Source organism: Robertkochia solimangrovi (genome assembly GCF_007279655.1).
Classification (GTDB): domain Bacteria; phylum Bacteroidota; class Bacteroidia; order Flavobacteriales; family Flavobacteriaceae; genus Robertkochia; species Robertkochia solimangrovi.
On record NZ_QKWN01000001.1, the window covers coordinates 749,730 to 807,400 of the forward strand.

The following is a 57,671-nucleotide window of genomic DNA, read 5'->3' on the forward strand; positions in this document are numbered from 1 at the left end:
TCCCGGATTTGACTCTTTTTGCATGGTTACCGGAGCTTCCTCCTTGGTCTCATTACAGGAGATGATAAGGAAGCTGGAAACAAATAACAGATTTAAAGTTCTCAAGATTAAAGGCGTTTGATTTTAATATTTTTGAAGGCAACTTCATTACCGTGGTCCTGCAGACAGATCTTTCCGGATTCACTTTTTCCGAAAGCTTCCCAAGCTTTGAATTTGGAATTTGCAACCATGTTGTCCCACTCCTCTCCATGAACCGGAAATTCAACAACACGCTTTCCGTTGAGATCTACACTTCCTTTATTCTCATTATGATCGATGCGGATCACAAAGTGATTCCATTCCCCGGCTGGATTTACCGCATCGTCGAAAGCTGGAGCTACAAGGTCATAAAGTGCGCCGGCCTGATGAGTTTTCCCTGCTTTGGCATCGGGATGTCTTTCATTATCGAGAACCTGAATTTCAGGGCCACTCATATACGGTTCTTCGTATTCCGGTAATTCCTGAACCGCCCACATAATTCCGCTGTTGCCTCCTTCAGAAATATTCCAGTCCAGAGTAAGTTCAAAATTGGTAAAAGTCTCGTCGGTAACGATATTGTGACCGGAACTTCCATCAGGCTTGAAGATCAGCACGCCGCCTTCGATCTTCCATTGCTCCGGCATAACATCATCAGCCTCACCGTAAGTGTGCCAGGCATCCGTATTGGTGCCATCAAAAAGTACTTCCCAGTTATCCTTGGTTTCAGTCATAGCGGGTGTTTCCTTTTCAGTCATTGTAGCGGGTTCTTCTTTCGGTTTGTTTTCCTTGCAGGCAAATAAAAGAAGTAGCGCAACCGCGGTTATACTTTGTTTGATCATGGATTTATAGATTTAAGATTCTTTTCAGTTTATTTTCATCGATCTCAGCACCGGCAAAATCATCAAATGCTTTTTCCGTTGCTTCTATGATATGTCTTTGAATAAAAGGAGCACCTTCCCGTGCACCCTGTTCCGGACTTTTGATACAACATTCCCATTCCATCACGGCCCATACATCACAACCATACTGGGTCAATTTGGAGAAGATGCGCTTAAAGTCGATCTGGCCATCACCCAGAGAACGATACCTTCCAGCCCGGTCACCCCAGTTATTGTAGCCTCCGAATGCACCTTTTTTTCCGGTAGGGTTAAATTCTGAATCCTTTACATGAAATGATTTTATGAATTCGTGGTAGTGATCGATGTATTCGATATAATCTAATTGTTGTAAAACAAAATGCGAAGGATCGTATAAGATGTTAACGCGCTTATGATTTCCGGTGGCCTCCAGAAATCTTTCGAAAGTGTCTCCGTCATGAATATCTTCTCCCGGATGTACTTCGTAGCATACATCAACGCCATAATTGTCATATTCGTTAAGGATAGGCATCCAGCGTTTTGCCAGTTCTTCAAATCCCATTTCCACCAATCCAGGTGGTCGTTGTGGCCATGGGTGGAAGGTATGCCATAACAAAGCTCCGGAAAAGGTCGCATGAACCTTGAGTCCTAGGTGATGACTTGCTTTGGCAGCCTTCTTTACGGTATCGACGGCCCAGGCAGTCCTTGCCTTTGGATTATTCTTAACAGCATCGGGAGCGAAATTATCGAACATGATATCATAAGCAGGATTTACCGCAACAAGTTGTCCCTGAAGGTGGGTAGAGAGTTCCGTGATCTCCAGTCCATAACTGTTGATCTTTCCTTTTAGTTCATCACAATAGGTCTTGCTTTCTGCTGCCTTGTCGAGGTCGATAAGAAAATCAACCCAGGTAGGAATCTGAATTCCCTTGTACCCAAGATCGGCGGCCCATTTACAAATGCCGTCAAGCGAATTGAAAGGAGCTTTGTCATCTACGAACTGGGCGAGGAAAACGGCTGGTCCTTTGATTGTTTTCATAAGTCTTTTTCTCTTTTTTTATTTCATTCAGGACAAAGGAGTCCATGCAGTATTATTCTTGTCACTTTGTACAGCTGCGTACATGAATTTAACTCCACGCAGGCCGTCTTTTACAGTAGGATATTCTTTCTGCGGAGAGGGTTCTCCGTTCAGTTCTGCCATGAGGTTGATGGCGAAGTTTCTGTAAATCGTCGCGAAGGCTTCCAGATACCCTTCCGGATGTCCTGATGGCACCCTGTTGGTCTGAGCTTCCTCATACAGGTCGTTACCCCCCGGCGTAAATACCTTAAGAGGTTTGTCCAGCCAGCGCGTTAGTAATTTGTTTGGTTCTTCCTGACCCCATTCCAGGCTTCCTTTTTCTCCATAGACTCTGATCGCGAGATTGTTCTCTTCTCCGGTAGCGATCTGCGAGAACGACATGGTTCCTTTGGCGCCGTTGTCGAGTCGTACCAGGATATTTCCGTCATCATCGAGGATACGTCCTTTTCCGAAACGACCCAGGTCTGCAGCAAGTTCAGCGATCTTGAGGCCGGTAATATATTCCAGTAGATTTTCCGCATGGGTTCCAATGTCGCCCAAAGCTCCTCCAATACCCGATTTCGATGGGTCTACACGCCAGGAAGCTTGTTTGTTATCGGTATTTTCCACATCGGTGGCCATCCAGCCTTGAAGATATTGAACCTGGACTTTACGTATCTTTCCCAGGTCTCCTTTTTGGATCATAGTCTTTGCCTGCTTCACCATCGGATAACCGGTGTAATTGTGAGTGAGGGCAAAATGAAGTCCGGTGTTTTCTACCAGGGAAACCAGTGTTTCAGATTCTTCTATTGTGAGGGTCATGGGTTTGTCACAAACCACATGAAAGCCATTTTCCAATGCCAACTTTGCAGGCCCGAAATGCATGTGATTGGGCGTGACGATCGCTATAAAATCCATGCGTTCTCCTTTCGGAAGTTCCTTTTCCTTGAGGATCATTTCTTCAAAACTGGCATAGCAACGGTCTTCCGGAAGAAAAAGTGCTTTTCCTGACTTTTTCGATTTCTCCGGAGTACTGCTAAAAGCGCCGCATACCAGTTCGATCAGGCCATCCATCATGGAAGCCTTTCTGTGAACATCACCGATGAAAGAACCGATTCCTCCACCAACCATTCCCATTCTTATTTTTCTCATTTATTGTGCTTTGTATTCAACTTTTTCATTTCGGAATAAAATAGCAAATAATATCAGGACTACAAAAGCAAATCCGGCAGGATATATCCAGATTTTTTCCCAGATGTGGGTGCCGTTTTCCAGCAGGAATGTATCCGTGATCTTACCGGCTACCCAAAAACCGATCAGCATCCCTACTCCATAAGTTGCAAGTGTAATCAATCCCTGTGCGGCACTCTTTACCTTAGGTCCTGCTTTGCTGTCAGTATAGATCTGTCCTGAAACAAAGAAGAAGTCGTAACAAATACCGTGTAAAGCGATCCCGATGATAAGCATGAATGCCAGTTCTCCTGAATTTCCATAGGCGAATAGCAGGTAACGAAGCGTCCAGGCCAGCATACCTGCGAGTATAGTCTTTTTAAATCCGAATCTTTTAAAGAAAAAGGGAAGTAGTAACATGAAGAGTACTTCCGAGATTTGCCCGATGGTCATTTTTCCGGTTGGGTTTTCCACTCCGATCTCCGCAAGAAAAGGGTTTGCATTCTGATAGTAGAAAGCCAACGGTATGCATATAAGTATGGAGGCGACAAAGAAGAAAAGAAAGTTCTTGTTCTTCAGTAACCCAAGCGCTTCAAGTCCTAGTATATCAGACAGGCTCACTTTTTTACTTTTATCGACCTTCGGCGGTGTCTTAGGGAGCGTAAAGCTGAATATTCCTAGGAAAGCGGAAGCGATAGCTACCATAAGGAAGGTGTTCTTTAGCATTCCTTCAGCACGGCCTTCGGCAGAATCCCAAAAGAAGACATAACTGATCAGGAGTCCTGCCACGATCCAACCGATGGTGCCGAATACCCGCACGAAGGAAAATTGTTTCGCCGGGTCGGTCATTTGGTTGAAGGAGATGGAATTCACCAGTGCGAGGGTAGGCATATACAAGATCATATAGCTCAATACCAGCGGGTAAAAACTTCCGAAGTCGGTACTCTGATACATCATATACATCAATATGGCACCGACAAGGTGGAGAATACCAAGTATTCTTTCAGCATTGAAATACCGGTCTGCGATGAGTCCGATAATAAAAGGAGCGATGATCGCTCCCCAGGATTGTGTAGAGAATGCCATTGCGGTCTGTGCGCCTGTAGCATTCAGGTTATTACCGAGAAAGGTTCCCAGCGTTACGAACCAACCGCCCCAGATGAAGAATTCGAGAAACATCATCAGGGAAAGTTGAAATTGTATTTTACTTTTCATATGGTTTTAGATAAGGTATTTAACGGGTCATAGGTAACCCCTGTGTTTTAAAGGTAATCAACAGGGGTTTATGAATTTTCAGATATTTGACAGTCGAATAAATACGCGCTAGGCAAGTTCGCCAGCAACTTTCAGAAGCAGTGCCTTGGTTGCGAGAATACCTTCCTCTTCAGAGAGTCGGTCTCCTTCATACTCCACTCCTACATAGCCTGTATAACCTGCGTCCTTAACGATCTTCATCATTTTCAGATAATCGATTTTGGTTTCATTTCCTTTAGCATTAAAATCATAGGATTTTGCACTTACGCCCTTTGCAAAGGGCATCAGTTCACCTACACCCTGGTACATGTCATATTCTTCCACGCAATCACCACCCCAGTTTCCTTCTCCATCACGTTTTACACAGAAGTTTCCGAAATCGGGTAAAGTTCCGCAATTGTCCATTCCAACGGCGGTAAGTACTTCCGCAAGTAAGGCAGCATCTGAAGAAAGCCAGCCATGATTCTCTACGATTACGTTTACGTTTTGTTTAGCGGCATATTCTGAGAGTTCTGTAAGCGAAGCGATAGAATTCTCTTTCCAAACTTCAGGATCCTTTGAGCCGAAAAGGTTTACCCGCATCGAATGGCATCCTAGTCCAGCAGTTGCATCAACCCATTTAAAATGATTCTCAACACCAGCTTTTCTAAGCGTCTGATCAGGGGTGGCCATCACACCTTCTTCTTCCGGTAGGTCGACCATCATGATCTGATTCTTCATCCCGTGGTCATCGCTGCGTTTTTTCAATTCCTTCACAAGTTGTTCCATTGGATTGGCAGCACCGGAATATTTTTCCAGTTCTTTTGCATATAACTGAGAAACATACTCGAGGCCTTCAAATCCCCATCCACTTGCTTTCGCTGCAAAATCCATAGGGCTCACGCTTCCGTCCCATATCATTCTGTGAATAGACCACTGAGCCAGAGAGAGTTTAAAGAAAGGGTCTGCTGAAGCCATTGCTTCAGGCAGATCTGAGGGTTTTTCGGTTTTCTGTTTGCATGCGTATAAACCTAATAATGAGACAGCTACACCTGCGCTACCGCTATTCATCAAAAATTTTCGTCTATTCATAAAAGTAGTTTGTTGGCAATTATTTTAACATATTATCAATTAAACAGTAAGTTAATTTAATTCTTAACAATTAAAAGATTCATCTAATGTAAAAAATTAATTTCTATATTTGAAAGGCTACATTAAAACTAACAGTATTTTAAATGAAGACTTTCTACTATAACCCCCCGCAGGAAGAGTACGATGCCATCGTAGTCGGAACCGGAATTTCCGGTGGTTGGGCAGCAAAAGAATTATGTGAAAACGGATTGAAAACTCTGGTTCTTGAAAGAGGTCGGATGGTTGAGCATGTTAAAGATTATACCACTGCTCATCTCGATCCCTGGGATCTCCCCAATGCCGGTAATCCTACTAAGGAAACACGGGAACGCAAGTTCAAACAACACCGTACCGGTTATACCACCAATGAGGCAAATCAGCATTTTTTTGTCGATGATATAAAACACCCTTATAATGAAGACCGTCGTTTCGACTGGATGCGTGGTTACCACGTGGGTGGTCGTTCTATAATGTGGGGACGTCAAAGCTATCGGATGGGTGATGTCGATTATGAAGCAAATCTCAAGGATGGAATAGCCGTGGACTGGCCGGTTCGTTATGCAGAACTTAAGCCATGGTATGATAAAGTAGAGGAATATATAGGAGTAAGTGGTGTTAATGCCGGACTTCCACAATTGCCGGATGGAATTTTCCTTCCGCCTATGGAGTTGAATTGTGTGGAACAGCATTTACAAAAATCCATTTCTGAGAAATACAGTGACCGAATGCTGATGATCGGAAGAGCGGCACATATAACTCAGGGAACAAAGCCCGGACTGGGAAGAACGAATTGCCAATACCGGAATCGTTGTATGAGAGGTTGTCCTTACGGAGCCTATTTCAGCAGTAATTCCTCCACGCTTCCGGCAGCCGATGCGACCGGAAATATGACGCTCAGACCTAATTCAATTGTGCATGAAGTGATCTATGATGATGTTACGCAAAAAGCGACCGGAGTCAGAGTGATCGATGCACTTACCAAAGAAACCATCGAATTCAAGGCCAAGGTGATCTTCCTTTGCGCTTCTGCCATCGCTTCTGCATCGATTTTGATGCAATCTAGATCAGAGCGATTTCCTGATGGAATGGGGAATGATTCCGGAGAATTGGGACACAATCTGATGGATCATCATTTCAGAGCCGGAGCAAGCGGAGATCATGATGGTTATAAAGACAGCTATTTTAAAGGACGTCGGGCCAATGGTATCTATATTCCGAGGTTTAGAAATCTCGGTGGCGATACCGACCATAAAGATTTTATACGAGGATATGGTTACCAGGGTGGTGCCAGCCGAAGTAATTGGGCTGAGTCCGTTAGTGAGTTAGGATTTGGAAAGGAACTCAAAGAGGCGATTCTCGCTCCAGGTGACTGGAATATGGGAATGACCGCTTTTGGAGAAACACTTCCTGACCATAATAATAGAATGTATCTGGATTATGACAAGAAGGATGAGTGGGGTCTGCCTACGGTGACCTTCGATGCAGATTTCGGAGCCAATGAAATAGCCATGCGTGAAGATATGAAGGTGCAGGCAGCGGAAATGCTCGAGGCAGCCGGATTTAAAAATGTACGTACCTATGATGATATCGGAGGAATGGGACTGGGAATCCATGAAATGGGGACAGCCCGCATGGGTCGTGATCCGAAAACTTCCGTACTCAATAAGTACAATCAGCTTCATGCGGTTAAGAACGTTTATGTTACAGACGGTGCTTTTATGACCTCGTCTGCCTGTCAGAATCCATCGCTTTCTTACATGGCATTCACGGCCAGAGCAGCGAATCACGCCGTAGAAGAACTCAAAAAAATGAACCTGTAAATCTCCTAAGAAATGGATAGAAGAAAAGCTTTAAGACATATCGGATATAGTGCCGGATTCATGGTGGCAACTCCAACAGTTTTGAGTATCCTGCAAAGTTGTACCACAGAACAGGCATCATGGATTCCAGCCAATCTTAGTGAAGATGAAGGGAAAATGCTTAAAAGGGTGGTGGATATCATCATTCCTAAAACCGATTCACCTTCAGCTTCGGAAGTGAATGTTCCTGAATTTATGGATAAGTATATCGGGGATGCGATCAATGAGAATGATCAGATCATCGTTCGATGGAAAATAAAAGGTTTGACCGATCAATTAAAGGCTGCCTATAATGAAGATCCGTCAAAGATCACTGATGAAGAGTATACCGAATTCCTGACCAAAAACCTGAAAGAAGCTTCGAAAGGGGCGTATGAGCTTTTTGGTAAATTTGATAGTTATACCGATGCGATCATGAAAGGGGAAGATATCGAATCTGAACCGCTGGTAGTGTCTTTTACTGCCCTTCATGATATCAGGGATATGGTGATCTTTGCCTATAAAAATAGTGAGATGGTGGGGGAACAGGTATTGGCCTATGATCCTGTGCCTGGAGCCTATATTGGATGTGATGACCTGCAAAAGCTTACCGGAGGTAAAGCCTGGTCCTTATAATATTTTAAAATGTGATATGCTCGATCAATCCTGCTTTTTAGCAGGATTGATGCTTTTTGGAAATATCATGATCATAACTCCTGAAACATTGAGCATTAATCATTAAAACACGTATTTTTGCGCTTCACAGCTAAAGAGATCATTATTGGAAGCGAAGGGAAGGAACATCCTCCCGGTCGCTTTCGGTTTTAAAGCAGAAAACGATGAAGTACAATTTCAATGAAATTGAAGCCAAATGGCAAAAATACTGGTCTGAAAATCAGACTTTCAAAGCAGAGAATAATTCAGATAAACCAAAGTTCTACGCACTGGATATGTTTCCTTATCCATCGGGAGCTGGATTACACGTAGGGCACCCCCTCGGATATATCGCATCCGATATCTATGCACGTTATAAGCGTCATAAAGGATTTAATGTCTTGCATCCAATGGGGTATGACAGTTTTGGACTCCCGGCGGAACAATACGCGATACAAACCGGTCAGCATCCGGCGGTTACTACTGAAACCAATATCAACCGATATCGGGAGCAGCTGGATAAGATCGGATTTTCATTTGACTGGAGCAGAGAGGTGAGAACCTCAAACCCTGATTTCTACAAATGGACACAATGGATCTTTATTCAGTTATTTAACTCCTGGTATGATAAGTCTGAAGAAAAAGCAAAAGATGTTACGGTACTGATCGAAGCCTTCCAAAAGAATGGAAATAATGGTATTGTGGCGGTATGCGATGAAGATACCCCTGCATTTACCGCAGCGGAATGGAATGGATTTACCACAGCGGAAAAAGAATCTATTCTCTTAAAATATCGATTGACATACCTGGCTGACACCGAAGTAAACTGGTGTCCGGCACTCGGAACCGTACTTGCCAACGATGAGATTGTCAATGGAGTTTCTGAGCGTGGAGGATATCCTGTGGTGCGTAAAAAGATGACCCAATGGAGTATGCGAATCGCTGCTTATGCGGAGCGTTTGCTGCAAGGGCTTACACAAGTAGACTGGCCGGAGCCATTGAAGGATATTCAACGTAACTGGATCGGGAAGAGCGTAGGTGCTCAGGTGCGATTCAAGCTTATGGATCATGATGCGGAGATTCCGGTATTTACGACGCGTCCTGATACTATTTTCGGAGTATCTTTTATGACCCTTGCTCCGGAACATGAACTGGTGGGTAAGATCACAACGGAAGCGCAAAAGGAAGCAGTTGCGGCTTATGTTGAAGCAACTGCCAAGCGAAGTGAACGCGAAAGAATGGCGGATGTGAAAACCATCAGTGGGGTGTTTACCGGTGCCTTTGCAGAACACCCTTTTACAAAGGAACCGATTCCAGTATGGATCGGAGATTACGTGCTGGCCGGTTACGGTACAGGTGCGGTGATGGCAGTACCATGTGGTGATCAACGTGATTTTGATTTTGCCAAACATTTTGAATTGCCGATTCCTAATATTTTCAAGGATACCGATATTACCGAACAGGCATTCGCTGATAAGGAAAATACCGTGATCGATAATTCGGATTTTCTCAATGGCCTCGATTATAAAAAAGCTACAGCTAAAGCGATCGCTGAACTCGAAAGTATCGGGCAGGGAGCAGGTAAGATCAATTACCGTCTTCGTGATGCAGTTTTTTCAAGGCAACGATATTGGGGTGAACCGTTTCCAGTATATTATGTGAACGGTATGCCAAAGATGATCGAAAAAGAGCATCTTCCGATCATTCTTCCTGAAGTGGAAAAATATTTGCCGACCGAGACCGGAGAACCACCGCTGGGTAATGCCAGGGTTTGGGCCTGGGATACGAATGAGAATAAGGTAGTGTCGAATGAAATGATCGATAACGAAACCGTATTTCCTTTAGAGCTCAATACAATGCCTGGTTGGGCTGGAAGCTCCTGGTACTTTAATCGTTATATGGATGCCGGAAATGATTCGGAATTCGTAGCGCAGCGTGCATTGGAATACTGGAAGGATGTAGATCTTTATATAGGAGGTAGTGAGCATGCTACCGGACATTTGCTTTACAGCCGATTCTGGCAAAAGTTCCTCTTCGATAAAGGATTGGTGCCTGTTGAGGAATTTGCTAAAAAGCTGATCAACCAGGGAATGATTCTGGGTACGAGCGCTTTCGTGTATCGATTGGAGAATACCAACACCTTTGTCTCTAAAGGATTGATCGAAGGTAGGTCTGTTCAGCCAATCCATGCGGATGTCTCAATGGTCAATGCTTCCGATGAACTGGATGTGGAAGCTTTCAGAAACTGGCGTCCCGAATATTCCGATGCAGAATTTCAGCTGGAAGGCGGGAAATATATCGTGGGCCGGGAAGTAGAGAAGATGTCGAAGTCGAAATATAATGTGGTAAGTCCTGACGACATCTGTAAAGAATATGGTGCGGATACCCTGAGAATGTATGAGATGTTTCTGGGTCCGCTCGAACAGGCTAAACCATGGAACACTGCCGGGATCACCGGCGTGTATTCTTTCCTGAAGAAATTATGGAAATTATATCATAATGGAGATGATTTTGAGGTGTCTGATGCAAAACCATCTTCGGAGAGTCTGAAGTCATTACATAAGACCATTAGAAAGGTTGAAGAGGATATCGATAATTTCTCTTTTAATACCTCAGTATCTACGTTTATGATTTGTGTTAATGAACTCACTGCTCAGAAATGTAATTCCAGAGCGATTCTCGAGCCATTGGCCGTACTGATATCTCCTTATGCTCCGCATATCGCTGAAGAGTTATGGCAGTTGTTAGGGCATAATGAGTCGATAGCCACAGCGCCTTTCCCGGTATTTGAAGCCAAATATCTTGTGGAAAGTACAAAGACCTATCCGATCTCCTTTAACGGTAAAATGAGGTTTACACTCGATCTTCCTGCAGATATGGGTAAGGAAGAAATTGAAAAGATCGTATTGGAGCACGAAAAAACACAGGCTCAGCTCGAAGGCAGAGCGCCTAAGAAGGTGATCGTGGTTCCAGGAAAGATCGTGAATGTTGTTGGATAATATATGTTAGAATCTGCGGAAATATTAGGACTGATCGCTGCTGCATGTACGACATCCTCTTTCGTTCCCCAGGTTTATAAAACATGGAAAACCCGGAATGTAGCCGGAATTTCCCTGATTATGTATTTCGTTCTTTTTATAGGAGTTGTTCTTTGGTTGCTGTATGGGATCGTCATAAATAGTTTATCGGTAATCCTGGCAAATTCCATAACCGGACTACTGGTACTGATCATTCTTATCTTAAGGATCAGATATGGTCTCCAACACAGAAAATGAATATTGAAGTTAGAAGGTATCTTTTTATAAATCGTAAAACCCTGCACTTGTGCAGGGTTTTGTTTTTATGGTGATTAATCGATAAGTTTTAATTTTTATGCGGATTAATTTTTTTACATGGAACAAAAAGCTAATTTTTGGAAAAACAAAATCTTCTGATCATGATAATCGGTATTCCAAAGGAAATTAAGAACAATGAGAACCGCGTCGGGATGATTCCCGCCGGAGTTTATGAACTTGCTAAACGAGGGCATCGGGTACTTGTCCAGAGTGGCGCTGGAATAGGAAGCGGGTTTTCTGATCAGGATTATGAGGATGTAGGTGCTGAGATCATAGGTTCTCTCGCCGGAGTCTATGAAAAAAGTGAGATGATCGTAAAAGTTAAGGAGCCGATTCAGGCTGAGTACCCCTTGGTCAGAAAAGATCAGGTTCTGTTTACGTATTTTCATTTTGCTTCCAGTGAAAAGCTGACACGTGCTATGATGGGTAGCAAATCGGTTTGTATCGCTTATGAGACTGTGGAAGATACAGACGGGAGCCTTCCCTTGCTGACTCCTATGTCTGAGGTAGCTGGAAGAATGGCGGTACAGCAGGGAGCTAAGTATCTGGAAAAGCCGATTAAAGGAAGAGGGGTATTACTGGGTGGAGTTCCCGGAGTACCACCTGGAAAGGTTTTGGTACTTGGGGCCGGAACCGTTGGTATTCAGGCTGCTAAAATGGCAGCGGGTCTTGGGGCTCATGTAACAATTCTTGATATCAATATGAAAAGGCTGCGATATGTGAATGATATTATGCCAAGCCATGTCGTTACCGAGTTTTCAAGTGAATATAATATACGAAAGCATATACAGAACCACGATCTTATCGTAGGAGGTGTATTGATTCCAGGTGCAAAAGCGCCGAGCCTGATCACCCGCGATATGCTGAAGCTTATGCGTCCGGGTACGGTTATCGTAGATGTTGCCGTCGATCAGGGAGGTTGTGTGGAAACTACCAGAGCAACCACGCATGAAGACCCTACCTATATTATTGATGATGTCGTACATTATTGTGTAGCGAATATGCCGGGAGCTGTACCGTATACCTCTACTGTCGCTCTTACCAACGTAACGCTGCCCTATGTGTTGAAGCTTGCTGATTTGGGATGGGAAAAGGCATGTGCAGCGGATAAAAGTCTGGCAAAAGGATTGAATATCATAAAAGGAGAGATCGTATATCAGGGGATTACCGAAGCCTTCGGCTGGGAGACCCAATTATCCTGATATCTTAAAAAATAGGACTAAAAGTCATGTTGTTAAAACCTCGCTAAAATTGGCGGGGTTTTTGTCTTTTATATCGTAATTTTAAGTTTTAAAGGACAGAAAGATGGGATATTATATTTTAATAGGTTTAATCGGGCTCGTGAGTATGCTAGTGAGCTCAAAGTTAAAAAGTAAGTTTAAACATTATTCAAAGGTTCATTTACAAAACGGAATGAGCGGCGCGGAGATCGCAAGGAAAATGCTCCAGGATAATGGAATCTTTGATGTGGAGGTAATTTCAACTCCCGGTATGCTTACCGATCACTATAATCCACAAAAAAAGACGGTCAATCTGAGTGAAGGAGTCTATAATCAGCGTAATGCAGCAGCAGCTGCGGTTGCGGCTCATGAATGCGGCCATGCAGTACAACATGCAAAAGGTTATGAATGGTTGCAACTCCGTTCTAAATTAGTACCCGTTGTCAGTGTCGCTTCTGGGATGTCGGTTTGGGTAATTTTTGGAGGAATCGTATTGGCAGCTTCCACCCAATTCGGATTTACGATCGCCGTGATCGGACTCGCGATGTATGCATTGGGGACCTTGTTCAGCTTTATTACGTTGCCTGTTGAATACGATGCCAGTAAAAGAGCTTTAGCATGGCTTCAGAGTAAACATATGGTCACACAGCAGGAATTCAGTGGCGCTGAGGATGCCCTTAAATGGGCCGCCAGAACGTATGTGGTAGCTGCGGTAGGATCTTTGGCGACCTTGCTGTATTTTGCCTTGCAAATCTTCGGAGGAAGAGACTGATCATAATAAGTGGCTTAAGTGGCATTAATGAGACAAGTGGCACTAATGTCCTTGAATATCACCATTGTCACCATTGTCACCGATATCGCCAGTTTCCAGTGGCACCTAAATAGAGATCTGTCGGTCCAGTTGTTGGTTAAGGGATATGAAGGTTTCTGTTCTTGAAACTCCTTCGATAGTTTGAATCTTATGATTCAGCAATGTCATAAGATGTTCGTTGTCCCGACAAAGAAGTTTGATCAGGATCGACCAGTTTCCAGTGGTGTAATGACATTCCAGTACTTCCGGTATTTCTTTCAGTTGTTTTACGGCTTCCGGGTTTCGCATGGCTTTATCAAGGTAAATTCCTATGAAGGCCATCGTGGTGTATCCGAGAATTCTAGGGTTTATAATGAACTTCGAACCGGTAATAAGTCCGGATGCTTCGAGCTTTCTTAGTCGCTGATGTATGGCAGCTCCCGAAATACCAAGTTTTCGCGCGATCTCCAGGATCGGTTTTCGTGCATCTTCCATAAGACTTCGGAGAATCTCCTTATCTATTCCGTCAATTTCAACAGTTTTATCCGTAATTTTCATTATAATTTGCAGCTAAAAATTATTATGTGCTTTCAAATTTAAACATTTATTCCGTGAATGAGTAGTAATCGGTAACATTAGCCGATAACATTTTCGGGATTGTAACCCATATAAGGGATCTCGCGTTCTGTGAATTCTACACCATAGGGTATGAGTTCCTTTAGTATCGGGGCATAGATATCTTTTTCGATGGGTATACGTACCCCTTTGCTTTGAATCTCTCCTTTCAGAATATTGGAGGCTGCTATAGCGACCGGTAAACCAACAGTTTTCGCCATTGCTGTAAATTTTCGGTCTTCTCCTGTGACTACCATATGGGCATCGATCTGCTTTCGTTTGCCTTCTGATTCATAACCGAATTTATGATACATAACGATCATATCTTTGTCGTCTTCACTTAGCGTCCAGTGCTCTTCCAGAATTTTTTGAAGGGCCATTGCCGGTGTTGCATTGGTGATTTCAATGAATTTTTTCGGATTGAAGAGGTCGAGTTCCACGAGTTTATCCCATAGTATATCATCCTGATCGATCTTCATGTAATGGCGAAGTTTTAATTCCACGCTATCGCTCGGGGAATAGGGTAGGAAAGTGTTAATGAAGTCCCGGTAGCTCATCTGTTCCGAATTTTCCAAAATAAAGCTGTCATCGGTCAATCCTAGTTGTACGAAGATGTTCCATGCTTTAGAGAAACCTACTCTTCTCATAGTTCCTCTGTAAAGTGTGAGTACATCGCTGAGTCCGTATGCATTTCGGTATTTCAAAGAATCGCGATTGGCATACACTTCGAATCTTCCGTAACCGGGGACATCGATAAATTCGGTGCGACGGAATAATTTATGATAGGGTATGTATTTATATTTACCTTCCTGAATAAATTTAGCGGCTCCTCCCTGACCGGCTATAACGACATTTCTGGGGTTCCAGGTGAATTTATAATTCCATAGATTGTTATCGCTCTCCGGGGCCACCAGCCCACCTGTAAATGATTCAAAAAGGATCATATTCCCTCCTTCTTTTCGAATTCTGTCGATGACATCCATGGCACTCATATGATCGATTCCCGGGTCAAGTCCGACCTCATTGAGAAACAGAAGTCCTTTCTCCTGTACTTCTCTATCGAGTTTTTCCATTTCCTTACTCACATAAGAAGCAGTGACCAGATTCTTTCCGAATGAAAGGCAGTCAGTCGCAATATTCATATGCAGATGTGCGGGTAGCATGGAGATGATGAGATCGTGTTTTTTTATGATGTTCTTCCGTTCTTCTTCCCTGAAAATATCTAATTTTACAAAGGTGATTTCCTGAGGATCCCTGAGTTCATTTTGAATACGATCGGGATTAAGATCGGCAATAGTAAGTGCTATATTTAACGATCTTCTGTGATCCAGAAGATATTTGATGAGGTATGCGGTCGATTTGCCGGCGCCAAAAAGCAGAATTCTGTTCATAAAGGTTAGGAATATCTCACTAATGTATAAAAATGTTATAAAATTACATACAAACACCTCATAAAGTTATGAATAAAACAATTTTGACCGTTGCAGCTATACTCGGACTTACCGCGGTGATACTTGGAGCTTTTGGTGCTCATGCGTTAAAAAGACTGGTGGATGCGGAAGCGGTAAAAACCTTTGAAACAGGAGTAAAATACCAGATGTATCATGCTTTGTTATTATTGTTTGTGGGTAGTACACAGATTATTTCCAATTCATCCAGAAATCTGATTTTCTACCTGGTTCTGGCAGGAGTATTGTTATTTTCGGGAAGTATCTATTTATTAGCTACCAATGCTCAGACTTCCTTCGACTTCCGCAAGATTGGTTTCATCACTCCAATCGGGGGAACTTTACTGATCGCAGGATGGGGAGTTCTGGTCTATAATTTCCTGCGGCTGAAGTAGGTCGTTATTTTACTGAAATTCAGAAGGATGCCGGGATAATTACATTTGTGCCCGGCTGGCAAGGTATGGAATAAAAACTTCTCCTCAAACGTTGTAGTAGACTAAATTTTAGATACATTTGTCCATGCTAACTTCTGTAAATAAGAAAATTATGGTGGAAAAAACCTTGTTTACGAAAACGATTTCGTTAAAATCGTACGGAATTCTCAGTGATAAGGTAAATTATCAGTTGGATCCTGAAGAACTTCAGGAAATTTGTGTAAAAAAGGGAATGGGAAAAACAGCATCTTCGGGTGCGTTAGCGATCAATACCGGAGAATTTACCGGTCGATCTCCTAAAGACCGATTCATTGTTAAAGATGATATCACAAGAGATAAGGTTTGGTGGGGTGACATCAATATACCTTTTGCTCCATCCGATTTTGACAGATTATATAATGATGTAACGGCCTATCTTTCGGATAAGGAGGTCTATGCACGTGATGCTTTTGCTTGTGCCGATCCTGAATATCGTATGAATATCCGGGTGATCAATGAATTTCCCTGGAGCAATCTCTTTGCTTACAATATGTTCTTAAGGCCTGACACCGACGATCTTCTTGATTTCGACCCGGAATGGATCGTGGTGAATGCTCCCGGTTTCTATGCCGATCCTGCTGTTCATAATACAAGGCAACATAATTTTGCCATTCTGAATTTCAGTAGAAAGATCGCTTTGATCGGAGGTACAGGATATACCGGTGAGATTAAGAAGGGAATATTCTCTGCTTTGAACTTTATTCTTCCGGTCTTTAAGAATACACTTCCGATGCATTGTAGTGCGAATGTTGGTGAAGCTGGCGATACTGCGATCTTTTTCGGCCTGTCCGGTACCGGTAAGACGACATTATCTGCGGATCCTGACCGCAGGTTGATCGGAGATGATGAGCACGGGTGGACCTCGAGAAATACGGTTTTTAATTTCGAAGGAGGTTGTTATGCCAAAGTGATCAATCTTTCTGAAGAGAATGAACCCGATATCTATAATGCAATTCGTCAGGGAGCATTACTGGAAAATGTTATCATGGATGACAATGGCGTTGTAGACTATAGTGATACGTCGATTACTCAGAATACACGTGTGAGTTATCCGATCGATCATATCAGGAATATTCAGAGACCTTCGATAGGGGCTAACCCTAAGAACATATTCTTTCTGACTGCAGATGCTTTTGGGGTATTACCTCCAATTTCAAAGCTGACCCCAGGTCAGGCAGCTTACCATTTTATTTCCGGATATACAGCAAAAGTTGCCGGAACAGAGGCTGGTGTCAATGAGCCCGTTCCTTCTTTTTCTGCTTGTTTCGGAGCGCCCTTCATGCCCTTGCATCCCGTAGCTTATGCTGAAATGTTAAGCGAGAAGATGAAAGAGGCAGGGGTTAGTGTATGGCTGATCAATACCGGTTGGACCGGAGGTCCTTACGGGGTTGGTTCCCGTATGAAATTAAAATATACCAGAGCAATGATCAATGCAGCTCTGGAAGGAAAATTAGGAGAAATCAATTATGAAAACTACCATATTCACTCGGTGTTCGGATTGGCTCAACCAAGATCCTGTCCTGGAGTTCCTGCGGATATCCTGAGTTCCAGAAAGACCTGGAACAACGATACGGGGTATTACGAAAAGGCTCATCAGCTCGCTGATGCCTTTAAAAAGAACTTCACAAAGTTCGAGTCTGGCGCCAGTGAAGAGACCAAAGCCGGCGGGCCCTTGGTCTGACACCGTTACAGGGTTAGAAATGATCCTAAGCTTGCCAAATAGTTAGTTAAAAAAACCTCTGATCGTTATGGTCAGAGGTTTTTAAATTTTGTTTTCTCGTTAGCTTATTTTTTGTTGACTTTGGCGATGTACTTCTCAAGCGCCATAGTCATGGAAGGCGTATCCGGTGTCGGTGCCTCAATGTCAATTCTCAATCCTGCTTCGTTTGCAGCCTTTTGTGTTGTGTTTCCAAATACCGCAATACGGGTATTGTTCTGTTTGAAGTCCGGGAAGTTCTTCATCAGGGATTCGATACCTGAAGGACTGAAGAATACAAGAATGTCATAATACACGTCCCTTAAGTCTGAAAGATCACTGATCACTGTCTTGTAAAGAATTGCTCTTTTCCAGTCTACCTTCAACTCATCCAAAGTTTCCGGTACGATCGGCTTCAGTACATCCGAAGATGGTAACATGAATTTTTCGTCCTTGTACTTCTTGATGATCGGAGCGAGTTCCTGAAAAGTTCTTTTCCCGACATAGATCTTTCGTTTTCTGTAAACCACATACTTTTGAAGATAGTAAGCCACTGCTTCCGACTGACAGAAATACTTCATGCTGTCCGGAACTGTAAATCTCATCTCTTTCGCGATACGAAAGAAGTGATCTACTGAGTTTCGGCTGGTCAGAATGATCGCTGTGAATTGCGACAGGTCAATTTTCTGTTGACGTACATCCTTGGCATTAACCCCTTCGACATGGATGAATGGTCTGAAATCTACTTTGATCTTTTGTTTTTCGACTAGCCTTAAATAGGGTGAGTTCTCTACTTTAGGCTCGGGCTGGGAAACTAATATTGTTTTAACTTTCATAGGTTATTTTTAGTTTAAGCCTTATCTGTGAAAAATAGTCTGATCACTATTAAATAAGGGGCTATTTCTAGCGCGCAAAGATACAAAATAAAATAAAACAAATATTTGGATATCAATTTTTGATGATTTCGAAGTGTGAGTATCAGGGAGATAAGATTTAGAAAAATAAACAGCCCTAAAATCGTATAGATTAAAATATTTTTAAAATAATCAGTGTAAATAAAGAATGCTATAAAAGGAATGAGTATCAAAGCGCTTAAATTATGATAGGTAAGCTTGTTGAATTGAAAATCCTCTGCAAATTCAGGAATGTCAAAGATCGCTGCGATGATTTTTTCCAAATAATATTTAAATACGATAAATAGTGCCAGAAAGGCGATGATAACTAGAATATTCTGCGATAATGCAATATCGAAGTATTTGATACATAGCTGAATTGCAAGTCCGTAACTGATCATTTGTGTGGCGAACAACAACAGGTTGAATCTGCTTTGTGTCTGATTGCCTTCTTTCTTGTAAATCTTGAAATAGCGATTGTTTACAAAAAGGATCATAAAGGAGTTAAACCGGTGTTCGTCAATAAGTTTGGCCGCAGTGATAAAAATGAGTCCCAACATCATAAGCAGGGTTTCGTAAGTGTGGAGCTCGGTATTTCTGACTATCTCATTCAAACGTGTTCACCTTTACAAGGTTGCCCTCAAAGCCGGAATTGAAATTGTAATGTACTAATCCCGGTCTGAAATAATTCACCTCGGGAGAAAAGTTTGACGCTTTTGTGCGTATTTTTATTACAATACTATCAGTCCGGGGTATGAATTCTCTTTCAACCTTATTTTTCAGAGCAAATGTATCCATAATTTTTCTGTTGCTGTCAAAGGTCACCCCCTGAATTTTTAATTTTTTCAGGGGAATATCTTCAGGATAGGGATTGAATATGCTTACACTGAAATTTTCAGGGATACCCTCAGTAAAATCATTTTCATCAACTTTTATTTTCAGGTCACCATAATACTGGAAATCATCCGTGATCCATCCTTTCCAGGTGGCGTTTTTAAACGGACGATGATAGGTGATATCATAGTGCTGAAGATCGGTCTCTGTCATGATCACTACCCTGTGATGTCGTAAACTATCGGCAGCATGGTTAAAATCGAACTGATTCTGACGGAAGCCTACATCGTTCATTGAAAAAACCTTGTTTCTGCTATAGAATGCATACATTGCTGCATCGCGATAGGAATTATGAAATACCACAGGAAGTTCCCCGGCCTGTTCACTCAAATTCTTAACCCAGGCTTTATTTCCATGTGATTCATACGGGATAGGAGATAAAGTTGGAATAAAAAGAGCCAGTCTCGCATAGCATAAGATGACAACTGCGGCGATATTGAGCTTGAAAAGCCATTTCCTGAATTTTTCATCGTAGGTTAGAAAGATAAATCCAAAATAGAGCAATGAAGGAATGATTAGTGATAACCACTGCGCCTGGGTCTTTCTATTGAAGCTTGAAAGCAGGAAAAAGATCAGAAATCCATAACCGATCCATTTCAGCGCTCTTTCCAGTGGTGTTCTCATTCGTCCTTTTATAAAGGCATAATATAGCAAAGGGAAAGCCAGTCCGGCAACGGCCAATGCATTCAACAGATAGTTGAGTGTAAAACTGATACGATAATGACTGTTGGCTCTGTCGATGAGATGGTATTTTACGGAAACGAAGTCATTATTTATAAGCCACATAAGATGTGGGGTGCAAAGTGCCAAAGCGATCCCGCAGGCCAGCCAGAATCTGTAATGTTTAAGAATTCGCAGGTTGGCAAAGATCGTCAGCGTTATAAAAAGTACTCCATGATATTTACTGTACAGTATGCCGGTCATACTTATGGCTAGTAAGAGCATTGCTATAAGATTCGGAGACATGGTGAATTTTCGGTACGCGTACAGGTACAATATTGCAAAGAATAATAGGCCGGTATCCGGAAGCATCAGAAAACCATAAGCACTGAATAGTCCGATACTACTCACCAAAATAATGAAGTGAGCCAGATAGCGATGTTTTTTCGGATGATCGATCAAATGCCATAACAGCAGAATCGAAGCGCTATGCATAAAGGGGGCAAAGAATCTGACGCCGAGTTCTGAATCAAATAATTGCACACCTAAATGGATCATTGCAGGGATGAATGGCGGGTGGTCAAAGAAGCCCCAGTCTATTTCCGTCGAAAGGTACCAGTAATAAGCTTCGTCGAAAATAAGCTCCGTTATGCCTGACTGAATAAGGTTGATAAGCGTAAGTATGGTCAGGAAAATATAAAGCAGTCTGTTTGACTTTTTATCCAAGTGAGCTCCTTAAGTTTATCGTAAATTTAATCTTTTTAGAAGGGACATAAAACTTAAAAATCACTTAAAAAAACCTGAGGTAGCCACATTACGTATTAATAATATTATTTTTGTTTACAATTAATCAATGGAATGCGATCAGATAGTATAGTCATTATACCGACCTATAATGAGATCGAAAATGTAGAAGTGATCATCAAGGCGGTATTTCGCCTGGGAAAATCATTTCATATTCTCATCGTGGATGACAGTTCACCTGACGGAACCGCCGATAAGGTTCGGGAATTACAGGAAATCTTTCCTGAGGAACTGCACCTGCTGGTGCGCGCTGAAAAGGAGGGTTTGGGACGTGCCTATATCGACGGTTTCAAATGGTCCCTGCAGCGTGATTATGGATATATCTTTGAGATGGATGCAGATTTTTCTCATAATCCTAAAGATCTTACCAGACTATATTCTGCATGTAAATTAAGAGGAGCCGATATGGCTATCGGATCTCGCTATATCAATGGGGTTAACGTAGTAAACTGGCCATTGAATCGGGTCCTGATGTCTTATGGAGCTTCTTTCTATGTGAAGATGATCACAGGAATGCGTATTCACGATCCAACCGCAGGTTTTGTTTGCTATAAACGCGAGGTGATTGAAACCATCGACCTGGATGCCATACAATTTGTTGGATATGCTTTCCAGATCGAGATGAAGTTTAAGGCATACCTGGAGAAATTTAAATTGGTCGAAGTTCCGATCATATTTAAGGATCGTGTTCGAGGTAAATCCAAGATGAGTAGCAAGATTATCCATGAGGCGGTTATCGGGGTAATATCCATGAAATTAAAAAGCTTATTCAGGAAAAAAAAGATAAGAAATGAACAGAACGCTTATAAAGAACGCTACAATAGTTAATGAATCTGAAAAATTTGAAGGAGATGTCCTTATTCAGGATGAGATTATTCTTGAAATAGGTGCTTCCATCAATCCTGAAAAAGCAAATCTGGTGATCGATGCAGGAGGAAAGATCTTAATGCCGGGTGTGATCGATGATCAGGTGCATTTTCGTGAGCCGGGGCTCACCCATAAAGGAAATATTGAAAGTGAAAGTCGCGCTGCCATAGCCGGAGGAGTTACTACGTTCATAGAGCAACCGAATACGAATCCGCAGACCGTAACGATCGACCGACTTGAAGAAAAGATGATGATCGCTGCCAATTCTTCTTATGCGAACTATTCTTTTATGTTTGGTGGAACCAATGATAATCTGGAAGAATTAAAGAAACTGGACCGAAATGCCTGTGCAGGTGTAAAGTTGTTTCTTGGGTCATCGACCGGAAATATGCTGGTTGATAATGAGGCAGTTTTAGAAAAGATATTTTCAAATACCGATATGGTGATCTCTACGCATTGTGAAGATGAGGGGACGATCCGCACAAATCTGGAGCAATTCAAAGCAAAGTACGGCGAAGATATACCGATTAGCGCACATCCGCTGATTCGAAGTGAGGCAGCTTGTTACCTGTCCTCTTCCAAGGCTATAAAGCTGGCGGAAAAAACAGGTGCCCGACTACATGTCTTCCATGTTTCAACTGCTTTGGAGACCAAACTCTTCCGAAACGATATTCCGCTGGAGAAAAAGAAAATCACCGCAGAAGTCTGTACACACCATTTATGGTTCTCCGATAAGGATTATGAAGAAAAAGGAACCCTTATCAAATGGAATCCAGCTGTGAAGACCGAAGCTGATCGTGAAGGGCTATGGGAAGCTTTGCTGGATGATCGTATCGATATTCTGGCAACCGATCACGCTCCACATACACTCGAAGAAAAACAAAATAAGTATCTGCAGGCACCTTCTGGAGGGCCGCTTGTTCAACATACTTTGCCTGCACTTCTCGAGAAGCATAAGGAAGGAAAGATCTCACTGGAAAAGCTTGTTCAGAAAATGTGTCATAACCCGGCGATTCTTTTCAATATACATAAGCGAGGCTATATCAGGGAAGGGTACTTCGCTGATCTTGTATTGGTCGATCTGAATGATCCTTGGACGGTAAGTGGTGAGAATATCCTTTATAAATGTGGCTGGAGTCCGTTCGAAGGCACTACCTTTTCGTCAGCGATCAGCCATACCTTTGTGAACGGACATCTCGCTTACTCAAAAGGGAAGGTAGATCCGGGAAGAAATGTAAAAAGACTTACCTTTGACCGCTAAATTATAAACAGTGATGAATTTCAGATTTACAGGTTTTATAATGGTCGTTTTGTTCATCTTCTCCTGTTCGAGACCGATACTGGAGAAACCGGCCAATCTCATTCCGGAAGATAGGATGGTGGATATCTATTACGATGTGTCTATTCTTAAAGCTGCTAAAAGCACAGGATTGAAGATACTGGAAGAGCATAATATCGAACCCGATAAATACATCTATCAGAAATATGATATCGATAGCCTGCAACTTGCTGAAAGTACTGTTTACTACGTCTCCAAGCCTGCGATTTGTGAGCAGATATATGCCAGAGTAGAAGAACGCCTGTTGGCAATGAAGCAAATAGCTGAGGATTCACTCAAGCAGGCCAATACGCGTAAAGAGGATAGTCATCCTGTGCCCCCGAAAAGAGACGAGGAGACAAAACAATAATGGTTTCAGACTGTTCTTTTAAAAGCTGGTACTGATCAGTCTGTATGGAATTCAGCTACTCTATTAATGGTGTCATCCAGTTTGGTGTATTCGAAGGGCAGGGCTGTTGTAACCAGCCTGCCTGAATAGATAGAATTGTTTTTAGCGGATCTTACCATGTGTCTGGTGAGCATTCTTTCACTATTTGAAAATCTGGATCTAAGCCAGTCCAATCGACGAAGGATGTGTAGCATAAATGGTGTGAGTTGGTTTGCAGGCACCCTTTTGCCGAGTGAGTCAGCGATGCTTTTAAGTACCGAATAATAACTGCGGTTTTCACTTACAAGGATAAATCTTTTATTGGACAGATTTGATTTCATACCGGCGATCATCACTTTCGCAATATCCCTTGCATCTACCCATCCGGTTCCACCCGGTGGATAAAAATTAAGGCCTGATTTGATGCGATCAAAGAATCGGTTACTACTGTTGATTCCGGTAGCTTCGCCCAGCACAATTCCCGGATTGAAAATCAGTACCTGTAATCCTTCCTGAGACCCACGCCAAACTTCCATCTCTGCACCGTATTTGGTGATGGCATATACATTGTGGTCTTCTTCGGGATTCCAGTGCGATTCTTCGTTGATCTCTGTTTCACCTAAAGCCTTATCGAGGGTTGCTACTGAGCTTACATAGCAAAGCTTCCTTACGGATGAGTGGATCGCACAATTGATCACATTGGCAGTACCGTCGATATTGGTTCGCCTGAGTTCATGATAACGGGATGGGTCGAAACTCACCAAGGCAGCACAATGGTATACTTCCATTACATTTATAAATGCCTTTTGTAAAGAGGGGATGTCGTTGAGGTTCGCTTGTATCCATTCAATCTTGGCCGAAAGTCTTTTATCGACGCCCATTTGTGAGAAAAGCGAAAGCGTTTCCTCCAATTTTTCTTCTGAACGGTAAGTGGCGCGAATAGCATCTTCTTTTTCAAGAAGTTGAACAAGGAGCTGAGCGCCCACCAAACCAGTTCCTCCGGTAACTAGAATCATGAGACCAAATTACAAATTTTTGAAATACAGCAGTTCCGAATCCTTTCATTGAATCTAAGCATCCGATACCCTGAAAATTACGATCGATTCTTTTATCTTTGCCCAGATTTTAAAATTCAGATTATGCCAGTAAATTTAGTTGAAGAACTGCGATGGAGGGGTATGGTACACGATATCATGCCAGGTACGGAAGAACAATTGGAAAAGGAAATGACCAGCTGCTATATCGGTTTCGATCCTACTTCCGACTCACTGCATATCGGTAGTCTTGTGCCGATCATACTTCTGGTTCATCTCTATCGATCCGGACATAAACCGGTTGCACTCGTAGGAGGCGCAACAGGAATGATCGGAGATCCTTCAGGTAAATCTGATGAACGAAACCTACTTGATGAAGCGACGCTTGCCAAGAACGTTGCCGGGATCAAAGGAGTGCTTTCACGATTTCTGGATTTTAACTCTACCGCGGTGAATGCACCGGTGCTGGTGAATAATTATGACTGGATGAAGGATTTCAGTTTTATCGATTTTGCCAGAGATATCGGAAAGCGTATCACCGTGAATTACATGATGTCAAAGGATTCTGTGAAGAAGCGTTTGAGTGCCGACTCCGGAGTGGGTATGTCCTTTACGGAGTTCACCTACCAGTTGATTCAGGGGTATGATTTTTACCACCTGTACAAAACACTGGGGTGTAAACTTCAGATGGGGGGAAGTGATCAGTGGGGTAATATCACCACAGGTACGGAACTCATCCGACGTATGTATGCCGGTGACGGAAATGAAGAAGTAGCGAAAGCTTTCGCGATGACCTGTCCGCTTATCACCAAGGCCGATGGCTCTAAATTCGGTAAATCGGAAGGAGGAAATGTATGGTTGGATGCTGACAAGACATCTCCGTATAAATTCTACCAGTTCTGGTTGAATACCTCGGATGAGGACGCTGAAAAATACATCAAGATATTCACTTTCCTGGACAAGGAGACCATCGATACTCTTATTGAAGAACATAAGGAAGCACCCCATCTAAGATTGCTTCAAAAGCGTCTTGCTGCTGAGGTAACTACTTTTGTGCATTCGGAAGAAGAATTAGAGAGTGCGCTGAAAGCCTCCGAAATTCTTTTTGGTAACTCTAGTGCTGATGACCTTAGAGCCTTGAACGAAAAAACCTTTATGGATGTTTTCGAAGGAGTTCCGCAAGCTGAGATCAGCCGGAATATCATCGATGAAGGCCTGGACCTTATCGGTGCACTTTCGGCACAAACCAATTTCCTTAAATCTAACGGGGAAGCGAGAAGGGCCTTGAAAGAAAATTCCATTTCTTTAAATAAGGATAAGGTAGGAGAAGACTATGTGATCACTGCCAAAGATCTGATCAATGATAAGTTCATTCTTTTGCAACGCGGTAAAAAGAACTATTTCGTACTGAAGGTAAACTGATCAAACGATACCCATTTTTCTGAGCAGGAAGGAGGCATTCATATTGGTGCAGATACCTGGTCGTAAACGGTAGTCGAAAAACAATTCGTCTTCTTTGATGACTGCATCGAAGAAGTAATTGTTGACCTGTTCATATTCGTCGGCGATTTCACACAGGCTGAGGTCGTGCGTGGCAATGATTCCTGTGGAACCTGACCTTGTGAGTTTCTCTACAAATTTACGGGACCCTATAGCTTTATCCTTGCTGTTCGTTCCTTTCAGGATTTCATCCAGGATGATAAAGTATTCATGGTCTTCCATGTTGGAGACGATATGTTTCAGACGTTTTAATTCGGCATAGAAATACGAAGCATCTTCGTTTAAAGAATCAGCTGTTCTCATACTTGTGATCAGCTTAATAGGCTTGTAAACGCTTTTTTCGGCACATACGGGTAGTCCGTTATTCGCCATGACGATAAAAAGTGAAACAGTTCTCAGGAACGTACTTTTGCCTGCCATGTTCGCCCCGGTGATCACCATAAATTCTCCAGTATGGATCGTAAGATCATTTTTTACAAGTTTTGATGTCGCTATCAGAGGATGACCGAGTCCAACAGCCTGGATTGTCTCTGTTTCAGTGATTTCGGGAAAATGATGTTCAGGATGGTTAAAAGTGTAATTGCCAAAGCTGGCATAGGCATCAAAGAAAGCGATGGTGTCGAACCAATCTTTTATATGAATACGGTTGCTTTCGATCCATCTTTCAAGTCGGTAGGCATTAAAAAGGTCGAGTTGAAGTAGTGAATTGCCCAATATGGCCACGATCAGGTTGTTTCGCTGGTCGAGTGCATCGACTCGTTTAGAAAGAGTGTTCAGCGAATTATATGCAGAAGTTTGATCGTTTTTCAATTGGTGCTGCAGCTCCTGAAGGAGTGGAGTGGAGAATGATCGGTTTTCGATCATTTGAATGAGTTTGCTGTATTGTTGTAAGGTGCTTTGGGCCTTTGATGCAAATTGACTAAGCTTGTTAACCCGCTTTACAAATAAACCTGCAAGTAGTAGACCGCCTATGAACCAATAGGTAAAGTAATTTACAGAAAGTATATCAAGTATAACAGCGGTGATGATCCCGAACGAAAATATGCTGAAAATAACGGGGATCCATTTTGTAAAAGAAGCCAGGCTAATCGTATGGTTCAGGATCCAGTCTCCGACCATTTCGGCACTTACTTCGGTTTCAAGAAGTGCAGCATGTGCCTGAAATTCCTGTCGCCATTCCGGTATTTCGGCAAGTTCGTGAATGGCTTGTTGTTTTCTTTTGATATTTTCAGTGTCATTCCCTTTCAGAAGGGCGGCCAGGTAGTTTTTCCCTTCTGAGGTCGCTGTGCGATTCAGGTATTGAAAGAACGAACCACGACCGAACAGATCGATGTCATGACTAAAGTCGTGCATGGGGTCTGAGAATTCTGCGCCCGTTGGAAGTACATCGAATTTGCCAATTAATACTTCCGTTTCCGTAGCATTAATATGAATCAGTTTTTTGTAGAAGTTTTTCGAATAGGATATATCTGAGTATTTACGGATCATAAACAGAAAGATCGCAAATGTAATCAGAACCACTGGAAGGACGATTCGGGTATTACCCCAATTATAATAGATTAAAAAGCAACCGGCTAAAAATACAAACAGCCGGAACAAACTAAGATTTCTTAATTTCTTCCGGACTGCAGTATATTGTTCATTCAGCAGATCCAGCCGATTGGCATAGAATTCTTCAGGTCTGGACATAACATTCTCGTTAGTCCGTAAATCTAAAGAATTTCTCGCTTATGAAGACCGAATTAATCTTCGAGATTTCGAAGGTATTCCTGTTTGTATTCAGCTTTTTGCTTTATTACTCTTCTGGCTGCAGAAGGTTTTGTGTATTGTTTACGGTTTCTGAGTTCCTGAAGCACTTTCGTTTTTTTGTATTTTCTTTTGAAACGTTTAAGGGCTCTTTCAATACTCTCACCTTCTTTGACTACTGTTTTTAACATAAAATTGTTTTAAAGTTATTTTCTACATTATAAAAAAATAATCGTAAAACACTGTTAAAAAAGTCAAAATCTTCCCGACACAACCTTTTAAGTGGTTGTAAATGAGTTAAATGAACTTAAAATTGCTTTCAGGCTTTATTGGGAATTAGCCATGCTTACTTTGGTGAGTTCAGGAACCTGTGTATAGATGTAATCACGATGTTTTCCGGTAAAATATTTACCCATGGCTTCTCCCATTTTTTTGCGTTCTGCTTCATCCGGATATTTGGCTTCAAACATTTTGTCGAGGTCTTCTCCAAAGTTGTCCAGATCATCCATTGAGTCGAATAGATACGCTTCAACAAATTCTCTGCTGTCTGCACCCCATCGGTGACGGTGAGGATAAAAGGCTTTAATTTTACCGGCTTCTTTGATAGCATCGGTAAAGGAAGTATACATATCCATAAACTCTTTTTCAGATCCTTCTTCAGGATAGGCCATTTCGTGTATCTGTACATACAGAATCTGCGGATCTGTTGGTTTTTGTGGTAGCATCTTTGCTCCGGGTAACATGGAGTAAATCTCGTCACTATGATCGACACTGTAATATTTAGCGAGTTTTTCAAAGAATGCTTTTCTCTGGGTCTCGTCTGGCCAGGCAGCTTTGATGAGTTCAGAATTTCTGGCATCTGCTTTTTCGATATCTTCCCAGGTTCTGTACACATTTACAAAGACGATCTCTGTATTGTCGGGAGTGTATCTGTGCGTATATACGGCACCTCCCATGATCAATTCATTCTTATCAATGACATTTTCCTGAAATTGTTTCTCCATACTGAGCCATTCATCGCGGTCGAAATCTTTCAGATCCATATTCCAGTGTCGGGTGGTCACGGTAATAAAGGGTTCGTTTTCCTGAGCAGTTGTTTCGGTAGTTAGAAAAGAGGTGAAAATAAGGAGCAGGGCAGCTAATTTGATCGTGATTTTCATAATCCGGGTTTTTAGTTAGTATTTATTGAATGTAAAGTTGTTCTTAACTAAAAAATCTGGAGCTCGTTACGTTAGGGGAAAGAAAATCTGGGTAGTGACCCGGGGAAAGTCACTACCTAAGATACAAATTAAATAACTAATTGAAAAACAATTATTTACATTAGCTGAATTTTCGGTCAGGATCGAAGGCATCGATGGCCATGGAAGTTTTGGTTCCGTCGATCACCTCGGTGATAAGTTTACCTGTTGCCGGTCCGAGACTCCATCCCATCATAGCATGCCCAGTACCGATCACACAGTTCTTTAACGCAGCGGTTCGGCCTATGAAAGGCAGCCCGTCGGGTGATACCGGTCTGAGTCCGCATTGCGCCTTTTCCAGTTCACTTTCCTGGAATTCCATTTTTGTGTAGAATGATTTCGCTGCATCGGCAATGGCATTCACTCTTTCTTTTCGTATGACATGGTTCAAACCAGAGAATTCCATAGTTCCAGCGAATCTGGTATACCCGTCCATCGGGGTGATTGCGATCTTGGCTTCATGAAGGATTGCCGGGATTGTGATTCCGGTTGGGCGTTTTACATCGATACGATATCCTTTTCCGGGTTGTACCTTTAAATTAACACCGAGCTTTTTAAGTAAAAGTGGCGACCAGGAGCCGGAAGCGATTACAAATTCGTCAGCCTCGATCTTTCCGGAGGAAGTCGTAATACTCTTAATGATCCCGTTGGTATAGTCGATATCAGTTACCTCAGTATTCTTAAGGATCTCAACACCACTGGCTTTGAGATAGTCATATAATTTTGCCATGATCTGCATCGGTGTTGAATGTCCGTCACAACGGTAATAGGCAGCACCCATTGCATCGATAGCGGCGTCTGGCTGCAATGCCTGAAGCTCACTTTGGGAAAGAACGACAACATCAAGCCCTTCCTTTTTAGCAATCTCGGCTACTTCGATCTCACTTTCTGCACCTTTTTCTGTTTTATAGGCCATAAGCAATCCACTTCTTTCATAGTGGAATTTACCCAAATCCTCTGATCGTTGTAATTCTTCGAAAAGATCCCGACTCAGAATGTTGAAATCTTTGAGTACCGGAGTAGCTTTTTTAACTTTGGCCTCCGTGGAAGAGCGATGGAAACTCCAGGCCCATTTAAAGAATTCTGTATCCCATTGTGGTTTCATGTAGAACGGACTGGATGAATTGAACATCCATTTGATCCCTTTCGAGATCATTCCCGGAGCTGCAAGCGGGATAAAATGGCTAGGAGTTACATAACCTGCATTCACATACGAGGCACCACTGTCGAAGTTGCTTTTATCAACAACGGTTACTTGATGTCCCGATTTATGTAAATAATATGCGGAGGAAAGACCGATGATTCCTCCACCAATGATAACGACTTTCTTTTTCATATGACCTTAAATTACCTGGAAGCCTTCCGCATAGGGGTCTTCCTGATCAATAATAATTTGATTGTATCCGGTGATCCTCGCCCATCCCTGAATTCCCGGGATGATAGCGGGTTTATCCATAACATTTGTTTCCTTTTCGATCGTTCCGATGAATTTACTTCCGATATAACTTTCATGTATAAATTCATCACCTGGTTTTAGGAGTCCCTTAGCATACCATTGCGCCATTCTGGCTGAGGTTCCTGTGCCGCATGGTGACCGATCAATGGCTTTATCGCCATAAAATACGGCATTTCTTGCGGTGGATTCAGGGTCTATGGTCTCTCCTGTCCATAAAATATGAGATACATTTCTAATGGTGTCGTTCATAGGATGAATGAACTGACCCGGGTATACTTCATTGATCTTGTTTCTCAATTCCTGACTGAATTGTATCAGTTGTGCCGCGGAATACGCCTGTACCCCTTCGAAGTTTTCCTGCGGATCTACAATCGCATAAAAATTTCCTCCATAAGCAACATCAAAGGTCAATTCACCGAGGAATGAACTTTCTATCTTCATTTCCGAAGCTGCAAGATAGGAAGGAACATTGGTTATTTTTACCCAAGCCACCCGTTCTTTTTCCATACCGTACTCAGCGATGACCAAACCTGCCGGTACTTCGAGTCTCACAACTCCCGGTGTTTTTGGATCGATCAGACCTTCTTCAATGGCAACGGTGATGGTGCCTATGGTTCCATGTCCACACATCGGTAGACATCCGCTTGTTTCTATAAAAAGGATACCACAATCATTTTCGGGATCTGTTGGTGGATATAGCATGCTTCCACTCATCATATCGTGGCCGCGTGGTTCATACATCAGCCCTTTTCTTATCCAGTCATATTCTTTCATGAAATGCTGGCGTTTTTCACTCATGTTCGCTCCGGTTAGATTCGGAGCTCCTCCTGATACTACCCTTACCGGATTCCCGCAGGTATGGGCGTCAATACAAAAAAATGATTTTTTTTTCATTCACAAACTAAGTGGTTGAACGCTCATCGAGCGTTTTTGCGATATATTCGTTAACGCGTCTTTCCAGTATCGGCAGGGTTACGGTCCCCTGTTCCAGAATAATTTCGTGAAATTCTCTGATATTGAAATCCTGACCAAGTGCTTTCTCGGCCTTTCTTCTTAATTCTCTTATTTTAAGTTCTCCGATCTTATAAGATATCGCCTGTCCCGGCCAACCTATATATCGGTCTGTTTCCGTGTTCACCTCATGGATGGAAAGTGCGGTATTGGAAGCGAGATATGTTACGGCTTCCTGACGCGTCCAACCCATTGCGTGAATTCCGGTATCCACTACCAGACGGCATGCACGCCACATCTCATAGGTGAGCTGTCCGAACTTTTCGTAGGGTGTTTCATAAATTCCCATTTCGTCAGCCAGATATTCGGTATATAATGCCCAGCCTTCTCCATAGGCGGAAAGATAATATTGTTTTCTGAATTCCGGAATACTGTCACCTAATTCCTGATTTAGGGAACCCTGAATATGATGTCCCGGAACGGCCTCATGAGCGGTTAGGGCAGGTAGGATATACAAGGGTCTGCTATCGAGTTTATAGGTATTGACCAAATAATATCCCGGTTCAGTATTACTGGATGACCCAGAATATCGCCCTCCGGTATATTTCGGAGCTAACGCATCAGGAACTTTGATCACTCCATAAGGTTTTCTCGGCAAGGTCTTGAAGAACTTCGGGAGCTGAGCGTCGATCTTCTTTGCAATATTACGCGCTTCCTTGAGCAGGTTGTCACCGGTTGTTGCATAGAACTGTTTATCCGTTCTCAGAAATTGAAGAAATTCTTCGAAGGTTCCTTTAAACCCTATCTCATCGATGATCATGTCCATTTCTTTGCGAATGCGTGCCACTTCTTTCAATCCTAAATTATGGATATCTTCAGCGGTATATTCATCAGTCGTGGTATAAAAATTTATCCGGTTCTGATAGAATTCTTTTCCTCCGGGGGTAGAGGAAACACCGATTTCTTCCCGGGCATTTGGATAATATTCTTCCTCAAAGAATTTTTTAATCCTTTTAAAGGAAGGTATCACACTTTTCGTGATCGCCTCTTCTGCAGCATTAAGAATGGAATCCTTCTGATCTTCGGTCAGATTCGACGGTAGGTCCTTAAAGGGTCCGAAGAAAAAGTTTGATTCAGCGTCTCCTGTGATATGAAGATCGTAGGAGTTCTCGTAACCTTTGAAGATCGCCTTCGGTTGTGCGATACCTTCTTTTATTCCAAGGCGCAGCATATCGATCTGCTGTTCGGTAAAATGTGGAATATCATTCAAAACATCCAGATAATGTCTCGCATCCTGATAGCTGAGCAATGCATGAACCTGATAATTCAGGTCGAGATGGAATCCCTGATCAGCCTGAATGGTATTGTGATGCATTTTGAAATTATAGGCATCGATCCGATCCTGAAGCTTAAATTTCAGCAACTCCAACGATATCTGTTCGGTTTCGCTTAGTTGTTCAGCATCTATGGTCTTTAAGACCGTGATCTGTTTCTGGGCAAAATCGGATTCTTTCTTTCTCAACGAATCTTCAAATCTTCCCAGTGGGTGTTCACTTCGATCGTAGGAACGAAATTCATCAACGGTCTGAATGACCTCATTCAGACGTTCGGAATTACTTTTAAAAGTAGTATTTCCGCAGGAAGAAAGGAACATACCCAGTGAAAGAACGGTATAGCCCAGCAAGCGTTTCATAGGTTGGTGTTTTGATGGCATTCCGGATATAAATTTAATTCATCTTTCGCTGAATTTGCAACGGATTTTCATCTTTTAATGCGTCGGGTAAAGCTTCTTGTGGCCAGTTCTGAAAAGAAACAGGTCGCACCCATCTTTTGATGGCTGACAGCCCGACAGACGTAAATCTACTATCGGTAGTTGCCGGAAATGGCCCACCATGATTCATCGACTCACAAACCTCAACTCCGGTAGGGAGACTGTTGAAGTTCAAGCGGCCAACCTTCGATTCGAGAGCTTTAACCTGAGGAGCGAACGTGTTGAGTTCTGCCGGATTACCCAGTACTGAACCGGTAAGTTGCCCCTCAAGAGCTTCGATCACGGTTTTCATCTCGGCTGCATTTTCACAGGCAACCAGTAATGAAAAAGGTCCGAATACTTCAGTTTGCAAGGAATGGTCGCTAAGAAAATCTGAAGCGTTTATAGTATAGAGTCCTACTTCACCAAAATTCGCTTTCGTTTCTGAGGAACTAGCTGCAAGCAGCTTTACATGTTCGTGTCCGGCTATTGTCGATTTACCATCTTTAAATGAATTCCAGATCGCCGGATGCAACATGCATTGCGATTGCTGCGCTGATATAGCTTCAGTTAATGCAGCGGAAAAATCATCCCAACCTTCACCTTTGATCCCGATCAGTAGTCCTGGGTTCGTGCAGAACTGTCCTGCGCCGAGATTTACGGATCCTGCTATTTGACCTGCCCAGTTCTCCGGAGTAGGATCTCCGATTACTGAAGGCAGCAATAAAACCGGATTTATACTTCCCATTTCTGCAAATACAGGAATCGGTTCTTCGCGATTAGCTGCTAGTTTATAGAGTGCCATACCCCCACGGAAACTTCCGGTGAACCCTACGGCTTTAATGCCCGGATGCATTACCAGCGCTTCTCCGACGGTATGGTCTTTACTGTTAAGATTTGAAAAGACACCATCAGGCATTCCGGTAGCTTTGGCTGCGGAAGCGATGGCTCCTGATACAAGACCTGCAGTAGCGGCATGCATCGGGTGGCTTTTAACCACTACCGGGCATCCGGCTGCGAGGGCACTTGCAGTATCGCCACCTGCGGTTGAGAAAGCAAATGGGAAATTACTTGCTCCGAAAACCGCTACGGGTCCCATAGGAACCAGCATCTTTCTCAGATCCGGTTTTGGCATAGGTTTTCGATCCGGGTTTCCTTTGTCGATAATCGCTTCAACCCACGATCCTTCGCGTTGTTGTGCGGCAAATGCCTTGAGTTGTCCTATGGTTCGTCCGCGTTCTCCTTCCGCTCTTCCACGGGGTAATCCGGATTCTGCCATATAGGTTTCGATGAGTTCCTCACCGATAGCTTCGATCGCTTCTGCAATGGCTTCCAGGAATTTGGCTTTTTCTTCGCCTGTCCTGGTACTAAAATCAGCAAAGGCTGTGATCGCTTTGGATACAGCCTCGTCTACTTCTGTGGTAGTTGCTTCGATAATTTCCCATTCATTTTCGCGGTCTGCAACGGGATTGTAGGTTTTAAATACTTTCCCTTCTTGCGCACTCTTCTTAAATCCAATCTGGTTAACTATCTGCATATTATTTTATTTTGCAATTAAATTCTGATATTCCGGTAATTCCGGCCGGATTGCCATGGCATCTGAAATTACTTTTTCAACTTTTGCCAATTCTTCTCCTTCCAGTAATAATCTGGGTGCTCTAACATATTTAGTACCGATACCTGTGGCTACTTCAGCAAGTTTGATATTTTGTACGAGTTGCGGACTGATATCCAGTTCGAGCAGTGGTAGGAACCAGCGATAGATACTGATCGCTTCTTCTAATCTACCCGCTTTAGCAAGTTCATAGATCGCAACGGTTTCACGCGGATACGCACAAACAAGTCCTGCAACCCAACCTTCAGCACCGAGTAACATGCTTTCCAGGGCAAGGGTGTCTACTCCACAAAGAGTTTTTAATCTGTCACCGAAACGATTTTTAATTCTCGTTACATTTGAAATGTCCCGGGTTGATTCCTTTACAGCCTGAATGTTGTCTTCTTTCAAAAGTTCTTCGAACATGTCAAGAGTTACTTCGATCTTATAATCAACAGGGTTGTTATAGATCATAATAGGCAGTGATACGCTTTGAGCGATCGTCTTAAAATAAGCGACGGTCTCTCTGTCGGTTGCTTTGTAGCGCATCGGCGGTAGAAGCATGAGCCCGTTAGCACCGGCTTTTTCAATTTTTTGAGCTATTCTAACCGCTTCAGAGGTACTTTGTTCCGCAATGTTTACGATGACAGGTACATTTCCTTTGGTTTGATTCAGCGCATTTTCAATAAGCTGGAATTTTTCATCTTCAGTAAGTGTACTGGCTTCTCCAAGTGTTCCTCCCAGAATTATTCCGTGTACTCCAGCCTCCAGCTGAGCTTGTATATTTTTATTGAACATCTCCAAATCCAAACGGTCATCGGAGGTAAATTTGGTGGTTACAGCTGGCATAACGCCCTTCCAATCGATATTCATATGCGAACTTTTTAATTTATTACAAATGTATTTCTACTTTGCAGAGGATGATTAACAAAAATTATCTTATTTCAATACTATGTTACCATAGTAAAACGAAGATGTGCAATATCTTAAATAATATCTGCAAATAGAACGGTTTTTATAACAAATATTAGCCTTGATGAAGTTGAATGTCGATTTGATAAATGAACAGTATTAATATCTGTTTAGAGGGGGTAGTAGCATGTAATTTAGCAAACGTGTAAATATCAGCGGTGTAAGAAGATTGATAGCGTCGGGGTTCGTTGAAGGCGGATTTGGTTAATTTTTTACTATTGTTGCCGGGTTAAAACTTTTCGCCTGCTGAGCACTAAATAGTGATTATACCACTCTCGTAACCGCGATGCCTGCGGCGGTGGTTATCCTGGTACTGGCACGCTATGACGCTTAATGACCCATGGTGAAAGTGTTCGTTCCAGGCTCAGGATTTTTGGAGCAAAGCAGGCTCATTTGCAGCTGACGCTTTGTTTATTCGATTTGTTGGCGAAGTCTTTTCGGGAGTTTCTGAACAACGAGTCGGTAGGATTGATCGATGAGGTCGAAGATTAGGTGGTCTGGTACATCCTTTCCTATTTCAACGGTATTCCAATGAGTTTTGTTCATATGGTAACCCGGATAGATTCCCTGATATTCGTCGCGTAATTCATCATTACGATCCGGATTGCATTTTAAATTTACGGAAGGCTCACCGGCTTCCCATTTATCAAGTGGAGTGAGGGCAAACATTTTACCCTTAACCTTGAAAACCAAAGTGTCTTCGTCAAATGGAAATTCTTCTGTGACACCTTTTTTTCCAATGCAGTAACTCCTGATATCATCAATATTCATGTTGGCGGTAGTATTAATGATTATAATATAGTATGCTACAAAGTCTGTTATTTGTCTTTTAACAGGGGCTTTTCTGCGGTTTCGATCTTCAAAGCAGAATAATCCAGTTTCCAACCAATTGCCTGCACCATATTCTCGATCATCAGGATAGCGTCCAACGCTTCTTTTTTGGCGTTGTCCATCAGCCCGCTTTCGGGAATTTTTGTAAGGATATGTTCCTTGGCTTCCTGATGCAATGCGGAAAGGTCGTCGGTTTTGAACCAGTTAAATAGACCTTCTTTGATGTCGTAATATTTGACATCGGGTTCAATACTGATCACTTCCGGCTGAGGGAAAGTCGACATTATTATCTTTTTACGATCACTGTCGGCTCTTATCTCCATCTTTTTTAGATCGAATCCGATGTGAACCTTGGCATTGATCACGATCAGTGCTTTTTTCTTGCTGCTGATCAGACGTAAAAAGCGTTCCTTGACATTTTCGTATTGGTATATTTCGGCAAATTCACCTTCAACAGTAACTAATTTACAAACATTTCTGACTTTTTCCAACAATATAACGGACTGGTGTTCAGTGGAGTCCTTTTTCCTTTTCTTCAAAAGTATCCCAAAAAGCCAGTACATTCCTAAAGCTCCGAGAAGTAGACCGATAACAATTTCTAAGATGTCATTCATAATAAATCAATTCCGGCAATGCATGTTATGTCATAAATTACAGAAGTCGGTACATCATGGCTAAAATGCCGGAGCCTCCGTTACTCAAATATAAGATATAATTGTTTTAATAAGATGATTTTGAAGGTGAAGTCGTATTTAATAAGTTGATAAATAAGATGTTAAAAATATTTGTTTTAGTTGATGAAGAAAAGCGAAGAGGCGATCCCGTCTGCCAAAAACCTGCCTTTGGAGGTGGTTCTTAATACTGATCTACCTTCGATTTCCTGAAGTTCAAGTAAGCCGTTTTCCAGCTGTGAACTCGATTCTTTTTTGAGGTATTCCAGGTATTCAACACCATAATCTTTTTTGATCCGTTCAAGGTCTACTCCCCAGATCGTACGTAAACCGGTCATTATATATTCGTTATAACGGTCAATAACGGTGAGTACTTCACTTTCTGAGGGCAACTCGTCATTCAATAATTTTTTGATATAAACAGGATTACTGGCGATATTCCAACTTCTGCGCGTTCCGTCATAACTGTGAGCAGAAGGTCCGAAACCACCATATTTTTTCCCAAGCCAGTATCCTGTATTCGCCTTGCTGAAGAATCCGGGTTTGCCAAAATTGGAGAGTTCGTAATGAATATAGCCGGCGGTATTCAGCTTGTCAGTAAGGATCCTGAACTGACGTTCGGCCTGTTCTTCATCAACGGGGGAAACAGCACCTCTTTCTATGAATTTTTCCAGGGCGGTTTTGGGTTCAACAGTTAGTGCATAGCTCGAAATATGCGGCACCCCATACCCCAGTGCCAATTCTATGTTTCTGATCCAGTCCAGATCAGACAGGCCGGGAGTTCCGTAGATCAGATCGATGGTTACATTCTCAAAATGCTTAGTGGCGAGCTCAATAGCGTATTGAGCCTCTCCGGCATCATGGGAACGATTCATCAATTTGAGATCCCGGTCAAAGAATGATTGAATACCCATACTTAAACGGTTAACTCCGGCATTTTTAAGATCCAGATATTTTTGTTCGGTTTTGAGGTCGTCCGGATTTGCTTCGAGGGTGATCTCAGGTTCTTTTGAAACATGATAGAAGCTGTGCACCTGTTCTAAGATTTGGTTCAGCTCTCCGGTGTCCAGAATACTAGGAGTTCCTCCTCCGAAATAAATGGTTTCCACCTTTTCAGTACGCCAATCTTTACTGCGAAGTTCCAATTCTTTTAAGAGTGCGGTGATAAAAGGTTGCTTTTTCGAAAGGGATGTCGAAAAGTGAAAATCACAATAATGACAAGCCTGCCTGCAAAAAGGAATATGGATATAAATACCAGCCATGATGCAAAGGTATCACTAACTAACGAGAATCACCTCGTCGGGGGTAATTGCAAACACCTGATCATTCTTCCCGGGCTTTATGGTAAAATTGCCGGTGAATTCACCGAAAGATGGTAATATTAATCGCCTCGTTTCCTGGAAAAAACAGGCGAGTTTAAGAGTCTGACGTGCCGGTCCCTTTAGACGGATGCCCGGGTGAATATGACCGCAGATATTAAATTTTTCTTTATGTTCTTCAGGATGATGTGTTAAATAAAAGTTCCGGATACTTAAACTTTCTAATACTTTCATTTTCATCAATTCAAAATGTTCTGCCGGGAGGATGTCGTGATTCCCTTTTATTAATATCAGCTTTCTGTTACAGGTTTCGGCCCATTTTTTAAAGGCCTCCCATTCATGATTGAACTCGCTGTGAAACAGATCTCCTAGAAAACAGATGGTAGCGGCCTTAAAGGTTTGGCACAGACCTTCCAGTCGATTAAGCGAAGTTTGATTTATTTTGTCTGGAACTGCCATACCATTCTTTCTGAAATGTGCAGCTTTTCCCAAATGTACATCTGCGATCAGTAGCATATTTTCCTCTTCCCAGAAGACACCTCCTGATGTATGAAATTGAAAATGTTCACCTTGTATGCTATGTGCTTTGGTCATAGGTCAGGGCATTGCTTTTAGCACTCTCACCCGAATCGATTTGCTGATCGGAGTGTTGCTTTTATCTGCAAAATGATTGTAGGGTACGAGAATGTTGGTTTCCGGAAAGTAGGATGCAAGGTTCCCCTTCGGGATGGAATAGGGCACTACCAGAAATCCCAATGCTGTTCGGGTTTCTCCGTCATAGGTGCTGGTGAGATCGACTTTTTCTCCAGTTGTCAGTTTATGCTCCTTCATATCCTCCGGGTTCATGAAGACTACCCTTCTTTCCTGATGAATACCCCGGTAGCGGTCGTTGAGGCCGTAAATGGTCGTGTTGAACTGGTCATGTGAACGAATGGTCATCATCAGAAATTCATCTTGCTCAAGATCATGTACAGGGAGTTCACAATTGGTGAATCGTGCTTTTCCATCCGGTAGTTTTGAAAAATCAAGCTCTCTGACATTATTTGGCAGGTAATATCCTCCTTTTTCACTTTTCGTACTTACATCGCGAAAACCGTCTATAACATCACCTAACTTTTGTCTTAGCAGGTTGTAGTCCTTGCCCAGGAGATTCCATTCGATCTTATTCGCATACTTATTTCCAAAGACTGAATTTGCAATACCAGCAATGATCTCCGGTTCGCTGTGCAGGTCATCGGAGGCAGGTGGAAGAAGACCTTTGGTCCTGTGAACTTTACCCATGCTGTTTTCAACGGTGAGAAAACGCTGTTCGCCATCCTTAAAATCTTTTTCTGATCTTCCGAGAGTTGGCAGTATGAGAGCGGTTTCGCCTGGAACCAGGTGTGACCGATTGAGTTTGGTGCTGATATGAACAGTGAGCTTACAGTTTTGAAGGGCTTCCGCCGTATAGGTGGTATCTGAAGCGGCAGAGACAAAATTCCCTCCAAGTGCTATGAATACCTTCGCCTTTTTCCGGTGCATCGCTTCTATGGCATGAACAACATCGTACCCCTCCTTTTCCGGAGGATCGAACCCAAAAACGGATTTTAAAGAGGCATTGAATTTAGGGATCACATAGTGCATGATGCCTACGGAACGATCTCCCTGTACATTGCTATGTCCTCTGACAGGGCAGGTTCCTGCACCGGGCTTACCCAGGCTGCCTTTCATCAGTAAAAGATTTACACATTCCTTGATGTTCTCGACACCGTTTTTATGTTGGGTGAGACCCATGGCCCAGCATATGATGATGCGTTCCTTTTTTGCGAGTAATTCTGTTGCCTCATCGACTAAAGACGCTGCAACGCCACAATTTTCCAAAAGGTCGGCTTCTTCATACCTTTCAAGATCGGAAACCATAGCCTCAAATCCAGTGGTATAAGTTTCAATAAATTTTTGGTCGATAACCTCAGGGTTAACTTTTGCCTTTTTTAGCAACTTTTTAATTATAAGTTTCAAAAGCGGTACGTCCTGATTGATCTTAACAGGAAGGTGAATGTCCGTAAGCTTAACCCCGGAAAAGAGCATGCCGTTTACTTCCTGTGGATTTTTAAATCGTACCAGTCCGGCTTCCTCCAGAGGGTTGATACTTATGATGTGTCCGCCATTTCTTTTGCACTTTTCAAGGGCAGATAGCATTCTGGGATGATTTGTACCTGGATTTTGACCGATGACCATGATCACATCGGCTTTGTCAAAATCTTCAAGTTTAACCGATCCCTTTCCAATACCTAAAGTCTCGCTGAGTGCCACTCCGCTGGATTCATGACACATATTGGAGCAGTCTGGTAAATTATTGGTACCGAAGGCTCTCGCGAACAATCCATACAAAAATGCTGCTTCATTGCTAGATCTTCCGGAGGTATAGAAAACTGCTTCGTCCGGATCATCGAGTTCATTGAGGGTGTTTCCGATGGTTTCGAATGCTTCTTTCCAGGAAAGAGGAGTATAGTGATCGCTGTCTGGATGCAGAATAAAAGGTTGCGTGATCCTGCCGCTTTTTCCAATATGAAAATCGGACCAGCGGGAGAGTTCTTCCACACTATGTTTGCGAAAGAAATCGGCGTCTACCCTTTTGGTGGTGGCTTCCTCTGCAAGCGCCTTAGCGCCATTTTCACAGTATTCCCCAAGCTTAGACCGATGCTCAGGATCAGGCCATGCACAACCGGGGCAGTCGAAACCGTCTTTCTGGTTCATATGAGCCAGGGTTCCTAACGCCCGGAATATGCCCATTTCTTTCATGCCGTGTTCCATGGCTACGGTCACAGCTTTGAATCCTGCCGCATAATCTGAGGGCTCGGTGATCTTAATTCCGGTGAAATCCAGGTTGCCGGTAAGCGATATGTCTCTTTTTTTACGCGTTTTCATGAAGCGAATTTTGGCGGTTCATTGTGATGACCGATGGGTTCATCAGCGGGTAACACATCCATAGAGAGTAATTACTGAATCAGGATGATTTAGACAAAATTAGTGGAAATTAACCTACTTGCCGAATTGAATCTGCATTTTACGAATTCTGTCTGCCAGTTTTTCGGAGGATAATTTTTCGCGTAAGCGATCTGTGATTACCGGGAAGGAGAAGGGCGTGGGTTTTGAGCAGTGCTTCCAAACCAGTTTTTGTCCGGAGATTCTTTCCAGAGCTTTTTGTAGTCTTCCTTCCTCCAGGGAGTATTCAAAAGTTTCGCGGTATGCCTGTAGGTAAAGGAGGTTGTTGTCTTCATAGTCTCTGAAAACATCAAAGAGTAATTGAGTACTGCTTTGCAGATGCTTGCTTTTCAATTGTTTTTCGGGAAACCCCTGGAATACGAGTCCGGCAATGACGGCAATATCACGGAACTTTCTTCTGGACATTTCAGTGGCATTGAGGCTCGATTCCAAATCGCTGTGCACATATTGGTTGGAGAAAAGTTCATTATCGATAATCTCCTGTACATCGACTTCCTGATCGGATAGTAATTCAAATCCGTAATCATTGAAAGCAATGGAAAAGCTGATGGGTTTCAGCAGGCTTATCCTGTAGGCAAGAAGACTTGCCATAGCCTCGTGAACAAAACGACCTTCGAACGGGTAGCAGAGCAGGTGATAGCCTTCTCTGGTTTGAAAGGTTTCGATCAGAAATTCTTCGTCTCCCGGAATTATGGATTCTTTCTGTTGTTGCTCAAAAACAGGTTTAAGTGCTTTGAGTTCCTGGGTATCTTCCTCATTTTTGGCGACCAGATATAATTCTCTCCTGAGGAGTTCGCTCATTTGAGAAGAAAAGCTCATCCTGCCTCCGAGCCAGCTCGGTATCTTACTGCTTTTAGCAGTTGAGCGTTTTACAAGAACCTCCATATCCTTGATCTTATAAAGTTCCAGATTCCTGCCGGCGAAGGTGAACACATCTCCAGGTTTCAACCGGGAGATAAACCATTCTTCGATCATGCCTATATGTCCCCCTTTCATATAACGAACTTTAAGCATTGCGTCACTGACAATGGTTCCGATCGATAATCGGTGGCGCATGGCGATCTTTCTGCTGGTGACCCGATAGCGACCTTCTTCATCGATAATAACTTTATGGTATTCGTCATAACTGCGCAAAGACTGACTTCCCAGCGTGATAAAGTTTAATATCCATTGCCATTCATCATCGGTAAGATCTCTGTAGCAATAGGTATGGCGTATCTCAGCGAGCACTACTTCAGGCTTGAAACCATCGGAAACAGCAAGTGTGATGAGGTATTGTATCAATACATCATAGCAAAGTAGGTAGGGTATTCTTTTCTCCGTTTTGCCACTGTTAACCGCTTTTTTAAGGGCAGAAGCCTCCACTAGCTCCATGGCATGAGTGGGCAGGAAATAGATAATGCTTTCTTCTCCCGGACGGTGTTTACTACGTCCGGCTCTTTGCACGAATCTGGCAACGCCTTTAGGGCCGCCGATTTGAATAATCGTTTCCACAGGTGCGAAATCAACACCGAGGTCCAGGCTTGAGGTACAGATAACGGCCTTTAACCTTTCTGAGCGAATCGCTTCTTCGACCCATATCCGGGATGCCTTGTCAATACTTCCGTGGTGCATTGCGATTTCTCCTGCCAGATCCGGACAAGCAGAAAGAATTGACTGATACCAGATTTCGCATTGCGAGCGGGTATTGGTAAATACCAAAGTGGTCTTACTGTTCTGAATTACCGGAATGATTTGTTCTAAAAGGTGCAGTCCCAGGTGACCTCTCCATGGAAATCTTTCCATTGTTTCCGGTAATAGTGAATGGACATGTATTTGTTTTTTTAGTGCGGCACGGATCAATATGGAATTATTGAATTCTGCAGTTCCGGGTCCGAGTAATACTTCTCTGGCCTGTTTCAGATTACCGATGGTGGCTGAGATTCCCCAGATGCAAACCTCGTCACCGAGTTTTCTGATTCGGGAAAGCGCCAGTTCGGTTTGAACCCCTCTTTTAGAACCGAGAAGTTCATGCCATTCATCAACAACCACTGCATTGCAGTCTTTGAAGGTGTTTTTGTATCCTTTGGAAGATAGCAGTAAATGAAGGCTCTCAGGGGTTGTGATCAGTAGGTCAGGCATTTTTCTTTTTTGTGCGGCTCTTTCTTTCTGGCTACTGTCACCTGTTCTGATCCCTACCGTAAGGCCGGTACCAAACTCTGAATTGAATCGATCTACCGCCTGTAGTATTTCATGAGAAAGTGCCCGAAGCGGAGTGATCCAAATGGCTTTAAGTCCTCCTGCAGGTTTTTTGTTTCCAGTTTTAAGTAAGTTCATCAACGCTATCCCGATCCATAGCGCATAGGTCTTTCCACTTCCGGTGGGAGCGTTTAACAGACCATTCTTTCCGGAAAGAACTGCATGCCAGCATTCTGTTTGAAAGGAGTGAGGTTTCCAATTTTGTGAGCTGAACCATTCTTCGGCCTTTTCCAGCAGTGATTCCCGGGTCATGGAAAGTGTTTGAATTTTAGATCTGAAATTAATTAATTTTTATGACCTGAACAGTAGGGTTCTGAATTTAAAAATTGTGTAGGAGCGATAAAAAAAAGCCGTCGTACGACGGCTTTTGAATTCGGATCAGGATACGCTTTCTTCGTATACCATGGCACGATTTATCGCTTTTTGAATAGCGTTTCGGTGCTGGGTAAGAAGCGCGATAGTGGTTGGGGGGAGTGTCGCCTGATCTTTTAGGAAATTATCATATTCTTCCATACTTTCTTTTTCATATTTCAGGCATTCTTTCAGAACGGCTTCTTCCTTGTTTCCGGAAAGGAGGGTTTTGATATTGGTCCAAAACCGCTGGGTATCTCCTTTTAATGTTCCGCTTTCTTCCGGGATCTCACCGTAACTCAGGATTTCTCTTCTTAAGTCTCGCGCAAAATCACTCCGGCGATCGGCGGTTTGTTTAAAGAACATTTTTATCTCAGTATTATCTACCTTGTTCATTGCCTGCAAGTATCCTTTTTCACTATCATAAGTTTTTTCCAGTAGTGTATTCAGACGTTCCGACATTTTTTCAGTAAACTTCATAATTAAGGTGTTTAACGGTTATTCGATCATCGTCTTTCGATAATTCTATGTTCAAACTAAGGTTATGCTAGGGGAATTTCAAGAATAAGCGACTCTTTATCATGAATTTAACCTCAATTGTTAAGGCCTGTTAAACCTTCATAATAATATAAGCACCTGCCTTTAAAGCGGTGAAATCCAGTGTAGAGGTTGAAATTGCTTCTGTTTCAGTAAAATAAAAATAGAGTTGGTATGTTAAAATCGGAAAATAACTTATATTTGCACCCTCAAAATTAATAATAGGGGTCGAGAACCCCGCTAATTAATGTATTATGCCAGTAAAAATCAGATTACAAAGACACGGTAAGAAAGGAAAACCTTTCTACTGGGTTGTTGCTGCGGATGCCCGCGCAAAAAGAGATGGTAAATTCCTTGAAAAGATTGGAACTTACAATCCAAACACTAACCCTGCACAGATCGATCTAGATGTAGACAGTGCTGTACAGTGGTTGAAAAATGGTGCACAACCAACAGATACTGCAAGAAGAATCCTTTCTTATAAAGGTGTTCTCTTAAAGCATCATTTACTTGGTGGTGTTGCTAAAGGTGCGTTAACCGAAGAAGAAGCTCTGAAGAAATTCGATGCCTGGGTTGAAGAAAAAACCGGAAAGGTAGATGCTAAGAAAGAGGGTCTTGCTAAAGCAGATGCTGACGCTAAGGCAAAAGCTCTTGAGGCTGAGAAGGAAATCAACGAGAAACGTAAAGCTGCTGCTCAGGAAGCTGATGCTGAAGAGGCTGCAGAGGAAACTGTTGCTGAAACTGAAGAGGCAACTGCTGAAGCTCCTGCAGAGGAAGCAGAAGACAATAAAGAGGCTGAAGCTTAATTTTTTTTATGAGAAAAGAAGATTGCTTCTATCTCGGTAAAATTGTAAAGAAATACAGCTTTAAGGGTGAGGTGCTGGTTAAACTGGATACTGATGAACCCGAACTCTACGAAAATCTGGAATCAGTGTTTATTGCCTTGGGCAATAACCTGGTTCCTTTTTTTATAGATACCTCTTCGCTGCATAAATCTTCTTTACTAAGGCTTAAACTCGAGGATGTAGATTCCGAGGCTGATGCCGACGCCTTATTACAATCAGAACTTTATCTGCCGCTTGAAATGCTTCCTGAGCTCAAAGGTGATCAATTCTATTATCATGAAGTGATCGGGTTTGAAATGGAAGATGTCAATTATGGTAAAGTAGGTATTATTAAAGGGATCAATGATGCTGCTTCTCAGCCTTTGTTCGAAGTCGAAAGTGAAGGAAAAGAAATTCTGATTCCACTCAATGATGAACTTATCATCAAGGTCGATCGAAAAGCAAAGAAGATTTTAGTAGAGACTCCTGAAGGACTTATAGATCTGTATCTGGGATCCTGATAATTTGAAAAACTCTGAGAATGGGTTTAAAACCTTTCCAATTTAAACAATTTACGATCAAACAGGATCGCTGTGCTATGAAAGTCGGTACCGATGGGGTGCTGCTGGGCGCATGGGCTGATCTCTCGTTTGAGCCTCTGAGTATTTTGGATATTGGAGCAGGAACGGGTCTGGTCTCACTAATGATGGCTCAGCGTTGTGGTGCGGAGCTGATCGACGCTCTTGAGATCGATCCTAATGCCTATGAGCAGTGCGTAGAGAATTTTGAGGCTTCTGACTGGGGTGACAGACTTTTCTGTTACCATGCCGGATTCGATGAATTTGTGATGGAGATGGATGAGCCTTATGATCTGATAATTTCAAACCCACCATTCTATGCCGAGAATGTAAGTGCTTCCGATAAGGTACGAGATCTTGCCCGGGCTAATGCCTCACTACCCTTTCCTTTATTGATAGGAGGTGCTGCCCGATTGCTTACCGAAGCAGGTAGATTGAATATCATCATTCCTTTTAAGGAGGAAGAAAACATTACAGGACTTGCTTCTCAATGCGGACTCTTCCCTTCCCGTATTTGTCGCGTAAAGGGAAATCCCGAGGCTCCGGTTAAAAGAAGTCTGATGGAATTTTCTTTTGTGGATAAAACACCGGTGTATACGTCTTTGATTATCGAAGAAGAACGCCATGAATTTACCGAAGACTATATCTCTCTAACAAAGGATTTCTACCTAAAGATGTGATGGGGTTACTCCTGAATCACTAATAGTTGATACCCGTTTTTAACTGCAACATGGTCGGTACTTCTACATTGCCGATATGCTCTGGCTATGCCGGAGGAAAAAAATTCTTTAAATAAGTTATAGGATGCATTGGGGTTTCAGGTGTTCTGAGCATCTTATAGTCCCTGTATTTAATGAGGTTTCGAGGGTAAATCTTATTTAGTTTCATTATTAATTTTCAATATCTTTTTCCTTTTATTTTAATATATCTTTAAAAATCCTATTTTTATTTGCGTATAAATCAAAAATCAACCTGATAACTTAAAGTATGTCCTTTCAGATAAAAAAGACCTCAAAAGTTTACGATGTATGTATCGTGGGCTCCGGAGCCGGAGGAGGAATGGCTGCTAAGGTATTGGCTGAAGCAGGCTTCAGCATTGCCTTAATGGAAGCCGGACCCAACTTTGATCCGGCGAATCCAGAACAACAAACTCAATTTAAATGGCCCTATGAATCACCTCGAAGAGGTGCCGGCACCACCCGTGCATTCGGTGATTTCGATATGGCATATGGAGGCTGGGATATCGATGGAGAACCTTATACTACCAAAGATGGTACTAAGTTCGACTGGTTTCGTTCCCGTATGCTGGGAGGGAGAACCAATCACTGGGGCAGAATTTCTCTTCGATTTGGTCCGCTGGATTTCAAAAGAAAGGATCATGATGGTAAAGGAGATAACTGGCCAATAGGTTATGAGGATGTCAAACCCTATTATGACAAAGTAGATAAGCTGATAGGAGTGTTCGGAACCAAGGAGAATTTGCCGAACGAACCCAACGGATTTTTTCTGCCACCTCCAAAACCCCGTCTCCATGAGATGTATCTTAAAAAGCATGGAGAGAAGATGGGGTTGCCAGTGATTCCGGCAAGGTTATCCATTCTTACAAAGCGTATCGATAATCGTCGCGGTGCTTGTTTTTATTGTAGCCAGTGTTCGCGTTCCTGTAGTATCTATGGAGATTTTTCTTCCTCCTCGGTTTTGGTTAAACCGGCATTGGAGTATGAGAATATCGATCTTTATGTTAATGCGATGGTTCGTGAAGTACTAACCGATGAGAGTGGTAAAGCTTCCGGAGTGGCATTCGTTAATAAGGCCGATATGAAAGATTATGAGATCAAGGCTAAGGTTGTGATACTCGCTGCCAGTGCCTGTGGTTCTGCAAGAATTCTGCTGAACTCAAAATCTTCCAAATATCCTAACGGACTTGCGAATTCGAGTGGTGTAGTGGGGCGTTATCTGCATGATTCCACCGGATCTTCAAGAATGGCGCTTATACCTTCACTCATGGATCGTAAGCGATATAATGAAGATGGAGTTGGTGGAATGCACCTGTATGTACCATGGTGGCAAAATGATACTAAGAATCTCGGGTTTTCCCGTGGATATCATATAGAGTTCTGGGGAGGTATGGGAATGCCATCCTATGGAACCGGAATGGGTATGGAGCATCTGAATGGTCTTGTACCGGGAGCTGATGGTCAAATGAAAAGAGCCGGAGGGTTTGGTGCCGGACTTAAAAATGATGTACGTCGTTTTTATGGGGCAACCGTTGGTATGTCCGGAAGAGGAGAGAGTATTCCACAATTCAATAACTATTGTGAGATCGATCCGAACGTGGTAGATAAATTCGGTATTCCAGTCTTGCGTTTCCATTACAAATGGACAGATGATGAGGTTAAACAAGCTAAGCATATGCAGGATACCTTTGAAGAGTTGCTGACCAATATGGGCGGTATTTTTCTGGGGGATAAGCCCGGTGCGGATACTGATTACGGACTCGAAGCACCTGGTAGGATTATACATGAAGTGGGTACTACCCGTATGGGAGATGATCCGAAGACTTCAGTAGTAAACAGGTTTAACCAGGCCCATGATGTTCCAAACCTTTTTGTGGTGGATGGGGGGCCTTTTGTGTCACAGGCAGACAAAAATCCGACCTGGACCATTCTGGCTTTAGCCTGGAGAGCTTCCGATTACCTTATCGATGAAATGAAAAAAATGAATATTTAAAGATCTGATCATGGACAGAAGAAAAAGTTTAAAAGCAATGTTCGCCGGTACGGTAACGTCCGGATTTATGTTTACATCCTGCCTGACCGATACTGAGAAATCGGCTGAGACTACAACTCCTGTTGCCGGTGATTCTGAAGAAGCTTCCGGTTATGGAAGAACTCCGGAAGAAGCTGCTCGTGATAAGGATCTGATGAGTACCACCTTCTTTAATGAGCATGAAATGATTACGCTGGCTATCGTTGCCGATATTATTATTCCGGCAGATGAAACTTCAGGGTCGGCTACCGATGCTAAAGTGCCTGAATTCATTGAGTTCATCGTAAAAGATATGCCGCACTATCAAACTCCCGTTCGCGGAGGACTCCGATGGCTTGACTATGAAAGCAAGAAGCGTTTTTCAACAGAGTTCAAAGAAGCCAGTGAAGAACAAAGACTGGAGATCATCGAGGATATTGCCTACCCGGAAGAGGTGAAACCTGAACTTGAACAGGGTGCACGATCCTTTGCAACGATCCGAAATCTGGTATGTACCGGTTTCTTTACCAGTGAGATTGGTATTAAGGATATCGGATATATGGGGAATGTTCCCAATGTCTGGGATGGTGTGCCGGATGATGTATTAAAAGCGCATGGAGTAGCCTATGATGAAAGGATCCTTAGTGAAAGTATAAAACCTGAAGAGCGAAATGAAGTGGCTAACTGGGATAATTATAATCCGGAAGGTTAACCGGTATGAAAGTTTGGAGCCCCTTATGGCCTTTAACGGTCAATTTTATGACATATGAAAAAAGATAATTTTGAATCCCCTGATTATTATAATATCGATGATCTGCTTACTGAAGAGCAGTTGCTGGTAAGGGATGCAACAAGACAATGGGTAAAACGTGACCTGAGTCCGATCATCGAAGACTATGCCCAAAAGGCAGAATTTCCAAGACAGTTATTGAACGGACTCGCTGAGATCGGGGCTTTTGGACCTTATATTCCAGAGGATTATGGCGGCGCAGGTCTCGATCAGATAAGCTACGGACTCATCATGCAGGAGATCGAGCGTGGTGATAGTGGCATTCGATCCACCGCTTCCGTACAATCTTCTCTGGTGATGTATCCGATCTTTGCGTATGGTAGTGAAGAACAAAAACGAAAGTTTCTGCCAAAACTTGCCAGCGGAGAGTTGATCGGATGTTTCGGACTTACCGAACCTGATCATGGATCGAACCCGGGCGGAATGGATACAAAGTTCTCTGATGAAGGAGACCACTATCTTCTCAATGGAGCCAAACTTTGGATCTCAAATGCACCTTTTGCTGATATCGCAGTGGTTTGGGCTAAGAACGAGGAAGGTAGAATTCACGGACTTATCGTGGAGCGAGGGATGGAAGGATTTTCGACTCCGGAAACCCATAATAAATGGTCGCTCAGGGCTTCAGCTACGGGTGAATTGATCTTTGCGGATGTTAAAGTGCCGAAAGGTAATCTTTTACCTGGAAAAAGTGGACTCGGAGCTCCTTTAGGATGTCTTGATTCTGCACGATACGGTATTGCCTGGGGTGTGATCGGGGCTGCGATGGATTGCTATCATACGGCTTTGAAGTATGCCGGAGAACGTATGCAATTCGGTAAACCGATCGCCTCGTTTCAATTGCAACAGAAAAAATTGGCTGAAATGGTTACTGAGATCACAAAAGCCCAATTACTTGCTTTCCGTCTCGGACAATTGCGAAATGAAGGTAAGGCTACTTCTGCCCAGATTTCAATGGCTAAGCGCAATAACGTCGATATGGCGTTGAAAATCGCACGCGAAGCACGTCAGGTGTTAGGCGCAATGGGAATTACAGGAGAGTACAGTATTATGCGTCATATGATGAATCTGGAAAGTGTAATCACCTACGAAGGAACACATGATATTCACCTGCTGATTACCGGAGCAGATATCACAGGAATACAGGCCTTTAAATAATGATGTTAGTGATAATAGTGTTCATGGTTATATATGTACACTATTGTCACTACTATAAACTATTAGTGGTCACTCCAGATCGCTAATTCGTTTCCCGAAGGATCGTGGAAATGAAACCTGCGTCCTCCCGGGAAGGAGAATATTTCTTTGGCGATGGTTCCGCCACTTTCTTTAACTTTTTCGAGCATACCTTCAAGATCGTCATGGTATAGTACAACCAGTGCACCATGGGTAATGATCTCATCCGTTCTCATGAATCCACCTTCGATCCCACTGTTCGCAAATGCGGTATAATCTGGACCGTAATCGGTAAAAGACCAGTCAAATGCTTTCGTATAAAAAGCTTTTATTTTTATTAAGTCTCTTGCTTTGAACTCAATGTAGTTTATGTGTGAATTTACAGCTGGCATGTTTGCTTAATTTATTCGATTATAATTTTATTACGTACCCCGATATAGGTGCGTTTATCAAAATTGAAATCCACATATTGTGCGCCTCCGGCTTCACCCCGAACCTCGATGGATGATCTTCCGATTTCCATGTCATTCTTGTTATAGGCCTTAGCAATAAGTTCTCCTTTAAAATCCTTATCGAAGATCAGATAAAGGGTTAGCAAATTATTTTCACCGCCATCGGTTCTGTTTTCTATGGAAAATGCTCCGGTTTGCAAACCTTCAGACTTAAGAACTTCCGATAGTTCGATCTTGCATTCAAGGGTTTTATTCACTCCTTTAGTCACCCCTTCAAAGAATTCCGTTGCAGTCTGTCCGACCACTTCACCCCCTTTATTGATAGACTCTTTGGTGTCTTTTGAAAATTGATCACAAGAGACATTTAAACCAAGAAAGATAAGACTTGTACCTATTATGGAAAATATCGATTTCATTATTAATGAAAATTAGTCAGGATATTAAAAGTACAAAAATTGAACGTATGAATGATGAATTAAAGGGTATTTGACAGGGGGCGATCCGTGAACTAACCTATACATTTTATCCTCTATCTCTGCCTTACTCTGTTTTAGGATTTCGTGCCGGAATTTTCAATACTATTCATTTCGATCCAGTAACCGTCAGGATCCTGAAAATACACCTGTCGGGCGCCGTCGGCCCTGATCTGAATCTTTCCTTTAGTTCCTGGCCAGTCGGAGTATTCGATATTAAATGATTTTAACTTTTGAAGAAATGCATCAAAATCTGAAGTTGATAAGGCAAAATGTACCGCTCTGTTGGTGATCACTTTTCCTTTTAGTGTTGAGATGAGGTGGAGCTCTTTTTCTTCACCAAAAGAGAACCATCGTATGCCTTCCACTTCTGTTCTGTTGGTGATCTCTTTCAGGTTTAGAATCTTCTTATAGAAGTTTGCAGCCTGGTTCACATCAGTAACCGATAATGCGATATGATTCAGGTTGGTCGTGTAATCAGCGGTGTTTTGTGCCTTGGAGCTACCCAGAATAAAGAGAAAAAGTATAATGGATATTATTTTCGCCATTTTAATTCGATTTTAATTGAAAAAGGAAATTGTACAGCGAAAATGACCGCTTTACCTTTATGGTTAAAGATAAGGAAAGCGATCGAAATACAGATCAGTTTTAATAAGGGGATCTTAGGAAACAAGGGTTTAGGGGGGGGAACCTTAAAATCCATGCAATCCCCTTTCAGGAAAATTTATCAATCAATCATCATAGCGCAGGTAATCTCTCATGCAATTTGAAGCGATAACATGCTTATTGAGCCACCTACAGTTGTATCGTTGAACAACTCAGCCTCTTCATTTTTTCCTTGTAATGCTAATGCATATAGCAATGGTAAATAATGTTCTGGTGTTGGAATTGAAAGCTGAAGGCTTCTTCCCAGGTTCGAATAATCGATCAGGGATTTATGATCGCCGTTCAGGATAAGACTTCTGATCTTATCATTCGCTTCCATTGCCCAGTCCCATCCGAAGGGTTCATTCAGTTGTTGCCAGGCAACTTTTCTTAGATTATGAACCACATTGCCACTTCCGATGATCAGGACGCCTTTGTTGCGTAATCCTGCCAGTTGTTGTGCCAATTCATAATGGTATTTAACCGGTTTTGTATAATCCAGACTTAGCTGAACTACAGGGATATCCGCATTAGGATACATATGTTTTATAACACTCCAAGCTCCATGATCAAGCCCCCAATGGTCATCTGCTTCCACAGGGGCTTTTGTGATCAATTTAATAGTCTCAGCAGCTAATTGAGGGCTGCCTGGAGCAGGATATTCCACATCAAACAAGGCTTGGGGGAAACCTCCAAAGTCGTGGATTGTTCTCGGGTGATTCATGGCTGTAACCTTTGTCCCTCTGGTTTCCCAGTGTGCCGAGATACATAATATCGCTTTTGGTTTCCTTAACTCCTTCCCTCGTTTTCTGAATTGAGAAACGAATTCGTTTTCCTCTATGGCATTCATCGGACTTCCATGTCCCAGAAAGAGGACCGGCATCTTGTCCGTTTCAGGTAGGTCCTGTTGAAATTTGTAGAGCGAGTTTAGGTTCATCGTGTTTCCGGCAAAGGGTAATAAGCTGATCGTAGCTATGAATTCTTTTCTGTTCACGTAATAATGTTGCCTTTTAATCAGGCTTTAACAAACTGTACCTCTGCAGCCAGTTTAACTTCATCACTTACCAGGACACCTCCGGTTTCAAGAGCGGCATTCCAGTTCAATCCGTAATCTTTACGGTTGAGTTTTCCAGATAATGAAAAACCAGCTTTTTCATTGCCATATGGATCTTTCATATATCCTCCGAATTCGACATCAAGAGTTATTGGTTTCGTAATTCCTTTAATAGTAAGATCTCCGGTAAGTTTATACTCCTCATCATCGATCTTCTTGATTCCGGTGCTTACGAAAGACAGTTCCGGATATTTTTCCACCTCAAAGAAATCTGCACTTTTTAAATGGGTATCTCGATCATTGTTATTCGTATAAACCGATGCGGCATCGATTTTGGCTGATATCGTTGCGGATTCAAAATTTTCGCCGTCTATTTGAGCACTAAAACTTGTGAACTCTCCTTTTACGTTAGAGATCATCAGGTGTTTTACTTTGAATGTTACTTCACTGTGTGTAGGATCTGAATTCCAGATCGCAGCTGTTGCTGACATATGATTTGATTTTTTATGTTATAAAATAATCATGGCCTGCAGGTTTGGGGCAACCTGGTTTTTAAGAACTATTGTTGGTACAAATGTCTGACAATTAAATAGTTGTTGGGTAATACGATCAGGAAGAAGCGTTGTACTTTTAGGAAATGAGCTTTTTCATTTCCCTTCTGAATTCGGTAGGGGTTTGTCCGGTTCTACGCTTGAAGACCTTGGAAAAATAGGCTTTTTCATTATACCCGAGTTCATATCCGATCTCAGCAACCGTTCTGGAAGTTCCGATCAGTAAATTTTTGGCTTCCGTCAGTTTACGGTTCTCGATAATTTCGGAAACGCTTTGGTGGATCACCTCCTGACAGATTCGATTCAGATTTCGTTCGGTCATGAATAGTTTTTCAGCATAGAAGGAAACCTTTTCCGCTCTTTTATAATTATCTTCAAGGATTAGTAAAAAATTTGCATAGGTTTCCATATTGGCACTTAACTGCTTTTCATCATTATCAGACATTGATGATTCACCATAAAGCATGGTGATGAGTGTGGTAAGCAATTGCTTTAGAATAGCCAGATCAGGGCGCTCCTGTCTGTATTCATCAAACATCATATCACACAATGTCGAATAACGGGTAAAGCAGCGTTTACTTGCCAACGAGATATTTGCACGATTATGGAAAAAGGCATATAGCCGAAATAAGGACTCAGATATGAATTCGCTTCTGAATCTAATGACCCAGAAATTACAAATTCCATTATGGGTTTGCGGATGCAACCGATGGATTTTTCCCTGAGTTACAAAACTGACAAATGGGGCATAGATGGTAGCATCTCCAAAATCTATAAAATGGCTTACTTTTCCTTCAACACCGACAATCAATTCTTCAAAATCATGTTCGTGTGGAATGATTTCCTTTCCCTCCAATGCTTTTGCATCTTCAGTAGTGAACTTGAATATTTTGAAAAGTTGCTGCACGATTGATCGTATTTAATCCTCCTGGGGTAGATATATAGCATTCGTTTAAAAGAATGCTAAAAAGTTCGAAGATTATATACTTCAAATTTAATGAATTATTCTTCAATTTAATAATTCATGATTTAGGTAAAGGACAGGTTAACGCTTGTTATAGCGCATGATTAGTTTATCTTCACTTTTGATCAGTTCAAACGGTTCACCCGTTACCGCATCGATCTCAAGGATCTCCACCATAGCCCGGTCCTTACCGAAAATATCGGTCTTATTGGAAAGCCTGTTTTCGATAGTATAGATATACTTGTATTTTTCTTTATCAAATGTAAGCCTGGGTTCTGACCTTCCGAATTCAGTCTTTTTGAGAATGGAATCTCCTATCGCTTCCGCTTCAGCTACTGAAATGAATTCATCGGATTCATTTTTCCAGACATATTCCGGGATAAAATCAAGATCGATGGACTCCAGTAATTCAAGATCGGCGTTCAGTTTTACCCAAAGACTTGAATCTCCGAATTCAGGGTAGCTGAAGTTCCATTGTATCCAGATCTCAGAGAAGTTCTTTTTTAATTTTTTATCCGGTTCGAAGGGTGTGAGTGGTTGGTTTCGATCAAAAACATAATAGGAACTGTTCGGAATTGCAAAATCAAAGAATCTAATCAAATCTGGCCCGACATATTCATAGAGATAACCTTTCGAGATCTCGATCGCATCGTCAGACATAAGTTTTTGAGCTTGCATAAGGGAACTGCTCAGGACAAGTAGTAAAAGTATTTTTATTCTCATTTTCTTTTAACGAATATTACGTAGGTCGTCCTGGTAATTTCAATCAAAAGAATTGGGAGCAGTTTCAGGGTTTGTTCGTTTTTACCCTAAGCTGTGAAGATAATAAAGTGAGTTGAATTTTCCTTCTAAAATTCTGTAATTGTATGTATTAACCGTCAAAATGGCCAAATCGGTCAGAAAATGCCTTCATTTTCTATTTTTCATTTTCTGATCTTTACTTGAATATACCCATGAACCTGGCGCATGGTTGCAGCCTTATTCATTGAGTTTCTTTACCACCTTTGCAGGATTACCAACGGCAAGGGTGTCGGCTGGTATATCTTTGGTGACCACGGAACCTGCCCCTATTACGGCTCGGTCTCCTATGGTTACTCCGGGGCAAATAGTAGCATGCCCACCTATCCAACATTCCTCTCCAATGGTTACGGGTTTACAATCTTCCCATATCCTTCGTTCTTCTATACCCAGCGGATGTCTGGCAGTATAGATATGGACTCCGGGTGCTATCAGTGTTTTTCTACCGATGGTGACTTTAGCTCCGTCCAAAATCACTGCGCCAAAGTTGATAAAAACCCCTTCACCGGCATAGATATGGTCTCCATAATCACAATAGAAGGGAGGTTCCAAATGAAGGTCTTTCGCAGCATTGGGACAGAGTTCGTTTATGGTGGCCTGAAATTTATCGGTATAGTATTCCGTAACGTTTAATTTGTGCAGGATATGCTTTACCCGGGTACGAATGGCGATCATTTCTGCGGAATGGGCATCATAGGGTTCACCGGCAAACATTTTTTCCTTTTCTGATTTCATAGGAATTGATTTTTTATAGAATCCTAAATTTATGAATTCCCTGGCGGACTGGCCATTTAATGGTGTCAGATTTTCTTCAGGTGATCTATTTGTCGTTTATTCCCTTTCCTATCAGAATGTCAGGAATATATTTTTCAATTCTGGAAACTCGTGTCTTTTCTTGTTTTGCCTGTGAAAAGTACAATAAATAGGCTCGCTGACGGCCGGGAGTAAGTGCATAGAAAGCAGTTTTAAGTCCGGAATTTTTATCAAAAGCACGGGTCAGTTCTTCCGGCACCTCATATTCCGAGGTCTTTTTCATCCTGACGTTTAAACCGGCTTTTTCAACTTCTACAGCTTCAAATATATAGGCTTTGACCACCGGTTTTAAAGTTTCAATCTCACTGATATCGGTAAATCGTATTTGCCGGGCTGCCTGAACATTTTTGGTTTGCTGAATTAAAATACCTTCCGTATCCTTCAGCAGGACGCCTTTATGAAAAAGCAAAGCACAGTATTCTTTGAATTGATGTATCAGCACTACATTACTATCCCGAAAAGTGTAACAGGGATGCATCCATTTGTATTCTTCGGTGAGTCCGCATTCGAGAATAATGGCTCTTAGCATACGCATTTCATTCTGCCAGGTACGGGCATTTTCCAGAAACTGATCTACTTTTGGGTTCATACCACAACTTTGATTTTCATAGGTAAAAGATAGGGTAATTTATGGAATCTTAGGTTTAGTAATATTTATTGATTTCGCATGGATGCACGGCAGCCGAATCTAAACATTTTGACTAATGAATAGTTTTTCGAGTTCTCTGATGGTAGCCATTGCAGCATTTTCAGGGATCAGTGCAGTATCTGAAATACCCGAGACCACTCTGGATATATTGTGATCAACGGTTCCTTTTTTACTCCATTCACCCGCCGTTGCGACACTTAGATAGGCTGAAAAATTATGATGTCCTGAACCGGGTCTTTCCCCTATGATGTGCACGATACCATAAGAGGCATCTTTCTCTGAATCGTTGCCAAATAACAATTCGCCACAAGCATAACCGGCTCTTACACGACCATTGGTTATGAAGATGTGGTCTTCACTGATCGTAAAGCCTTTTTCCTTGAGCTCTTTCCGCAATATGTTAAGGTATGGAAGGAGGTGGCCATTGTCCATCAGCGCCCTGGCATTAAGTCCGTCTGATATGATGATCTGAATATCCGGAAATATCGTATTCCAGTTCGACTTTATGGAATGTACCTGTTTTATGGCTTGCTCTGTAAGTGCTTCACCGGACTCAGGGTGGTAAACATAATCTTTCCGGTCTTTGGAAGCCGTGGAGATCACGGCAACGGCTGGTATTTGTTTGAC

55 protein-coding genes (2 of these 55 cut by a window edge) are annotated in these 57,671 nt (G+C 42.4%); 18 read left to right on the plus strand and 37 right to left on the minus strand.

Going from position 1 to position 57,671, the window contains the following annotated elements; translation table 11 throughout:
• The 6 genes from DMZ48_RS03200 to DMZ48_RS03225 all read right to left on the minus strand — a co-directional run.
• On the minus strand, positions 1-105 hold the 5' portion of the coding sequence (locus tag DMZ48_RS03200; protein ID WP_242009092.1) for a 3-keto-disaccharide hydrolase. Its footprint begins 726 nt before the window's first position; 105 of the gene's 831 nt are visible here — the first part of the coding sequence; the start codon lies at positions 103-105; its stop codon lies beyond the left edge, outside the window.
• A 2-nt stretch (positions 106-107) separates the two neighbouring features.
• Positions 108-857, minus strand: a complete 750-nt coding sequence (locus DMZ48_RS03205) for a 3-keto-disaccharide hydrolase (protein WP_143953642.1) — start codon at positions 855-857, stop codon at positions 108-110.
• 4 nt (positions 858-861) lie between these two features.
• Positions 862-1,914, minus strand: a complete 1,053-nt coding sequence (locus DMZ48_RS03210; protein ID WP_143953643.1) for a sugar phosphate isomerase/epimerase family protein — start codon at positions 1,912-1,914, stop codon at positions 862-864.
• A gap of 27 nt (positions 1,915-1,941) precedes the next feature.
• Positions 1,942-3,084: a Gfo/Idh/MocA family protein gene (locus DMZ48_RS03215; protein WP_143953644.1), complete on the minus strand. Its 1,143-nt coding sequence runs from the start codon at positions 3,082-3,084 to the stop codon at positions 1,942-1,944.
• Positions 3,085-4,317, minus strand: coding sequence for a nucleoside permease (locus DMZ48_RS03220; protein WP_143953645.1), 1,233 nt, complete (start codon positions 4,315-4,317; stop codon positions 3,085-3,087).
• A gap of 108 nt (positions 4,318-4,425) precedes the next feature.
• Positions 4,426-5,427, minus strand: a complete 1,002-nt coding sequence (locus DMZ48_RS03225) for a sugar phosphate isomerase/epimerase family protein (RefSeq protein ID WP_143953646.1) — start codon at positions 5,425-5,427, stop codon at positions 4,426-4,428.
• Between the two features lie 143 nt (positions 5,428-5,570).
• On the opposite strand from DMZ48_RS03225, the gene DMZ48_RS03230 reads away from it, so the two are divergent.
• The 6 genes from DMZ48_RS03230 to DMZ48_RS03255 all read left to right on the plus strand — a co-directional run bounded on the left by DMZ48_RS03230 (position 5,571) and on the right by DMZ48_RS03255 (position 13,285).
• Positions 5,571-7,286, plus strand: coding sequence for a GMC oxidoreductase (locus tag DMZ48_RS03230; RefSeq protein WP_143953647.1), 1,716 nt, complete (start codon positions 5,571-5,573; stop codon positions 7,284-7,286).
• Between the two features lie 12 nt (positions 7,287-7,298).
• Positions 7,299-7,940, plus strand: a complete 642-nt coding sequence (locus DMZ48_RS03235) for a gluconate 2-dehydrogenase subunit 3 family protein (RefSeq protein ID WP_143953648.1) — start codon at positions 7,299-7,301, stop codon at positions 7,938-7,940.
• Between the two features lie 203 nt (positions 7,941-8,143).
• Positions 8,144-10,957 carry a leucine--tRNA ligase gene (gene leuS, locus DMZ48_RS03240; protein WP_143953649.1) on the plus strand — a complete coding sequence of 938 codons (2,814 nt, stop codon included), beginning with the start codon at positions 8,144-8,146 and terminating at the stop codon, positions 10,955-10,957.
• 3 nt (positions 10,958-10,960) lie between these two features.
• Positions 10,961-11,233, plus strand: a complete 273-nt coding sequence (locus DMZ48_RS03245; protein WP_143953650.1) for a SemiSWEET family sugar transporter — start codon at positions 10,961-10,963, stop codon at positions 11,231-11,233.
• Positions 11,234-11,394: 161 nt separating this feature from the next.
• On the plus strand, positions 11,395-12,495 hold the full coding sequence (gene ald / locus DMZ48_RS03250; protein ID WP_143953837.1) for an alanine dehydrogenase: 1,101 nt from the start codon (positions 11,395-11,397) through the stop codon (positions 12,493-12,495).
• 103 nt (positions 12,496-12,598) lie between these two features.
• Positions 12,599-13,285, plus strand: coding sequence for a zinc metallopeptidase (locus DMZ48_RS03255; protein ID WP_143953651.1), 687 nt, complete (start codon positions 12,599-12,601; stop codon positions 13,283-13,285).
• Positions 13,286-13,390: 105 nt separating this feature from the next.
• Here DMZ48_RS03255 and DMZ48_RS03260 read toward each other — a convergent pair whose 3' ends face one another.
• Positions 13,391-13,861, minus strand: a complete 471-nt coding sequence (locus tag DMZ48_RS03260; protein ID WP_143953652.1) for an Lrp/AsnC ligand binding domain-containing protein — start codon at positions 13,859-13,861, stop codon at positions 13,391-13,393.
• Between the two features lie 77 nt (positions 13,862-13,938).
• Positions 13,939-15,309 (minus strand): saccharopine dehydrogenase family protein, encoded by a 1,371-nt coding sequence (locus tag DMZ48_RS03265; RefSeq protein ID WP_143953653.1) that lies wholly within the window; start codon positions 15,307-15,309, stop codon positions 13,939-13,941.
• Positions 15,310-15,377: 68 nt separating this feature from the next.
• Here DMZ48_RS03265 and DMZ48_RS03270 point away from each other — a divergent pair, with 68 nt between their 5' ends.
• Positions 15,378-15,761: a DUF423 domain-containing protein gene (locus DMZ48_RS03270; RefSeq protein ID WP_143953654.1), complete on the plus strand. Its 384-nt coding sequence runs from the start codon at positions 15,378-15,380 to the stop codon at positions 15,759-15,761.
• Between the two features lie 151 nt (positions 15,762-15,912).
• Positions 15,913-17,520: a phosphoenolpyruvate carboxykinase (ATP) gene (gene pckA, locus DMZ48_RS03275; RefSeq protein ID WP_143953655.1), complete on the plus strand. Its 1,608-nt coding sequence runs from the start codon at positions 15,913-15,915 to the stop codon at positions 17,518-17,520.
• A gap of 104 nt (positions 17,521-17,624) precedes the next feature.
• Here pckA and DMZ48_RS03280 read toward each other — a convergent pair whose 3' ends face one another.
• The 3 genes from DMZ48_RS03280 to DMZ48_RS03290 are packed head-to-tail and all read right to left on the minus strand — an operon-like array spanning position 17,625 to position 20,708.
• Positions 17,625-18,371 carry a uroporphyrinogen-III synthase gene (locus DMZ48_RS03280; RefSeq protein ID WP_143953656.1) on the minus strand — a complete coding sequence of 249 codons (747 nt, stop codon included), beginning with the start codon at positions 18,369-18,371 and terminating at the stop codon, positions 17,625-17,627.
• Positions 18,372-18,385: 14 nt separating this feature from the next.
• Entirely contained in the window at positions 18,386-19,042 is a 657-nt protein-coding gene (locus tag DMZ48_RS03285; protein WP_143953657.1) for a DUF4271 domain-containing protein, read from the minus strand.
• Positions 19,035-20,708: an ArnT family glycosyltransferase gene (locus DMZ48_RS03290; protein WP_143953658.1), complete on the minus strand. Its 1,674-nt coding sequence runs from the start codon at positions 20,706-20,708 to the stop codon at positions 19,035-19,037. Before DMZ48_RS03290 ends, DMZ48_RS03285 begins: the two co-directional genes overlap by 8 nt.
• Before the next feature lie 132 nt (positions 20,709-20,840).
• Between DMZ48_RS03290 and DMZ48_RS03295 the strand changes: the two genes are divergently transcribed.
• Genes DMZ48_RS03295 through DMZ48_RS03305 form a run of 3 tightly spaced genes read left to right on the plus strand, consistent with a single transcriptional unit; the run spans position 20,841 to position 23,341 of the window.
• On the plus strand, positions 20,841-21,614 hold the full coding sequence (locus DMZ48_RS03295; protein WP_143953659.1) for a polyprenol monophosphomannose synthase: 774 nt from the start codon (positions 20,841-20,843) through the stop codon (positions 21,612-21,614).
• Complete coding sequence (locus DMZ48_RS03300; RefSeq protein WP_143953660.1) at positions 21,577-22,914, plus strand: dihydroorotase; 1,338 nt, start codon at positions 21,577-21,579, stop codon at positions 22,912-22,914. Before DMZ48_RS03295 ends, DMZ48_RS03300 begins: the two co-directional genes overlap by 38 nt.
• 13 nt (positions 22,915-22,927) lie before the next feature.
• A complete protein-coding gene (locus DMZ48_RS03305; protein WP_143953661.1) occupies positions 22,928-23,341 on the plus strand; it encodes a DUF4296 domain-containing protein in 414 nt (137 codons plus the stop codon).
• A 35-nt stretch (positions 23,342-23,376) separates the two neighbouring features.
• On the opposite strand, the gene DMZ48_RS03310 is transcribed toward DMZ48_RS03305, so the two are convergent.
• Positions 23,377-24,375, minus strand: a complete 999-nt coding sequence (locus DMZ48_RS03310) for an SDR family oxidoreductase (protein WP_143953662.1) — start codon at positions 24,373-24,375, stop codon at positions 23,377-23,379.
• A gap of 123 nt (positions 24,376-24,498) precedes the next feature.
• Between DMZ48_RS03310 and tyrS the strand changes: the two genes are divergently transcribed.
• A complete protein-coding gene (gene tyrS, locus DMZ48_RS03315; RefSeq protein ID WP_143953663.1) occupies positions 24,499-25,815 on the plus strand; it encodes a tyrosine--tRNA ligase in 1,317 nt (438 codons plus the stop codon).
• Here tyrS and DMZ48_RS03320 read toward each other — a convergent pair whose 3' ends face one another.
• From DMZ48_RS03320 to DMZ48_RS03390, 15 genes are all read right to left on the minus strand, one after another.
• Positions 25,816-27,582, minus strand: coding sequence for a MutS-related protein (locus tag DMZ48_RS03320; RefSeq protein WP_143953664.1), 1,767 nt, complete (start codon positions 27,580-27,582; stop codon positions 25,816-25,818).
• Between the two features lie 53 nt (positions 27,583-27,635).
• A complete protein-coding gene (gene rpsU / locus DMZ48_RS03325) occupies positions 27,636-27,830 on the minus strand; it encodes a 30S ribosomal protein S21 (protein WP_143953665.1) in 195 nt (64 codons plus the stop codon).
• A 135-nt stretch (positions 27,831-27,965) separates the two neighbouring features.
• On the minus strand, positions 27,966-28,799 hold the full coding sequence (locus DMZ48_RS03330) for a hypothetical protein (RefSeq protein ID WP_143953666.1): 834 nt from the start codon (positions 28,797-28,799) through the stop codon (positions 27,966-27,968).
• Between the two features lie 160 nt (positions 28,800-28,959).
• Entirely contained in the window at positions 28,960-30,213 is a 1,254-nt protein-coding gene (locus tag DMZ48_RS03335) for an NAD(P)/FAD-dependent oxidoreductase (protein ID WP_143953667.1), read from the minus strand.
• Between the two features lie 6 nt (positions 30,214-30,219).
• Positions 30,220-31,227 (minus strand): 4-hydroxyproline epimerase, encoded by a 1,008-nt coding sequence (locus DMZ48_RS03340; RefSeq protein WP_143953668.1) that lies wholly within the window; start codon positions 31,225-31,227, stop codon positions 30,220-30,222.
• A gap of 7 nt (positions 31,228-31,234) precedes the next feature.
• Complete coding sequence (locus tag DMZ48_RS03345) at positions 31,235-32,977, minus strand: DUF885 domain-containing protein (protein WP_143953669.1); 1,743 nt, start codon at positions 32,975-32,977, stop codon at positions 31,235-31,237.
• A 34-nt stretch (positions 32,978-33,011) separates the two neighbouring features.
• Entirely contained in the window at positions 33,012-34,571 is a 1,560-nt protein-coding gene (locus DMZ48_RS03350; protein ID WP_143953670.1) for an aldehyde dehydrogenase (NADP(+)), read from the minus strand.
• Between the two features lie 6 nt (positions 34,572-34,577).
• Positions 34,578-35,501 carry a dihydrodipicolinate synthase family protein gene (locus tag DMZ48_RS03355; RefSeq protein WP_143953671.1) on the minus strand — a complete coding sequence of 308 codons (924 nt, stop codon included), beginning with the start codon at positions 35,499-35,501 and terminating at the stop codon, positions 34,578-34,580.
• Between the two features lie 510 nt (positions 35,502-36,011).
• Positions 36,012-36,371, minus strand: coding sequence for an MmcQ/YjbR family DNA-binding protein (locus DMZ48_RS03360; protein ID WP_143953672.1), 360 nt, complete (start codon positions 36,369-36,371; stop codon positions 36,012-36,014).
• Positions 36,372-36,418: 47 nt separating this feature from the next.
• A complete protein-coding gene (locus DMZ48_RS03365) occupies positions 36,419-37,045 on the minus strand; it encodes a DUF4230 domain-containing protein (RefSeq protein WP_143953673.1) in 627 nt (208 codons plus the stop codon).
• 176 nt (positions 37,046-37,221) lie between these two features.
• The gene (hemW, locus tag DMZ48_RS03370) at positions 37,222-38,364 is read right to left on the minus strand and encodes a radical SAM family heme chaperone HemW (RefSeq protein ID WP_143953674.1); all 1,143 of its coding nucleotides are present in this window, start codon (positions 38,362-38,364) and stop codon (positions 37,222-37,224) included.
• A 15-nt stretch (positions 38,365-38,379) separates the two neighbouring features.
• Complete coding sequence (pdeM, locus tag DMZ48_RS03375) at positions 38,380-39,015, minus strand: ligase-associated DNA damage response endonuclease PdeM (RefSeq protein ID WP_143953675.1); 636 nt, start codon at positions 39,013-39,015, stop codon at positions 38,380-38,382.
• Between the two features lie 3 nt (positions 39,016-39,018).
• On the minus strand, positions 39,019-41,328 hold the full coding sequence (locus DMZ48_RS03380) for an FdhF/YdeP family oxidoreductase (protein WP_143953676.1): 2,310 nt from the start codon (positions 41,326-41,328) through the stop codon (positions 39,019-39,021).
• Between the two features lie 114 nt (positions 41,329-41,442).
• Positions 41,443-43,896 carry a ligase-associated DNA damage response DEXH box helicase gene (locus tag DMZ48_RS03385; protein WP_143953677.1) on the minus strand — a complete coding sequence of 818 codons (2,454 nt, stop codon included), beginning with the start codon at positions 43,894-43,896 and terminating at the stop codon, positions 41,443-41,445.
• Between the two features lie 126 nt (positions 43,897-44,022).
• Positions 44,023-44,475 carry a ferritin-like domain-containing protein gene (locus tag DMZ48_RS03390; RefSeq protein WP_143953678.1) on the minus strand — a complete coding sequence of 151 codons (453 nt, stop codon included), beginning with the start codon at positions 44,473-44,475 and terminating at the stop codon, positions 44,023-44,025.
• Positions 44,476-44,786: 311 nt separating this feature from the next.
• On the opposite strand from DMZ48_RS03390, the gene DMZ48_RS03395 reads away from it, so the two are divergent.
• The 6 genes from DMZ48_RS03395 (at position 44,787) to DMZ48_RS03420 (ending at position 50,627) form a co-directional block, all read left to right on the plus strand.
• Positions 44,787-45,338, plus strand: a complete 552-nt coding sequence (locus tag DMZ48_RS03395) for a 30S ribosomal protein S16 (RefSeq protein WP_143953679.1) — start codon at positions 44,787-44,789, stop codon at positions 45,336-45,338.
• An 8-nt stretch (positions 45,339-45,346) separates the two neighbouring features.
• Positions 45,347-45,877 carry a ribosome maturation factor RimM gene (gene rimM, locus DMZ48_RS03400; RefSeq protein WP_143953680.1) on the plus strand — a complete coding sequence of 177 codons (531 nt, stop codon included), beginning with the start codon at positions 45,347-45,349 and terminating at the stop codon, positions 45,875-45,877.
• 77 nt (positions 45,878-45,954) lie between these two features.
• Positions 45,955-46,614 carry a tRNA1(Val) (adenine(37)-N6)-methyltransferase gene (locus DMZ48_RS03405; protein WP_242009093.1) on the plus strand — a complete coding sequence of 220 codons (660 nt, stop codon included), beginning with the start codon at positions 45,955-45,957 and terminating at the stop codon, positions 46,612-46,614.
• 307 nt (positions 46,615-46,921) lie between these two features.
• A complete protein-coding gene (locus DMZ48_RS03410; RefSeq protein ID WP_143953682.1) occupies positions 46,922-48,664 on the plus strand; it encodes a GMC oxidoreductase in 1,743 nt (580 codons plus the stop codon).
• Positions 48,665-48,674: 10 nt separating this feature from the next.
• Entirely contained in the window at positions 48,675-49,394 is a 720-nt protein-coding gene (locus DMZ48_RS03415; RefSeq protein WP_143953683.1) for a gluconate 2-dehydrogenase subunit 3 family protein, read from the plus strand.
• 54 nt (positions 49,395-49,448) lie between these two features.
• Positions 49,449-50,627 (plus strand): acyl-CoA dehydrogenase family protein, encoded by a 1,179-nt coding sequence (locus tag DMZ48_RS03420; RefSeq protein WP_143953684.1) that lies wholly within the window; start codon positions 49,449-49,451, stop codon positions 50,625-50,627.
• 62 nt (positions 50,628-50,689) lie between these two features.
• On the opposite strand, the gene DMZ48_RS03425 is transcribed toward DMZ48_RS03420, so the two are convergent.
• The 10 genes from DMZ48_RS03425 to eutB form a co-directional block, all read right to left on the minus strand.
• Positions 50,690-51,037, minus strand: a complete 348-nt coding sequence (locus DMZ48_RS03425; protein WP_143953685.1) for a VOC family protein — start codon at positions 51,035-51,037, stop codon at positions 50,690-50,692.
• A gap of 11 nt (positions 51,038-51,048) precedes the next feature.
• A complete protein-coding gene (locus tag DMZ48_RS03430) occupies positions 51,049-51,513 on the minus strand; it encodes a hypothetical protein (protein WP_143953686.1) in 465 nt (154 codons plus the stop codon).
• A gap of 134 nt (positions 51,514-51,647) precedes the next feature.
• A complete protein-coding gene (locus DMZ48_RS03435; RefSeq protein WP_143953687.1) occupies positions 51,648-52,118 on the minus strand; it encodes a VOC family protein in 471 nt (156 codons plus the stop codon).
• Positions 52,119-52,327: 209 nt separating this feature from the next.
• Complete coding sequence (ygiD, locus tag DMZ48_RS03440; protein ID WP_143953838.1) at positions 52,328-53,152, minus strand: 4,5-DOPA-extradiol-dioxygenase; 825 nt, start codon at positions 53,150-53,152, stop codon at positions 52,328-52,330.
• A gap of 77 nt (positions 53,153-53,229) precedes the next feature.
• On the minus strand, positions 53,230-53,760 hold the full coding sequence (locus tag DMZ48_RS03445; protein WP_143953688.1) for a YceI family protein: 531 nt from the start codon (positions 53,758-53,760) through the stop codon (positions 53,230-53,232).
• Positions 53,761-53,899: 139 nt separating this feature from the next.
• A complete protein-coding gene (locus DMZ48_RS03450; RefSeq protein ID WP_143953689.1) occupies positions 53,900-54,727 on the minus strand; it encodes a helix-turn-helix domain-containing protein in 828 nt (275 codons plus the stop codon).
• A gap of 138 nt (positions 54,728-54,865) precedes the next feature.
• Positions 54,866-55,507, minus strand: a complete 642-nt coding sequence (locus DMZ48_RS03455; protein ID WP_143953690.1) for a hypothetical protein — start codon at positions 55,505-55,507, stop codon at positions 54,866-54,868.
• A 255-nt stretch (positions 55,508-55,762) separates the two neighbouring features.
• Positions 55,763-56,317 carry a sugar O-acetyltransferase gene (locus DMZ48_RS03460; protein WP_143953691.1) on the minus strand — a complete coding sequence of 185 codons (555 nt, stop codon included), beginning with the start codon at positions 56,315-56,317 and terminating at the stop codon, positions 55,763-55,765.
• An 85-nt stretch (positions 56,318-56,402) separates the two neighbouring features.
• Positions 56,403-56,984 carry a YdeI/OmpD-associated family protein gene (locus DMZ48_RS03465; protein ID WP_143953692.1) on the minus strand — a complete coding sequence of 194 codons (582 nt, stop codon included), beginning with the start codon at positions 56,982-56,984 and terminating at the stop codon, positions 56,403-56,405.
• A gap of 99 nt (positions 56,985-57,083) precedes the next feature.
• A protein-coding gene (gene eutB / locus DMZ48_RS03470; protein WP_143953693.1) for an ethanolamine ammonia-lyase subunit EutB crosses the window boundary here: on the minus strand, positions 57,084-57,671 show its end. The gene runs 1,728 nt beyond the window's last position; only the last 588 of its 2,316 coding nucleotides appear in the window; its start codon lies beyond the right edge, outside the window; it ends in the stop codon at positions 57,084-57,086.

Coding starts and splice junctions, on each gene's coding strand:
- DMZ48_RS03205 (WP_143953642.1), bottom strand. CDS start 857: ATGATCAAACAAAGTATAACCGCGGTTGCGCTACTTCTTTTATTTGCC.
- DMZ48_RS03210 (WP_143953643.1), bottom strand. CDS start 1,914: ATGAAAACAATCAAAGGACCAGCCGTTTTCCTCGCCCAGTTCGTAGAT.
- DMZ48_RS03215 (WP_143953644.1), bottom strand. CDS start 3,084: ATGAGAAAAATAAGAATGGGAATGGTTGGTGGAGGAATCGGTTCTTTC.
- DMZ48_RS03220 (WP_143953645.1), bottom strand. CDS start 4,317: ATGAAAAGTAAAATACAATTTCAACTTTCCCTGATGATGTTTCTCGAA.
- DMZ48_RS03225 (WP_143953646.1), bottom strand. CDS start 5,427: ATGAATAGACGAAAATTTTTGATGAATAGCGGTAGCGCAGGTGTAGCT.
- DMZ48_RS03230 (WP_143953647.1), top strand. CDS start 5,571: ATGAAGACTTTCTACTATAACCCCCCGCAGGAAGAGTACGATGCCATC.
- DMZ48_RS03235 (WP_143953648.1), top strand. CDS start 7,299: ATGGATAGAAGAAAAGCTTTAAGACATATCGGATATAGTGCCGGATTC.
- leuS (WP_143953649.1), top strand. CDS start 8,144: ATGAAGTACAATTTCAATGAAATTGAAGCCAAATGGCAAAAATACTGG.
- DMZ48_RS03245 (WP_143953650.1), top strand. CDS start 10,961: ATGTTAGAATCTGCGGAAATATTAGGACTGATCGCTGCTGCATGTACG.
- ald (WP_143953837.1), top strand. CDS start 11,395: ATGATAATCGGTATTCCAAAGGAAATTAAGAACAATGAGAACCGCGTC.
- DMZ48_RS03255 (WP_143953651.1), top strand. CDS start 12,599: ATGGGATATTATATTTTAATAGGTTTAATCGGGCTCGTGAGTATGCTA.
- DMZ48_RS03260 (WP_143953652.1), bottom strand. CDS start 13,861: ATGAAAATTACGGATAAAACTGTTGAAATTGACGGAATAGATAAGGAG.
- DMZ48_RS03265 (WP_143953653.1), bottom strand. CDS start 15,309: ATGAACAGAATTCTGCTTTTTGGCGCCGGCAAATCGACCGCATACCTC.
- DMZ48_RS03270 (WP_143953654.1), top strand. CDS start 15,378: ATGAATAAAACAATTTTGACCGTTGCAGCTATACTCGGACTTACCGCG.
- pckA (WP_143953655.1), top strand. CDS start 15,913: ATGGTGGAAAAAACCTTGTTTACGAAAACGATTTCGTTAAAATCGTAC.
- DMZ48_RS03280 (WP_143953656.1), bottom strand. CDS start 18,371: ATGAAAGTTAAAACAATATTAGTTTCCCAGCCCGAGCCTAAAGTAGAG.
- DMZ48_RS03295 (WP_143953659.1), top strand. CDS start 20,841: ATGCGATCAGATAGTATAGTCATTATACCGACCTATAATGAGATCGAA.
- DMZ48_RS03300 (WP_143953660.1), top strand. CDS start 21,577: ATGAACAGAACGCTTATAAAGAACGCTACAATAGTTAATGAATCTGAA.
- DMZ48_RS03305 (WP_143953661.1), top strand. CDS start 22,928: ATGAATTTCAGATTTACAGGTTTTATAATGGTCGTTTTGTTCATCTTC.
- DMZ48_RS03310 (WP_143953662.1), bottom strand. CDS start 24,375: ATGATTCTAGTTACCGGAGGAACTGGTTTGGTGGGCGCTCAGCTCCTT.
- tyrS (WP_143953663.1), top strand. CDS start 24,499: ATGCCAGTAAATTTAGTTGAAGAACTGCGATGGAGGGGTATGGTACAC.
- DMZ48_RS03320 (WP_143953664.1), bottom strand. CDS start 27,582: ATGTCCAGACCTGAAGAATTCTATGCCAATCGGCTGGATCTGCTGAAT.
- rpsU (WP_143953665.1), bottom strand. CDS start 27,830: ATGTTAAAAACAGTAGTCAAAGAAGGTGAGAGTATTGAAAGAGCCCTT.
- DMZ48_RS03330 (WP_143953666.1), bottom strand. CDS start 28,799: ATGAAAATCACGATCAAATTAGCTGCCCTGCTCCTTATTTTCACCTCT.
- DMZ48_RS03335 (WP_143953667.1), bottom strand. CDS start 30,213: ATGAAAAAGAAAGTCGTTATCATTGGTGGAGGAATCATCGGTCTTTCC.
- DMZ48_RS03340 (WP_143953668.1), bottom strand. CDS start 31,227: ATGAAAAAAAAATCATTTTTTTGTATTGACGCCCATACCTGCGGGAAT.
- DMZ48_RS03345 (WP_143953669.1), bottom strand. CDS start 32,977: ATGAAACGCTTGCTGGGCTATACCGTTCTTTCACTGGGTATGTTCCTT.
- DMZ48_RS03350 (WP_143953670.1), bottom strand. CDS start 34,571: ATGCAGATAGTTAACCAGATTGGATTTAAGAAGAGTGCGCAAGAAGGG.
- DMZ48_RS03355 (WP_143953671.1), bottom strand. CDS start 35,501: ATGAATATCGATTGGAAGGGCGTTATGCCAGCTGTAACCACCAAATTT.
- DMZ48_RS03360 (WP_143953672.1), bottom strand. CDS start 36,371: ATGAATATTGATGATATCAGGAGTTACTGCATTGGAAAAAAAGGTGTC.
- DMZ48_RS03365 (WP_143953673.1), bottom strand. CDS start 37,045: ATGAATGACATCTTAGAAATTGTTATCGGTCTACTTCTCGGAGCTTTA.
- hemW (WP_143953674.1), bottom strand. CDS start 38,364: ATGGCTGGTATTTATATCCATATTCCTTTTTGCAGGCAGGCTTGTCAT.
- pdeM (WP_143953675.1), bottom strand. CDS start 39,015: ATGACCAAAGCACATAGCATACAAGGTGAACATTTTCAATTTCATACA.
- DMZ48_RS03380 (WP_143953676.1), bottom strand. CDS start 41,328: ATGAAAACGCGTAAAAAAAGAGACATATCGCTTACCGGCAACCTGGAT.
- DMZ48_RS03385 (WP_143953677.1), bottom strand. CDS start 43,896: ATGACCCGGGAATCACTGCTGGAAAAGGCCGAAGAATGGTTCAGCTCA.
- DMZ48_RS03390 (WP_143953678.1), bottom strand. CDS start 44,475: ATGAAGTTTACTGAAAAAATGTCGGAACGTCTGAATACACTACTGGAA.
- DMZ48_RS03395 (WP_143953679.1), top strand. CDS start 44,787: ATGCCAGTAAAAATCAGATTACAAAGACACGGTAAGAAAGGAAAACCT.
- rimM (WP_143953680.1), top strand. CDS start 45,347: ATGAGAAAAGAAGATTGCTTCTATCTCGGTAAAATTGTAAAGAAATAC.
- DMZ48_RS03405 (WP_242009093.1), top strand. CDS start 45,955: ATGAAAGTCGGTACCGATGGGGTGCTGCTGGGCGCATGGGCTGATCTC.
- DMZ48_RS03410 (WP_143953682.1), top strand. CDS start 46,922: ATGTCCTTTCAGATAAAAAAGACCTCAAAAGTTTACGATGTATGTATC.
- DMZ48_RS03415 (WP_143953683.1), top strand. CDS start 48,675: ATGGACAGAAGAAAAAGTTTAAAAGCAATGTTCGCCGGTACGGTAACG.
- DMZ48_RS03420 (WP_143953684.1), top strand. CDS start 49,449: ATGAAAAAAGATAATTTTGAATCCCCTGATTATTATAATATCGATGAT.
- DMZ48_RS03425 (WP_143953685.1), bottom strand. CDS start 51,037: ATGCCAGCTGTAAATTCACACATAAACTACATTGAGTTCAAAGCAAGA.
- DMZ48_RS03430 (WP_143953686.1), bottom strand. CDS start 51,513: ATGAAATCGATATTTTCCATAATAGGTACAAGTCTTATCTTTCTTGGT.
- DMZ48_RS03435 (WP_143953687.1), bottom strand. CDS start 52,118: ATGGCGAAAATAATATCCATTATACTTTTTCTCTTTATTCTGGGTAGC.
- ygiD (WP_143953838.1), bottom strand. CDS start 53,152: ATGAACCTAAACTCGCTCTACAAATTTCAACAGGACCTACCTGAAACG.
- DMZ48_RS03445 (WP_143953688.1), bottom strand. CDS start 53,760: ATGTCAGCAACAGCTGCGATCTGGAATTCAGATCCTACACACAGTGAA.
- DMZ48_RS03455 (WP_143953690.1), bottom strand. CDS start 55,507: ATGAGAATAAAAATACTTTTACTACTTGTCCTGAGCAGTTCCCTTATG.
- DMZ48_RS03460 (WP_143953691.1), bottom strand. CDS start 56,317: ATGAAATCAGAAAAGGAAAAAATGTTTGCCGGTGAACCCTATGATGCC.
- DMZ48_RS03465 (WP_143953692.1), bottom strand. CDS start 56,984: ATGAACCCAAAAGTAGATCAGTTTCTGGAAAATGCCCGTACCTGGCAG.